Annotated in this window: 51 protein-coding genes, 1 pseudogene and 1 riboswitch (2 of these 53 only partly in view); of the genes and pseudogenes, 24 read left to right on the top strand and 28 right to left on the bottom strand. The window is 72.2% G+C overall.

Features of this window, described 5'->3' with window-relative positions:
* Positions 1-823, bottom strand: partial view of a sulfotransferase family protein gene (locus FRAEUI1C_RS15120; RefSeq protein WP_013424179.1) — the 5' portion only. It extends 332 nt beyond the left edge of the window; only the first 823 of its 1,155 coding nucleotides appear in the window; its start codon is at positions 821-823; its stop codon lies beyond the left edge, outside the window.
* A gap of 666 nt (positions 824-1,489) precedes the next feature.
* Between FRAEUI1C_RS15120 and FRAEUI1C_RS15125 the strand changes: the two genes are divergently transcribed.
* The 4 genes from FRAEUI1C_RS15125 to FRAEUI1C_RS39550 all read left to right on the top strand — a co-directional run bounded on the left by FRAEUI1C_RS15125 (position 1,490) and on the right by FRAEUI1C_RS39550 (position 6,193).
* On the top strand, positions 1,490-2,248 hold the full coding sequence (locus FRAEUI1C_RS15125; RefSeq protein WP_013424180.1) for a cysteine dioxygenase: 759 nt from the start codon (positions 1,490-1,492) through the stop codon (positions 2,246-2,248).
* Between the two features lie 80 nt (positions 2,249-2,328).
* Entirely contained in the window at positions 2,329-2,688 is a 360-nt protein-coding gene (locus FRAEUI1C_RS15130; RefSeq protein ID WP_041260851.1) for a rhodanese-like domain-containing protein, read from the top strand.
* 252 nt (positions 2,689-2,940) lie between these two features.
* Complete coding sequence (locus tag FRAEUI1C_RS15135) at positions 2,941-5,340, top strand: CaiB/BaiF CoA-transferase family protein (RefSeq protein WP_013424182.1); 2,400 nt, start codon at positions 2,941-2,943, stop codon at positions 5,338-5,340.
* A gap of 40 nt (positions 5,341-5,380) precedes the next feature.
* Complete coding sequence (locus FRAEUI1C_RS39550; protein ID WP_013424183.1) at positions 5,381-6,193, top strand: NUDIX hydrolase; 813 nt, start codon at positions 5,381-5,383, stop codon at positions 6,191-6,193.
* Here FRAEUI1C_RS39550 and FRAEUI1C_RS15145 read toward each other — a convergent pair.
* Together FRAEUI1C_RS15145 and FRAEUI1C_RS15150 are read right to left on the bottom strand one after the other, a co-directional pair.
* Entirely contained in the window at positions 6,190-6,717 is a 528-nt protein-coding gene (locus FRAEUI1C_RS15145) for an SRPBCC family protein (RefSeq protein WP_013424184.1), read from the bottom strand. The genes FRAEUI1C_RS39550 and FRAEUI1C_RS15145 overlap by 4 nt on opposite strands.
* Positions 6,707-7,021 carry an ArsR/SmtB family transcription factor gene (locus FRAEUI1C_RS15150; RefSeq protein ID WP_013424185.1) on the bottom strand — a complete coding sequence of 105 codons (315 nt, stop codon included), beginning with the start codon at positions 7,019-7,021 and terminating at the stop codon, positions 6,707-6,709. Before FRAEUI1C_RS15150 ends, FRAEUI1C_RS15145 begins: the two co-directional genes overlap by 11 nt.
* Positions 7,022-7,123: 102 nt before the next feature.
* On the opposite strand from FRAEUI1C_RS15150, the gene FRAEUI1C_RS15155 reads away from it, so the two are divergent.
* From FRAEUI1C_RS15155 to FRAEUI1C_RS15190, 7 genes are all read left to right on the top strand, one after another.
* Positions 7,124-7,777, top strand: coding sequence for a SigE family RNA polymerase sigma factor (locus FRAEUI1C_RS15155; protein ID WP_013424186.1), 654 nt, complete (start codon positions 7,124-7,126; stop codon positions 7,775-7,777).
* Positions 7,770-8,630: a hypothetical protein gene (locus FRAEUI1C_RS36335; RefSeq protein WP_013424187.1), complete on the top strand. Its 861-nt coding sequence runs from the start codon at positions 7,770-7,772 to the stop codon at positions 8,628-8,630. Before FRAEUI1C_RS15155 ends, FRAEUI1C_RS36335 begins: the two co-directional genes overlap by 8 nt.
* Positions 8,631-8,853: 223 nt before the next feature.
* Complete coding sequence (locus tag FRAEUI1C_RS15175; RefSeq protein WP_013424188.1) at positions 8,854-10,029, top strand: hypothetical protein; 1,176 nt, start codon at positions 8,854-8,856, stop codon at positions 10,027-10,029.
* 577 nt (positions 10,030-10,606) lie between these two features.
* Entirely contained in the window at positions 10,607-10,696 is a 90-nt protein-coding gene (gene kdpF, locus FRAEUI1C_RS39560) for a K(+)-transporting ATPase subunit F (RefSeq protein ID WP_063747987.1), read from the top strand.
* Complete coding sequence (kdpA, locus tag FRAEUI1C_RS15180; protein WP_013424189.1) at positions 10,697-12,358, top strand: potassium-transporting ATPase subunit KdpA; 1,662 nt, start codon at positions 10,697-10,699, stop codon at positions 12,356-12,358.
* A complete protein-coding gene (gene kdpB, locus FRAEUI1C_RS15185) occupies positions 12,359-14,500 on the top strand; it encodes a potassium-transporting ATPase subunit KdpB (RefSeq protein ID WP_013424190.1) in 2,142 nt (713 codons plus the stop codon). It begins immediately after the preceding gene.
* Between the two features lie 2 nt (positions 14,501-14,502).
* Positions 14,503-15,399 (top strand): potassium-transporting ATPase subunit C, encoded by an 897-nt coding sequence (locus FRAEUI1C_RS15190; RefSeq protein ID WP_013424191.1) that lies wholly within the window; start codon positions 14,503-14,505, stop codon positions 15,397-15,399.
* 101 nt (positions 15,400-15,500) lie between these two features.
* On the opposite strand, the gene FRAEUI1C_RS37575 is transcribed toward FRAEUI1C_RS15190, so the two are convergent.
* Both FRAEUI1C_RS37575 and FRAEUI1C_RS15195 read right to left on the bottom strand, forming a co-directional pair.
* Positions 15,501-15,698 carry a DUF397 domain-containing protein gene (locus tag FRAEUI1C_RS37575; protein WP_013424192.1) on the bottom strand — a complete coding sequence of 66 codons (198 nt, stop codon included), beginning with the start codon at positions 15,696-15,698 and terminating at the stop codon, positions 15,501-15,503.
* Positions 15,699-15,742: 44 nt separating this feature from the next.
* Positions 15,743-16,597 (bottom strand): helix-turn-helix domain-containing protein, encoded by an 855-nt coding sequence (locus FRAEUI1C_RS15195; protein WP_013424193.1) that lies wholly within the window; start codon positions 16,595-16,597, stop codon positions 15,743-15,745.
* A 168-nt stretch (positions 16,598-16,765) separates the two neighbouring features.
* Here FRAEUI1C_RS15195 and FRAEUI1C_RS15200 point away from each other — a divergent pair, with 168 nt between their 5' ends.
* Complete coding sequence (locus tag FRAEUI1C_RS15200) at positions 16,766-17,365, top strand: ATP-binding protein (RefSeq protein WP_013424194.1); 600 nt, start codon at positions 16,766-16,768, stop codon at positions 17,363-17,365.
* Between the two features lie 171 nt (positions 17,366-17,536).
* On the top strand, positions 17,537-18,496 hold the full coding sequence (sigJ, locus tag FRAEUI1C_RS15205; protein WP_013424195.1) for an RNA polymerase sigma factor SigJ: 960 nt from the start codon (positions 17,537-17,539) through the stop codon (positions 18,494-18,496).
* Positions 18,497-18,556: 60 nt separating this feature from the next.
* Here the strand turns inward: sigJ and FRAEUI1C_RS15210 are convergent, their stop codons facing one another.
* A complete protein-coding gene (locus FRAEUI1C_RS15210; protein WP_013424196.1) occupies positions 18,557-19,519 on the bottom strand; it encodes a TauD/TfdA dioxygenase family protein in 963 nt (320 codons plus the stop codon).
* Between the two features lie 489 nt (positions 19,520-20,008).
* On the opposite strand from FRAEUI1C_RS15210, the gene FRAEUI1C_RS15215 reads away from it, so the two are divergent.
* A complete protein-coding gene (locus FRAEUI1C_RS15215; RefSeq protein ID WP_013424197.1) occupies positions 20,009-20,497 on the top strand; it encodes a beta-class carbonic anhydrase in 489 nt (162 codons plus the stop codon).
* 318 nt (positions 20,498-20,815) lie between these two features.
* On the opposite strand, the pseudogene FRAEUI1C_RS15220 reads toward FRAEUI1C_RS15215, so the two are convergent.
* Positions 20,816-21,285, bottom strand: a pseudogene (locus FRAEUI1C_RS15220) (cupin domain-containing protein); the annotation flags it as partial.
* A gap of 288 nt (positions 21,286-21,573) precedes the next feature.
* Entirely contained in the window at positions 21,574-22,428 is an 855-nt protein-coding gene (locus FRAEUI1C_RS15225; RefSeq protein WP_013424198.1) for a helix-turn-helix domain-containing protein, read from the bottom strand.
* A gap of 131 nt (positions 22,429-22,559) precedes the next feature.
* Between FRAEUI1C_RS15225 and FRAEUI1C_RS15230 the strand changes: the two genes are divergently transcribed.
* Positions 22,560-23,678 (top strand): NAD(P)/FAD-dependent oxidoreductase, encoded by a 1,119-nt coding sequence (locus FRAEUI1C_RS15230; protein ID WP_232425437.1) that lies wholly within the window; start codon positions 22,560-22,562, stop codon positions 23,676-23,678.
* A 458-nt stretch (positions 23,679-24,136) separates the two neighbouring features.
* Positions 24,137-25,057 carry an LLM class flavin-dependent oxidoreductase gene (locus tag FRAEUI1C_RS15235; protein ID WP_497006522.1) on the top strand — a complete coding sequence of 307 codons (921 nt, stop codon included), beginning with the start codon at positions 24,137-24,139 and terminating at the stop codon, positions 25,055-25,057.
* Between the two features lie 9 nt (positions 25,058-25,066).
* On the opposite strand, the gene FRAEUI1C_RS15240 is transcribed toward FRAEUI1C_RS15235, so the two are convergent.
* Entirely contained in the window at positions 25,067-26,536 is a 1,470-nt protein-coding gene (locus tag FRAEUI1C_RS15240; RefSeq protein WP_232425438.1) for an HNH endonuclease signature motif containing protein, read from the bottom strand.
* 667 nt (positions 26,537-27,203) lie between these two features.
* Between FRAEUI1C_RS15240 and FRAEUI1C_RS15245 the strand changes: the two genes are divergently transcribed.
* From FRAEUI1C_RS15245 to FRAEUI1C_RS39565, 3 genes are all read left to right on the top strand, one after another.
* Entirely contained in the window at positions 27,204-27,422 is a 219-nt protein-coding gene (locus FRAEUI1C_RS15245; RefSeq protein ID WP_049806915.1) for a hypothetical protein, read from the top strand.
* A gap of 158 nt (positions 27,423-27,580) precedes the next feature.
* On the top strand, positions 27,581-28,519 hold the full coding sequence (locus tag FRAEUI1C_RS15250; protein ID WP_013424202.1) for a ribose-phosphate diphosphokinase: 939 nt from the start codon (positions 27,581-27,583) through the stop codon (positions 28,517-28,519).
* A 476-nt stretch (positions 28,520-28,995) separates the two neighbouring features.
* A complete protein-coding gene (locus FRAEUI1C_RS39565) occupies positions 28,996-29,391 on the top strand; it encodes a hypothetical protein (RefSeq protein ID WP_013424203.1) in 396 nt (131 codons plus the stop codon).
* A 39-nt stretch (positions 29,392-29,430) separates the two neighbouring features.
* Here the strand turns inward: FRAEUI1C_RS39565 and FRAEUI1C_RS15260 are convergent, their stop codons facing one another.
* Entirely contained in the window at positions 29,431-30,288 is an 858-nt protein-coding gene (locus FRAEUI1C_RS15260) for a helix-turn-helix transcriptional regulator (protein ID WP_013424204.1), read from the bottom strand.
* A 173-nt stretch (positions 30,289-30,461) separates the two neighbouring features.
* Here FRAEUI1C_RS15260 and FRAEUI1C_RS15265 point away from each other — a divergent pair, with 173 nt between their 5' ends.
* Positions 30,462-31,379 carry an NADP-dependent oxidoreductase gene (locus FRAEUI1C_RS15265; protein ID WP_013424205.1) on the top strand — a complete coding sequence of 306 codons (918 nt, stop codon included), beginning with the start codon at positions 30,462-30,464 and terminating at the stop codon, positions 31,377-31,379.
* A 328-nt stretch (positions 31,380-31,707) separates the two neighbouring features.
* Here the strand turns inward: FRAEUI1C_RS15265 and FRAEUI1C_RS15270 are convergent, their stop codons facing one another.
* Together FRAEUI1C_RS15270 and FRAEUI1C_RS15275 are read right to left on the bottom strand one after the other, a co-directional pair.
* The gene (locus FRAEUI1C_RS15270) at positions 31,708-33,228 is read right to left on the bottom strand and encodes a sulfatase family protein (RefSeq protein WP_013424206.1); all 1,521 of its coding nucleotides are present in this window, start codon (positions 33,226-33,228) and stop codon (positions 31,708-31,710) included.
* Position 33,229: 1 nt separating this feature from the next.
* Complete coding sequence (locus FRAEUI1C_RS15275; RefSeq protein WP_013424207.1) at positions 33,230-33,922, bottom strand: TetR/AcrR family transcriptional regulator; 693 nt, start codon at positions 33,920-33,922, stop codon at positions 33,230-33,232.
* A gap of 316 nt (positions 33,923-34,238) precedes the next feature.
* Positions 34,239-34,354: riboswitch (SAM riboswitch) on the top strand.
* Between the two features lie 27 nt (positions 34,355-34,381).
* Between FRAEUI1C_RS15275 and FRAEUI1C_RS15280 the strand changes: the two genes are divergently transcribed.
* Entirely contained in the window at positions 34,382-36,040 is a 1,659-nt protein-coding gene (locus FRAEUI1C_RS15280; protein ID WP_157734946.1) for an aminotransferase class V-fold PLP-dependent enzyme, read from the top strand.
* 79 nt (positions 36,041-36,119) lie between these two features.
* On the opposite strand, the gene FRAEUI1C_RS15285 is transcribed toward FRAEUI1C_RS15280, so the two are convergent.
* The 11 genes from FRAEUI1C_RS15285 to FRAEUI1C_RS15335 all read right to left on the bottom strand — a co-directional run bounded on the left by FRAEUI1C_RS15285 (position 36,120) and on the right by FRAEUI1C_RS15335 (position 46,632).
* Positions 36,120-36,689, bottom strand: coding sequence for a TetR/AcrR family transcriptional regulator (locus tag FRAEUI1C_RS15285; RefSeq protein ID WP_013424209.1), 570 nt, complete (start codon positions 36,687-36,689; stop codon positions 36,120-36,122).
* Positions 36,690-36,700: 11 nt separating this feature from the next.
* Positions 36,701-37,345, bottom strand: a complete 645-nt coding sequence (locus FRAEUI1C_RS15290) for a cysteine hydrolase family protein (RefSeq protein WP_198318756.1) — start codon at positions 37,343-37,345, stop codon at positions 36,701-36,703.
* Between the two features lie 123 nt (positions 37,346-37,468).
* Complete coding sequence (locus FRAEUI1C_RS15295; RefSeq protein WP_013424211.1) at positions 37,469-38,227, bottom strand: amino acid ABC transporter ATP-binding protein; 759 nt, start codon at positions 38,225-38,227, stop codon at positions 37,469-37,471.
* Positions 38,220-39,173 (bottom strand): amino acid ABC transporter permease, encoded by a 954-nt coding sequence (locus FRAEUI1C_RS15300; RefSeq protein ID WP_013424212.1) that lies wholly within the window; start codon positions 39,171-39,173, stop codon positions 38,220-38,222. Before FRAEUI1C_RS15300 ends, FRAEUI1C_RS15295 begins: the two co-directional genes overlap by 8 nt.
* Before the next feature lie 24 nt (positions 39,174-39,197).
* On the bottom strand, positions 39,198-40,076 hold the full coding sequence (locus tag FRAEUI1C_RS15305) for an ABC transporter substrate-binding protein (protein WP_013424213.1): 879 nt from the start codon (positions 40,074-40,076) through the stop codon (positions 39,198-39,200).
* 92 nt (positions 40,077-40,168) lie between these two features.
* Positions 40,169-41,077, bottom strand: coding sequence for a TauD/TfdA dioxygenase family protein (locus tag FRAEUI1C_RS15310; RefSeq protein ID WP_013424214.1), 909 nt, complete (start codon positions 41,075-41,077; stop codon positions 40,169-40,171).
* A 95-nt stretch (positions 41,078-41,172) separates the two neighbouring features.
* Positions 41,173-41,988 (bottom strand): ABC transporter ATP-binding protein, encoded by an 816-nt coding sequence (locus FRAEUI1C_RS15315; RefSeq protein ID WP_013424215.1) that lies wholly within the window; start codon positions 41,986-41,988, stop codon positions 41,173-41,175.
* Positions 41,970-42,899, bottom strand: a complete 930-nt coding sequence (locus FRAEUI1C_RS15320) for an ABC transporter permease (protein WP_013424216.1) — start codon at positions 42,897-42,899, stop codon at positions 41,970-41,972. The genes FRAEUI1C_RS15315 and FRAEUI1C_RS15320 overlap by 19 nt, the downstream gene beginning before the upstream one ends.
* A complete protein-coding gene (locus tag FRAEUI1C_RS15325) occupies positions 42,896-43,822 on the bottom strand; it encodes an ABC transporter substrate-binding protein (RefSeq protein ID WP_157734947.1) in 927 nt (308 codons plus the stop codon). The genes FRAEUI1C_RS15320 and FRAEUI1C_RS15325 overlap by 4 nt, the downstream gene beginning before the upstream one ends.
* A 542-nt stretch (positions 43,823-44,364) precedes the next feature.
* Positions 44,365-44,970, bottom strand: coding sequence for a TetR/AcrR family transcriptional regulator (locus FRAEUI1C_RS15330; protein ID WP_013424218.1), 606 nt, complete (start codon positions 44,968-44,970; stop codon positions 44,365-44,367).
* Positions 44,971-46,632 carry an MFS transporter gene (locus tag FRAEUI1C_RS15335; protein WP_013424219.1) on the bottom strand — a complete coding sequence of 554 codons (1,662 nt, stop codon included), beginning with the start codon at positions 46,630-46,632 and terminating at the stop codon, positions 44,971-44,973.
* Positions 46,633-47,375: 743 nt separating this feature from the next.
* Between FRAEUI1C_RS15335 and ccrA the strand changes: the two genes are divergently transcribed.
* Both ccrA and FRAEUI1C_RS15345 read left to right on the top strand, forming a co-directional pair.
* The gene (ccrA, locus tag FRAEUI1C_RS15340) at positions 47,376-48,725 is read left to right on the top strand and encodes a crotonyl-CoA carboxylase/reductase (protein ID WP_013424220.1); all 1,350 of its coding nucleotides are present in this window, start codon (positions 47,376-47,378) and stop codon (positions 48,723-48,725) included.
* A 33-nt stretch (positions 48,726-48,758) separates the two neighbouring features.
* Positions 48,759-50,228: an acyl-CoA carboxylase subunit beta gene (locus FRAEUI1C_RS15345; RefSeq protein WP_013424221.1), complete on the top strand. Its 1,470-nt coding sequence runs from the start codon at positions 48,759-48,761 to the stop codon at positions 50,226-50,228.
* Between the two features lie 134 nt (positions 50,229-50,362).
* Here the strand turns inward: FRAEUI1C_RS15345 and FRAEUI1C_RS15350 are convergent, their stop codons facing one another.
* Positions 50,363-51,856: an MFS transporter gene (locus tag FRAEUI1C_RS15350; RefSeq protein WP_013424222.1), complete on the bottom strand. Its 1,494-nt coding sequence runs from the start codon at positions 51,854-51,856 to the stop codon at positions 50,363-50,365.
* An 88-nt stretch (positions 51,857-51,944) separates the two neighbouring features.
* Between FRAEUI1C_RS15350 and FRAEUI1C_RS39570 the strand changes: the two genes are divergently transcribed.
* Complete coding sequence (locus tag FRAEUI1C_RS39570) at positions 51,945-52,907, top strand: TetR/AcrR family transcriptional regulator (protein WP_198318757.1); 963 nt, start codon at positions 51,945-51,947, stop codon at positions 52,905-52,907.
* Between the two features lie 60 nt (positions 52,908-52,967).
* Here FRAEUI1C_RS39570 and FRAEUI1C_RS15360 read toward each other — a convergent pair whose 3' ends face one another.
* From FRAEUI1C_RS15360 to FRAEUI1C_RS41640, 4 genes are all read right to left on the bottom strand, one after another.
* Positions 52,968-53,495, bottom strand: a complete 528-nt coding sequence (locus tag FRAEUI1C_RS15360; protein WP_013424224.1) for a YybH family protein — start codon at positions 53,493-53,495, stop codon at positions 52,968-52,970.
* Positions 53,492-54,004, bottom strand: a complete 513-nt coding sequence (locus FRAEUI1C_RS15365; RefSeq protein ID WP_013424225.1) for an ester cyclase — start codon at positions 54,002-54,004, stop codon at positions 53,492-53,494. The genes FRAEUI1C_RS15360 and FRAEUI1C_RS15365 overlap by 4 nt, the downstream gene beginning before the upstream one ends.
* 131 nt (positions 54,005-54,135) lie before the next feature.
* Positions 54,136-54,981 carry an SDR family NAD(P)-dependent oxidoreductase gene (locus FRAEUI1C_RS15370; RefSeq protein WP_013424226.1) on the bottom strand — a complete coding sequence of 282 codons (846 nt, stop codon included), beginning with the start codon at positions 54,979-54,981 and terminating at the stop codon, positions 54,136-54,138.
* Positions 54,978-56,779, bottom strand: the end of a protein-coding gene (locus FRAEUI1C_RS41640) for a type I polyketide synthase (RefSeq protein ID WP_013424227.1). It continues 3,034 nt past the right edge of the window; only the last 1,802 of its 4,836 coding nucleotides appear in the window; its start codon lies off the right edge, out of view — the gene reads right to left on this strand; it ends in the stop codon at positions 54,978-54,980. Before FRAEUI1C_RS41640 ends, FRAEUI1C_RS15370 begins: the two co-directional genes overlap by 4 nt.

Here is a 56,779-nt window from a genome sequence, read left to right on the forward strand (position 1 = left end):
CCGCGAGATAGCGCTGGTCGACCTCGTCGCTGAACATCACGGCGGCCGTGGCGTACACGTCGGCGACGGAGACGAGGACCTCGGTCGGGTCCCGGTGCGTCATCACGAAGCGCGCGTCAGGGAAGGCCGGGTCGAGGTAGCGCAGGTAGATCAGGTGGGTCGGGCACTTCAGCCGCCACGGCTGGCGTTCCTGGCCCCACTGCAGCAGCTTCAGGGCCCGTCGCTCGTAGCGGTAGGTCGAGGTCAGGTCGGCGTCGAGCAGCCACGCCGAGTACGTCGGGATCTGCGCGAACGCCTGGAAGATCTGCGAGGTGAACTCGAGGCCCATCAGGTCGTGGTCCTCGAAGGGCCCGGTCGGTGAGGACGGCTGCATCGCGGACAGCTTCGGCGAGAGCTCACGCGACTGCGCGGCCTTGGCCTCGGCGCGGGCGATCCGTGGATCCGGGGCGGGCACCGTCGACGGCGGCGGGCAGGGCTCCTCGGCCTGCCACGCGACGAGCGAACGCGCTCCCGGGTCCTCGCCGAGCAACGCGGCCAGCGCGGTGGAACCCGTGCGGGGGAGGCCGAGCCCGATCAGGGGGCGCTCGATCACCTCGTCGTCGATCTCGGGATGACGGCGGTACCAGTCCTCGATCTGGAGACGGTTGCGCAGCAGCCGGACGATCATGTCGCGCAGGACGAACTCCCCGACGGCGTTGAGCCTCGCCTCCTTGCGTAAGGAGTCCACCAGCAGGTCGAGGCCCTCGCGGAACGTGCGCTCCCCGAAGTCGGTCAGGCCGGTCTCGGCGCTCGCCGCGGCGAGCAGCCCGTCGACGTCTTCCATGTAGGTCTCCCGGGATGGCTGGATGTCCGGCCTGGCGCCGGGCCGGCGCCGCCGGAGGGCGTGGTGTGACGGACGCCGCCGCTGGGCGCGGTGGACACAGGAGCGGCGACGGCCGCGGCGGATGGTGGCGGACGCGCGGGCTGGCCTGGCCGGGAGCGTCAGAGCGCCGCTTCGCGGGAGCAGTTCCCACGAAAATTGGTGGCAGCAGACTCCCGCGAATATGGGAGCCGCGTCAAGCGCGCCTCCGGCGACCGGCGACACGCGACCGGACGGCCCGCGGGCGCGCTAGTATCGGGCCATGGCAGGTGCCCTCTTGCTGCTGCACAGTGACCGCGTGACGGACCACGGTCGACTGGCCAGCGGAGCCTGTTGCCGGTAACTGGCCGCTCCTCGCGGCCCCCGGCCGTTGTCGCGTCGGCCTCCCGCCCACCTCCGTGGGTAGGACCCCCGCCAGGCGCGTGAGCGCGGCCGCCTCGCAACTTTCTTGATCATCTTCGTTCTGGCCCGCGCGCGCCTCTTCTCGACTTTCCAGGTCGAGAAGGAGATGTTTTACCGCGGGGCCCACCCACCCCGATCGACCGCCGGCCCACCCGCTCCCACCCGGGCCCGGCGGAACCGCAAGCACCTGACCCGCGCCGCGCGCGCCCGTGCCACCTGGAGCCAGACGTGCCACTCGTCCACCCTGCGCTGCTGGGCCTGACCACGGCCCTTCCCGACGTCCCCGGCACGTCCGGGCTGGCTCTCCCGGCCTGCGCGCCGGGCGACGCGGCGGCGGCGTGCGGGAACGCGGTGACCGGGAACGCGGTGACCGGGGGCGCGGTGACCGAGGACTTCGGGAGCGGCCCTGTGGGCCTGGCCCAGCTGCTCGCGGGCGGGTCGCTCGCGGCCGACGTGCTGCGCGACGAGGGCGAGCCGCTCGACCTCGCGACCCTGACCGAGCTGGCGGGACGGCTCGCGGCGACCGAGCGGCTGTGGCGGCCGGTCGTGCGCCACCACGCCGACAAGCGGTGGTACACCCGGCTGCTGCTGACCGGGGTCGTCGAGGTGTGGCTGATCGGCTGGTCGCCCGGCCAGCACACCGCGGTGCACGACCACGGCGGCGCGCTCGGCGCCCTCGCGGTCGCCGACGGCGTCGTCGAGGAGGACGTGCACGCCCCGCATGGGGGATCCTGGGAGCCGCGCGCGACCCGGCGGCACGCCCGAGGCCGGGTCGTCGGGTTCGGCGCCGACCACGTCCACCGGGTCATCAACCGGACCGCGGTCGCGGCCACCACCGTGCACGCCTACTCCCCACCGGAGGTTCCGTTGCGTTACGCCAACGCGGACGGCTCGGTCGCCGTCCCGGCCGCCGCGGCCGCCCAGCTCACCACGGGGCTGCTCGCGCCCACCGCCCAGCGGCGGGTCGCGGCGACGGCCGCCCGATGAGCGCCCAGCGCGGCGTCGCGAACCCGGTGCACGGTCGGTCCGCCGGGCCGGGAGACGCGCCCGTCAGCAGGATCGACGGGATGCTGGCCAGGGCCCGCGCCCGGCTGCGCCGGGTCGGTCCCGTCGAGGCGGCGCAGGAGATCGCCGACGGCGCGCTGCTGGTCGACATCCGGCCGGCCGCGCAGCGGGCCGCGGAGGGCGAGATCCCCGACGCCCTCGTCATCGAGCGCAACGTGCTCGAATGGCGGCTCGACCCGACCAGTGACGCCCGGCTCCCCGTCGCGACCGGTGACGACCTGCGGGTGCTCGTCATCTGCTCCGAGGGCTACACCTCCAGCCTCGCGGCCGCCGCACTGCAGGAGCTGGGGCTGCACCGCGCCACCGACGTCGTCGGCGGCTACCACGCCTGGGCCGCCGCGGGCCTGCCGACGAGTTCCTGACCGGCGGGTGCGGCCGAGTTCCTGACCGGCGGGTGCGGCCGACATCCTGACCGGCGGGTGCGGCCGAGTTCCTGAACATCGGGTTCGGCCGGCTGCCGCCGGCGGGCCGCCCGGCCGGTGGCTCGTCGCGTTCGCCTGGCGCCGGGCCAAATGGCTGACGTATGAAGAGAGCGGAGCATCGCCACCTCATGGGCAACCGGGCGCCCGGGTAGCCGGCTGGCCGCTCCCGCGACCTGATGGCGGTGAGCTGACATGACTGCGCGGCCCGACGACACCGCTCCGTTAGCGCCGCCGGCCCTCCCGCTGGCCGGCCTCCGCGTGGCGGAATGGTCCCGTTCCCTGGCCGGCGGCTACGCGGGCCGGATGCTGTGCGACGCCGGTGCCCGGGTCGTCCGGGTCGGCGACCGGGCGTCGTCGCCGGCGCCGGGCTCCGCGCTGGCGGCCTACCTGCACGGCGGCAAGGTCGCCGAGCCCGGCGACCTGGCCGACGTCGCCGCGCTCGGCGCCGACATCGTGCTGCTCGAACTTCCGGACGCCCCCGACGAGGCCTTCCTCGCCGGGTTCGGTGCCGCGGCCGTCGTGGTCATCACCCCCTGGGGGCTGTCCGGGCCGTGGGCCGGCGCCGGCCGGCCGAGCAGCGAGCTGACGATCCAGGCCGAGTCGGGCTCGCTGTCGCTGCGCGGCCTGCCGAACCGGCCGCCGCTGATGACCGGCAGCTCGGAAGGACTCTGGGTCACCGGCGCGATGGCCGCGGCCGGGGCGGTCGCCGCCCTGCAGGGCGGCCGGGCACACCGGCTCGTCGACGCCCCGTTGCTCGACGTCACCGCCTACGCGACGAACCTGTTCCTCGACGTCGGTGCCTCCGTCACCGGCGAAGCCCCCGAGCCGCCGCGGGCCCGCAACCGGCTCAACCCGTCGGTCGAGCCGGCCGCCGACGGCTACGTCGGGTTCAACCTCGCCTCGGCCCAGAACCACGAGGACTTCCTCGTCCTCATCGAACGCCCCGACTGGCTCGCCGACCCGCAGATGACCTCCCACCAGGGCCGCTACGAGCGGTACGACGAGTTCACCGCCGCGGTCCGCGCCTGGACCCGGCGGCACACCGTCGCCGAGATCGTCGAGCGGGCGTCCGCGTTCCGCATCCCGTGCGCGCCGGTCCACGACGGCCGGACTGTCCTCGACGACCCGCACACGGTGGCTCGCGGCTTCTACCAGCCGAACCCGAGCCACCCGGGCTTCCTCGAACCAGCCCCCGCGTTCCTGTTCGACGGCTCCCGGCCCCGGCGCGGCGCCGAGCCGCCACCCGGCGCCGTGCCGCCATCCGACTCCGTGCCGCCGCCGGACTCTGTGCCGCCGCCGGACGTCGCGCCGTCGTCCGACGACGGACCGGCCCGGGCCGGCGGGCCCGAGCCGGCCGACGACACGCTGCCGTTCGCCGGCCTGCGGGTCCTCGACCTGGGCACCTGGTGGGTCGGCGGCTACGTCGGCACCGCGCTCGGCGCGCTCGGGGCCGACGTCGTCAAGGTCGAGAGCACCCGGCGCGTGGACGGCTCCCGTTTCCTCGGCGGCCTGCCCACCACGCACGACCACTGGTGGGAGTGCGGCGCCTTCTACCTGGGCGCCAACAGCGACAAGCGTTCCGTCACCCTCGACTTCTCGACCCCCGACGGCCGGGCCCTGCTGGAGCGGCTGATCGCCGGGGCCGACGTGCTCATCGAGAACTACGCGCCCCGGGTCCTGGAGTCGGCCGGGCTGGACTGGGACGCCGTCCACCGGATCAACCCGAGGCTTGTCCTGCACCGGATGCCGGCGTTCGGCCTGAGCGGGCCGCGCCGGGACATGGTCGGCTACGCGCAGACCGTCGAGCAGTTCTCCGGGCTGTGCTGGCGCACCGGCTATTCGGACGCCGACCCGCACAACCCCAGCGGCCCGGCCGACCCGATGGCCGCGGCGAACTCGCTGTTCGCGCTGGCCTCGGCGCTGCTGACGGCCCGGCGGACCGGCCGGGGAACGCTCGTCGAGTCGCCGCTGGCCGAGGCCGCCCTGGTCATGGCCGGTGAGCAGGTCATCACCTGGACCGCGACCGGCGTCCTGCTCGAACGGCGCGGCAACCGGGACCCCGTCGCCGCCCCGCAGGGCGTGTTCCCGACGGCCGAGCCCGAACGGTGGGTCGCGCTGACGGCCGCCGACGACGCGCAGTGGCGGGCGCTCGCGGAGCTGGTGGGGCGCGCCGACTGGGCCGGCGACGCGCGGCTGGCGACGGCCGCCGGCCGCCGCGACCGGGCCGACGAGCTGGAAGCCGGACTGGCCGCGTGGACGGCGGGGCAGGGCCGCGCCGCGCTCGTCGACCGGCTGCTCGCCGCGGGCATCCCGGCGGGCGAGGTCCGCGACGGCCGCTTCGTCCATGACCATCCGCACCTGGCGGCGCGTGGCCTCTACCGGCCGGTCGACCTGCCCTGGGCCGGGACGATCCCGCTGCCGAACCTCCCGGTCCGGGCGGTCTCCGGCGGCTGGGACCACCGTCGCCGCCCGCCGACCCTCGGCGAGCACAACACCGAGATCCTCGGCCAGGAGCTCGGCCTCGACGAGGACCGCCTCGCCGGGCTCACCAGGGCGGCGGTCATCGGTACCGTCCCCGTGGGCGTCGCGTGACCCGCGCCGCCCACCATCCGCGTCCGGAAGGCAACCTGTCGTGACCGAGCGTCCCGCGATCAGTCGAGTGAGCTCGCCCGCGACGGTCGTGCCCGCCGCCAGCGCGGCCCTGCTGCGTGACCGGCCGTCCGGGCTGGAGGTGCTGCTGCTGCGGCGCAGCGCCACGGCCTCGTTCGCGCCCGGTGCCTGGGTGTTCCCCGGCGGCCGGGTCGACCCTGCCGACCTGGGCGACCCTGCCGACCTGGGTGACCCTGCCGACCTGGGTGACCCTGACGACCTGGGCGACCCTGCCGACCTGGGTGACCCTGACGACTCCGGCCAGTCCGCCGATCCCGGTCTCGACACGTCGGTGGAGCTGGCCGCCGCCCGCCGCGCCGCCGTCCGGGAGACCGCGGAGGAGGCGGGCCTGACGATCGACGGCGCCGAGCTGACCCCGGTGGCGTGCTGGTGCCCGCCGGCCGCGGCGGCGCGCCGCTTCCTGACCTGGATCCTGCTCGGCCGGGCGCCCGACCAGGACGTCGTCGTGGACGGCGGCGAGATCACCGAGCACCGCTGGCTCCGCCCGGCCGACGCGCTGGCGGCCCGGGACCGGGGCGAGGTCGACCTGCTCCCGCCGACCTGGGTGACGTTGTGGACGCTCGCCGCGCGGTCCGGCGTCGCCGACGCCCTCGCCGCCGCGCGGGCCGCGCCACCCGAGCTGTTCGAGACCCAGATCGACCGGGCGCCGGGCGGCCTGGTCGCCATCTGGCACGGCGACGCGCAGTACGGCGACCCGGCGGCGGACGCCCGTGAGGACGCCCGCCACCGGCTCTGGATGCTGGACGACGGCTGGCGGTACGAGCGCTCCAGCTAGCCGCGGGACCCCTCGGGACTCGCCGCGCCGACCTCGGCGAAGCGCGACAGGCCGAGGGTCCAGCCGTTCGGGCCGCCCACCGCCGCGCGCATCGACTCCCAGCCCTCGCCGTGACGGTCGAGGTGGCGGTGTTCCAGGACGACCCGGGTGGTGGTCGGCGACGTCGGGGAGAAACGGACGTGGACCTCGCTGCAGCGGGCCGGGTCGGTCTCGATCTCCCAGCGCAGGCTGATGTCCCAGCTGAACGCGAAGAGACCCGCGCCCGACCCGGCCGGTGGCTCGAACGCGAGCACCCGGCCCCAGGAGCAGCGGGCCCCGTCGGCCGCCACGTCGGTGATCGTGCCGCCGACGAACGGCTCGACGACCATTTCGGTCGTATCGGCCAGCAGGTGGTGGGTCGGGTCCCACCAGCTGTTCATCCGCGTGGTGAACACGTCGAAGACGTGCTCCACCGGCGCGGCGACGTCGACGCTGTGGCTGACCGACGTGGCGGTGGCGTCGGCGGTCGGGATGTCAGTGGTCATGGAAGGACTCCTCGGCTACGGACTTGAACGTGTCGAGCGATCGACGCCAGAACCGGTCGAGGTAGTCCCGCAGCATCGCCACCCCGTCGGGGTTGGCGCGGTAGATGCGCCGGGTCCCGGCCGCCTGGTCGACGACCAGGCCGGCGTCCTTGAGCACCCTGAGGTGCTGGGAGACCGCGGGGCGGCTCACCGGCAGTTCCTGGGCCAGTTCCCCGACCGAGCTCGGGCGGTCCGCGAGCCGCTCGAACACCGCGCGCCGGGTCGGGTCCGCGAGCGCCGCGAACGCCGCTTGGTAAGTCGCCACGAACCGTAAGCTAGTACTTACCAAGTCTCGACGCAAGCAGGGGGACGGCGAGACGCCAGCGGACGGATGGAACCTTTGCCGGTCCGGTGGAGTGATAGCGGCGTGACTTCCCACAGATCTGGTGATCCGTTCGCCGCGCCCGAGGCCACGGCGCATCGGGTCCGCCGGTCAGGACCAGCGGGGCCGCCGCCACCGTCCGGTGTCGACGAGATCTCCACGGGCGCGCCGCCCGGCGGGGTGGGCGGCGACGGGGCTGACCCGTCCGTGCCCGCCTCGTTCGAGGCCTTCGTGCGGACGCGATCCGACGCGCTGTTCCGGACGGCCTTCGTGATGACCGGCCAACGGGCCGCCGCCGAGGACCTCGTGCAGGAGTCGCTGGCGCGGATGCTGCCGGTCTGGAAGCGGGTCAGCGAGCGTGGCTCGCCCGACGCCTACGTCTACCGGGTCATGACGAACCTGCACCGGTCGACGTGGCGGCGGGTCCTGCGGCGGGAGCGGCCCACTTTCCCACTGCCCGACGCACCCGGCCCGGACGGGATCGCCCGCTGGGAACGGCTCCATCAGCTTTCCCGCGCGTTAGCCGAACTGTCGCCGCGTCAGCGCTCCGCGGTCGTGCTGCGCCATTACCTGCAGCTTTCCGAGGCCGAGACCGCCGCGGTCCTGGGGTGCCGGGTCGGCACCGTGAAAAGCCTGACGTCCCGCGGCCTCGCCCAGCTGCGCTCCAGCTATCACGCCGAGGAGGGTCTCCATGGCTAGTCTCACCCCGCCGGGGTCCGACGAGACGACGATCCGCGCGGACCTGGCCGCGCTGGCCCAGCTGGCCGGCCCGGCGCCGGACGTGCTGTACCAGACGGCGCGACGAGCCATGGTCCGTCGACGGAGGCGCGTGGCCTCCGGAGTCGGCGCGGGCGTGCTGGCCGTGGCGGTCGTGGCCGCGGTCGTGGTCCCCGGCGCCTTCCAGGGATCACCTGACCATCCGGCCGTCGTGCCCGCCGCGCGGCCAAGCCCCCCGGCGCCGACCAGGGTGGAGACGGTTCCGCCCTTCTCCCGGCTGAATCCCTGGGTCTACACGCTGGAGAACTGGAAGCGAACCAGGTTCGCCAACCCCTGCATGAGCTCGATCCTGGTCGGCCTGGCGACGGGCTCTCCGCCGCCGACGCAACCCACAGAACCGCCACCGCCCGAGCCGGTTCTGCAGACCATCGCGGCGGCCGGCGGGGGCCGGGTGGAGGCTTCCACGAGCATTTCGGTCGCCTCCGACGTCGTGCTGACGGTGGACGGCCGCGCCGTGCGTCTCACCGTCCGCCAGCAGGCCGCGCCGGGCTGGCTGGCCTCGGGATCAGAGGCCTCCCCGCTGGCCGGCGGATCGGTTCTCGAGCTCAGCCGGTCCGGCCAGATGGCCCGTGTGTATCGGGTGGACGGCACGGTCTGGGACGTCGCCTACTTCGCGGTCCCGTTCGACAACCCACCCGAGGCTTTCGTCCAGGACACGTTGGGTCTCGTGCGCACCATCGACGCGGCGATTCCCGCCGTCGAGAAGCCGGTTCCAGGGGACATCGACGCCGCCGACCTGTGCCCCGTCCCGGCCGCGCCTCCCGGTCAGCATTGACCGGCCCGGCCGGCCGAGCGTCCCGGAAAACGCCGAAATACCACGGGTTCTGGGGTACTACGTCCCACTATTTCCGGACAAGGCTCATCGCCTTACGGGCGTTCTAGAGTGACCCCGAGCACAGGCGCCGCCCATCCGGCCGGAGCGTCGCCAGCCCCCGCGGCCACGCCGGCGGCCCCGCGCGGTGCCTTCATGTCGCGATCGACCATCGAGGAGACGCACCATGCGTGCCATGCGCCAGCGCCGACATTCCGGCCTCACCCTCACCATGGTCAGCACGTTCTTAGCGGTCATTCTGGCGTATACGGTCGGCACAGCCCTGTCGGCGTCGGCGGCCACCCGGACCGTCAATGACATCGGCCAGGTGGTGTCGTCGCTGGAGGTGAACAAGGGCTACCAGATCTCCCGGGACTGCGGGTTCACCGGTGTCCCGCAGGCGAACGCGATCGGCGTGCTGTGGCTGTTCTGCGACACCGCGGTCAGCCCGACCGGCCAGTACATCACCGGCACGACCGCGGGCACCGCGCAGGCGTTCACCGCGCCGAACCAGTCGGCGTTCGGCGACTTCACCGATGCCTCGGGCAACAACCTGGTGAAGTTCATCCCGAACCCGTCCGGGTTCTCCTGCGCCGGCGGCACCCTCGCCACCTGGGCCAGCGGGGTCGCGTCGGTCCCGACGTCGTCGCCGAACCCGATTCTCATCATTCCGTACGTGCTGGTCTGCCTGAACGCGAACGGTTCGACGCCGCTCGCCTTCCGGATCGTCGACTACGACTACACGACGAACACCTTCAGCAACGACAGCCCGGTCGGCGGCAGTGGCATCTTCACCGGCAGCCCGCTGGCGGGCAACCGCATCCTGGGCTCGCCGGTGGTCTACAACGGCTCTCTTTACCTCTACGCCGGCACCTGCACCAACGCCGTCTTCGGCGACTGTTCGGCCGGGACCGTCCAGGTCGCGAAGGTCACGCTGGGCAGCACCCCGCTGGCGGCGTACAACTCCGGCAACCAGACCGGCGGCCACCGCTGGCTGGACCCGCGTAACTACACGTTCAGCACACTGGCCGCCACGTCCGGCGGCTTCACGCCGATCACCCCGGCCAGCTTCGACGTCCACCGGTATCCGGCGTTCTCCGGATCACCGTTCGTCGTGATCGAGCAGGACGACATCGGCGGAAACATCACGGTGTTCTCCGCGAGTAGCCCGACCGGGCCGTTCACGCCGCAGTTCACCGCGGCCGTTCCGTGCACCAGCTCCACCGGCCCGGGAGGCCTGTGCCGGGCCTACATCGGCCATCCCGAGTCGAGTACGGCCACCAAGCTGATGCTGTCCTACTTCCAGCCGAGCGACAACAACGGCAACGGCCACGTGCGGACCGCCTGGATTCCCTGGTCCTGACCTGCTCCCACCGCCGTCAGGTAGGCCCGGTCGCCCTCGCGCGGCCGGGCCTACCTGTTGTGCGCCTCACCACCGGCGCGCCGCCCACCGGCGCGCCGCCAGCGGTCGCCGGGAGTGATCTCCCCGCTCCGCGGCACGCGACCGTGGGCCGCAGGCCGGCCGCGATCGTGGCTCGGCAGCGGCGCCCGACACGGCCGCCAGGTGTGTCCAAACCAACGCCCCGCCCTGCCCCGAAATGTGCTCACACGACCGTTCCGTACGCGGCGCGTGGACGTTTGCCGGCGCGGCGTCAATACGGCGTCAACGAGCCGGCCGATGCCGGACAACCGCGCCGATACTGACCGTTGCCGCGCGGGGGCCGGTGCGGTGGACGTAAGACGGAGGTGGCGCGTGATTCGAACGGAAGAAGCGCCGCCGGTGCCCAGCGCCCACCCGCCCGCGGCCTTGCGCGGATAAGTCGGTCGTGTCGAAAGATTGTGGAAAGGCAGGCGTTCGAGGTGCGAGACCTCGTTTTTGTGCTGCTCACCCTCGCGGTGTTCGCGGTGCTCGGGCTGGTCGTCAAGGCGGTCGAGAGGCTGTGAGCGCCGAGAACATCGTCGGCCTCGTCCTCGCGGTCGGCCTCACTCTCTTCCTCGTGGCCGCGATGCTGTTCCCGGAGCGATTCTAGATGGGCGCGAACGGTGCGGGCATCCTTTTCATCGCCATCCTGGTGGTGGCGCTCGTCCTGACCTATCGGCCCTTCGGCGACTACATGGCCAGGGTCTTCACCAGCGACAAGCACCTGCGGGTCGAGCGTGGCATCTACCGGCTGGTCGGTGTGGATCCCGACTCCGAGCAGCGGTGGCCGGTGTACGCCCGCAGTGTGCTGGCGTTCTCGGCCGTGTCGGTGCTGTTCCTGTACCTGTTCCAGCGGCTGCAGAACCACCTGTGGCTGGCACTGGGCTTCCCGGCGGTCAAGCCGGCGTTGGCGTGGAACACGTCGGTCAGTTTCGTGACGAACACGAACTGGCAGGCGTACTCCGGCGAGTCGACGATGGGTCACACGGTCCAGATGGCCGGCCTGGCGGTGCAGAACTTCGCGTCGGCGGCGGTTGGAATCGCGGTCGCGATCGCGCTGGTCCGTGGCCTGGCTCGTAAGAAGTCGGACACGTTGGGGAACTTCTGGGTCGACCTCGTCCGGACGGTCGTGCGGATTCTGCTGCCGATCAGCATCGTGGCGGCCGTCGTCCTGATCGCCGGCGGCGCGATCCAGAATCTTCATGGCACCCGGACCGTCGGGACACTCGCCGGTGGCCAGCAGTCCATCACCGGTGGCCCGGTGGCCAGCCAGGAGGTCATCAAGGAGCTGGGGACGAACGGTGGTGGGTTCTACAACGTCAACTCGGCGCATCCGTTCGAGAACCCGACGGCGTGGACGAACTGGTTCGAGATCTACCTGATTCTCATGATCGGAATCTCGCTGCCGCGGACCTTCGGCAAGCTGGTCGGCAGCACCCGGCAGGGCCTGGCCATCGTCGCGGTGATGGCGGTGCTGGCACTCGGCAGCGTCACGCTCAACCTGGCGTTTCAGGGGGTGCACCACGGCACCGTGCCGATGGCCGTCGGCGCGGCCTCGGAGGGTACGGAGACCCGGTTCGGCGTGCCCGATTCGGCGACCTTCGCCACCGCGACCACCTTGACGTCGACCGGCGCCGTCGACTCGTTCCACGACTCGTATACAAGCCTCGGCGGCGCGACCCTGCTGTTCAACATGATGCTCGGCGAGGTCGCGCCGGGCGGCACCGGATCCGGGCTCTACGGCATGTTGGTACTCGCCGTGATCACGGTCTTCGTCGCCGGGCTGATGATCGGGCGAACACCGGAGTATCTCGGCAAGAAGATAGGCAGCCGGGAGATCAAGCTCGCCTCGCTGTACATCCTCACGACCCCGCTCGTGGTGCTGACCGGGACCGCGGTGGCCATGGCCTTGCCCGGCGAACGCGCCGGGATGCTGAACACCGGGGCGCACGGCCTGTCCGAGGTGCTCTACGCGTTCACGTCCGCCGGCAACAACAACGGCTCGGCGTTCGCCGGTATCACGGTGAACACCGACTGGTACAACACGGCGCTCGGCCTCGCGATGGCGTTCGGCCGGTTCCTACCGATGATCTTCGTCCTCGCGCTGGCCGGGTCGTTCGCCGCACAGCAGCAGGTACCCGCGACCGCGGGCACGCTGCCGACGCATCGCCCGCAGTTCGTCGGGATGCTCGTCGCCGTCACCGTGATCGTCGTCGCTCTCACCTACTTCCCGGCGCTCGCGCTCGGGCCGCTCGCGGAGGGGCTGCACTAGATGTCCACCACCACGCTCGTGGAGACGCCGGCGCCGCCCACCGGCCCCCGGCGAATCCAGGGGGGCCTGCTCGACCCGGCGATGATGTGGCGCTCGCTGCCCGGGGCGCTGCGCAAGCTCGACCCGCGCACCCTGTGGCGTAACCCGGTCATGTTCATCGTCGAGGTCGGCGCCATCTACACGACCGTTCTCGCGGTGGCGCATCCCTCGGCGTTCAGCTGGCTGATCGTGGTCTGGCTGTGGCTGACGGTGCTGTTCGCGAACCTCGCGGAGGCCGTCGCGGAGGGCCGCGGCAAGGCGCAGGCGGATGCGCTGCGCCGCACGAAGACCGACACGATCGCCTACCGGCGCGGCCCCGGCGGCGGGATCGAGGAGGTGCCCGCGCCCCAGCTACGCCAGGGTGACGTCGTCGTGGTCGAGGCCGGCCAGTTCATCCCCGGCGACGGCGACGTCATCGAGGGCATCGCGTCCGTCGACGAGTCCGCGATCACCGGCGAGTCCGCGCCGGTGATCCGCGAGTCCGGCGGCGACCGTTCCGCGGTGACCGGGGGGACCCGGGTGCTGTCGGACCGGATCGTCGTGCGGATCACCCAGAAGCCCGGCGAGAGCTTCATCGACCGGATGATCGCCCTGGTCGAGGGGGCGAACCGGCAGAAGACCCCGAACGAGATCGCGCTGAACATCCTGCTCGCCGCGTTGACGGTGATCTTCCTGCTGGCCGTGGCGACGCTGCAGCCCCTGGCGATCTACTCCAAGGCGCAGCTGCCGGGCGTCCCGGACACGAGTGCGCTGAACGGCCACGGCGTGACCGGCATCGTGCTGGCCTCGCTGGTCGTCTGCCTGATCCCGACGACGATCGGCGCGCTGCTGTCCGCGATCGGCATCGCCGGCATGGACCGGCTGGTGCAGCGCAACGTGCTGGCCATGTCCGGGCGCGCGGTGGAGGCCGCGGGCGACGTGAACACGCTGCTGCTGGACAAGACCGGCACGATCACGATCGGCAACCGGGAGGCGCGGGAGTTCCTCCCGGTCGGCGACACCGGCGCGGACGACCTCGCCAGCGCCGCGCAGCTGTCCTCGTTGGCCGACGAGACGCCCGAGGGCCGCTCGATCGTCGTCCACGCGAAGACGGCCTATGGCCTGCGCGAACGCGGTCCCGGCGAGCTGCTGCACGCGACCTTCGTCCCGTTCACCGCGCAGACCCGCATGTCCGGCGTCGACCTCGACGCGGACACCACCGGCCCGGCCCGCCAGGTCCGCAAGGGCGCCGCCGCCGCGGTCATCACCTGGGTCCGCGAACAGCACGGCACCGTCCCCGCCGAGACCGGGGAGATCGTCGACGGCATCTCCGCCGCCGGCGGCACCCCCCTGCTCGTCGCCGAAGCCGTCGGCGGGACCGCCCGGGTTCTCGGGGTGGTGCAGCTCAAGGACGTCGTCAAGCAGGGCATGCGGGAGCGGTTCGACGAGATGCGCCGGATGGGCATCCGCACCGTCATGATCACCGGGGACAACCCGCTCACCGCGAAGGCCATCGCGGACGAGGCCGGTGTCGACGACTTCCTCGCCGAAGCCACGCCCGAGGACAAGATGGCGCTGATCAAGCGGGAGCAGGCCGGCGGGAAGCTCGTCGCGATGACCGGCGACGGCACCAACGACGCCCCCGCCCTCGCCCAGGCCGACGTCGGCGTCGCGATGAACACCGGCACCTCCGCCGCCAAGGAGGCCGGGAACATGGTCGACCTCGACTCGAACCCGACGAAGCTCATCGAGATCGTCGAAATCGGCAAACAGCTGCTCATCACCCGCGGGGCACTGACCACGTTCTCGATCGCCAACGACGTCGCGAAGTACTTCGCGATCATCCCCGCGATGTTCGCGGCCATCTACCCGGGCCTGGACAAGCTCAACATCATGCGGCTGCACAGCCCGCAGTCCGCGATCCTGTCCGCCGTCATCTTCAACGCACTGATCATCATCGCGCTCATCCCACTGGCCCTGCGCGGCGTGCGCTACACCCCCGGCGGCGCGTCGAAGATGCTCAGCCGCAACCTCTACGTCTACGGCCTCGGCGGGCTGGTCATCCCGTTCCTCGGGATCAAGCTCATCGACCTCGTCATCCAGTTCATCCCAGGAGCGCGGTAACCATGGCCGCCAGCCGACTACCCTCCTTCGTCCGCCAGCACCTCGCCGCCCTGCGCGTCCTGCTCGTGCTGACCGTCCTGACCGGCATCGCCTACCCGCTGGCCATCACCGGGATCGCCCAGCTCCCCGGCCTGCACGACAAGGCCAACGGCTCCCTCGTCACGAACGCCGCCGGCCAGGTCGTCGGCTCGGCCGAGCTCGGCCAGCTGTTCACCGACAAGGACGGCAACCCGATCCCGAAGTACTTCCAGCCCCGGCCCTCGGCGGCCGGCGCCGGCTACGACCCGACGTCGACGTCCGCGTCCAACCTCGGCCCGGAGAGCCTGGTCGACACCTTCGACGACCCGGCGACCACAGACGTCGACGAGTCCAAGCAGAGCCTGCTCACCCAGGTCTGCGCCCGCAGCAAGGCGGTCGGTGACCTCGACGGCGTCGACGGACGACGGCCGTACTGCACCGCGAACGGTGTGGGCGCGGTGCTGTCGGTGTTCCGGACCGCCGGCACGGCCGGGACCATCACCCGCGTCGTGAGCATCAACGAGGAATGCCCCGCGACCCCGTTCGTCGCGACCTATCAGGGCGTGAAGGTCGAGTGCGCCACACTCGGCGCGGACTACGCGGCCGGCATCCTCGTGCCGGTCAGGGGCCCGGGCAAGGGCACCGGCAACCCGGTCCCGCCGGACGCCGTCACCGCCTCAGGCAGTGGTCTCGACCCCGACATCTCACCCGCCTACGCCTACCTGCAGGTCAACAGGGTGGCCAAGGCCCGCGGCCTCGACCCGGCCGCGGTCCGGCGGCTGGTGGCGGAACACGTCGACGGCCGCGCGCTGGGATTCATGGGGGAGCCCACGGTCAACGTGCTCGACCTGAATCTCACGCTCGACAAGGCGGCCCGTTAGTGGCCGAGAGGTCAACATAGAGACCACTGCGAGTTGGACCACTACGAGAATGTTCGGCCGGGCGGCCCGACGAAGTCCGACGGGCGCCCGGCCGGAGACCACTATCTGTCGAACTCGCCGTCCCGGGCACCCGCCACAAACGCCGTCCACTCGGCCGGCGTGAATTGCAGGACCGGTCCGGCGGGATCCTTGGAATCGCGGACCGCGCGACCGCCGTCTGGGAGGGCGGCTACCTCGACACAGGCGCCATTACCGCTGCTGTGGCTGCTCTTGCGCCACACCAGATGCGGATGAGTCATTTCGTCCTTCCTTCCGGTGCCCCCCAACCTGTTCCGTCTACAGCCTATCGGCCCAGGTCAGTCAGCAGTTGTCGACTGTCGGCCGGGGCGAGAGCGATGGCGCGTAGACTGTCGAAGATTGCGCGATATCGACGGATCTCCGCGTCGGCCTCAAGGAACAGGTCGCCGGCCATCGAGTCGATGTAGACCACTGCGGGATCCGCCGGGTCGGGAAAGTCGAGCAGGATGAACGACCCGGGCATGCCGGGGTGCGCGCCCGCGGAGAACGCGATGACCTGGACCGTGATGTTCGGTTTCGCCGCCGCCTCGGCCAAGCGGGCCAGCTGGGCGCTCATCACCTTGGCGCCGCCGACGGCGCGGCGCAGCGCGGCCTCGTCGACGACCGCCCAGAAGCGTGGCGGGTCGGCGGTGTTCAGCAGCGCCTGGCGGTCGATCCTGGCCCGCACCCGCTGTTCGATCTCGTCCGCGCTCGCGGTGGGCAGGACCCCGGTCACGACCGCGCGAGCGTAGTCCTCGGTCTGCAGGAGGCCCGGGACGAACAGCGACTCGTAGGTCGCGATGGTCCGCGCCTCGCCCTCGAAGCCGATGTAGGTGGCGTACTCCTCGGGAAGCTCGTCGTGGTACGGCAGCAGCATGCCCTGGCGGTCGGCCTCGCGGGACAGGGCCAGCAGCTCCTCCTGGGCCTGCTCGTCGACCTGGTAGAACGCGAGGATCGCCAGGAGGGTGCGCTTCTGGGGCCGGCGCGCGCGGGCGGTCTCGATCCGGTAGAGCGTCGCCGGGTCGATGTTGGTGCGGGAGGAGACCTCCTCGCGGGTCAGGCCCGCGTCGGTGCGCAGGCGGCGCAGCTCGGCGGCCAGGCGGCGCAGGCGGACCGTGGGAGCAGGACGGCGCGGTGGCATCGTGTGGTCTCCTCCTGTGTGGCCGCCCGACATGAAGGTGCATAGCTTGCATCTTCCTGTCGGGCAGAAGGATGATGTGGCCTGCGCCACCCTGGCACAACATCAATGCTGCTGCGGTGTCGGGGTGTGCGCCGCAAGTCTCGCCAGATCAGGGGAGGGCGGTGCAGCGTGACCAGTGGCCAGACCGGCCCGCCGGCCGCGCCCCACGTCGCCGTCTTCCGCTTCCCCGCCGACCCGGCCGCGTGCCCGCTGGCCCGCCACTTCGTCCGTGGCGTCCTCGGGGAGTGGCGGTTGGCGCAGGCCGCGGACGTGGCCGAGCTGCTGACCTCGGAGCTGGTCGGCAACGCCATCGACGCCTGCGCGGGCGCCGAACGCTTTGACGGCGGGCTGGTCGGCTGCGTCGAGGTCGGCGTGACCGCCGACCGCGACCGGCTGCTCATCGAGGTGGCCGACGCCGACCCGCGCCCGCCGACGCCACGTGACCCGGGCCCCGACGACGAGAGCGGCCGTGGCCTGATGCTCGTCGAGGGCCTCGCCGAACGGTGGGGGCACCACCTGGCCACCGACGGCGGCCGGCCGCACGGCAAGGTCGTCTGGTTCGAGATCGCCCTCGCGTCCGCCGCGGCGCCGGTCGGCCTCCCAATCCGGCTGCCCACACCCCGGGTCGGGCCCGAGCAGGCCGAGTCGTCCCCGCACCCGCGATCCGGTCTCGCCCTGCCGGATCTCGCCCTGCTGGGCCGGGTCCGCCGTCGCCTGGACCTCGTCTGAGCCCGGACGTCTCCAGCCGTCCGGCCTGGGTGTCACATCTGGCCGGCCTGTCTCGTCCTCGTCAGCGGCACCGGTCTCGGGCGCAGGATGGTGGGCGATGAGGGTGGTACTCGGCAGACAGGGCGCGGCGACCGTCCAGCTGGCGAACGCGCGGACATCCGGGCCGGCCTCGTGAGCGCCGACGAGGAGGCGCTGGCCGTCGCCTTCCAGGCCGCGCGGCCGCGGCTGGTGCGCGTCGCCTACGCGATCCTCGGCTCCCGCGGTGACGCCGAGGACGTCGTCGCCGACTGCTGGCTGCGCCTGGTCGCGCACCATCGTGAGGAACCGATCCGCGACCCCGAGGCCTGGGCCGTCGTCACCGTGTCGCGGATGGCGGTCGACGTCCTGCGCTCGGCCCGGGTGCGCCGCGAGCGCTACGTCGGCCCGTGGCTGCCCGAGCCCGTCCTCACCACCGTGGCCCCTGACCAGGGCGACCCCGCGGACAGGGTCACCCTCGACGACGAGGTCAGCTACGCGCTGCTCGTCGTGCTGGAGACCCTGACACCCGCGGAGCGAACCGCGTTCGTGCTGCACGACCTGTTCGGCCTGCCGTTCCCCGAGGTCGCCGACATCGTCGGCCGTACCCCTGCCTCGGTGCGCCAGCTCGCCTCGCGGGCCCGTCGGCACGTACACGACCGGGCCGGGCGCCCGGTGGTCGATCCCGCCGAGCACCGCCGCGTCGTCGAGGCGTTCGCGGCGGCGGCCGGCTCGGGCGACCTCGGGACACTGATCGCCGTTCTGGACCCCGAGGTGGTGCTCGTCAGCGATGGTGGCGGATTCGTCACGGCGGCCCGCAGGCCGATCCACGGGGCCGACAAGGTCGCGCGCTTCGTCCTCGGCGTCCTCGCGAAGGGGCAGCTGGGCAGCGAGATCGAGCTGGTGCGGGTCAACGGGGCGCCCGGCTTCGCGGTGCACGAGGCGGGACGCCTCGTCGCCGTCGTCGCGTTGACCGTCGCCGGCGGCCGGGTCGCTCGCCTCGACCTCGTGGTAGCCCCGGACAAGCTGCCCCGCGAGCCCCATGAGCCTCATGAGCCCCATGAGCCTCATGAGTCCCGCGAGCCCCATGAGCCCCGCGATCCGCGCGACGTCTGACGCCGGCGAGGCGGGTCACGGCCTGGGTCCGCGGCCCGCCTCGCGATGGCGCTGCGCTGGTCAGCCGGCCGACGCGGGGACCGTGCCGATCGGGGAGTACTCGCTCGCGTCGCCGGCCCGGGAGACGCTCGGGCGTCCGTCCCTGCCGACCGGAATGGTGCCGGCGACGGTGACCCGGTGCACGATCCGCGGGCTGTCGGCGTAGTCGTTGATCGCGTAGTGCTGGGTGGCGCGGTTGTCCCAGATCGCGACGTCGCCGGTCCGCCAGTGCCAGCGGACGGTGTTCTCCGGCTTGGCGACCGCGTCGGCGAAGGTGCGCAGCAGGTCGAACGACTGCTCCTGGCTCACCCCGGTCAGCTGCTTGACGAACCCGCCGAGCAGCAGCGACGGCTCGCCCGTCTCGGGGTGGACCCGCACCACCGGGTGCTCGACCTCGAACTCCTTGGAGCGGAACTCGAAGAACCGCTCCTTGAACACCTCGGGCAGGCCGTCGAGGTCCTGAAGACGCAGACCGTAGTCGTGCTGGTTGGTGTGGTAGACCCGCAGCGCGTCCGCGACGTGCTGCAGCGGGGCCGGCAGGTCCCCGTAGGCCGCGACGGTGTTCGCCCAGATCGTGTCGCCGCCGACCGGCGGGATCTCGACGGCCCGCAGCACCGAGAACGCCGGCGGCCGGTCGGTGAAGCTGACGTCCGTGTGCCAGGCGCCGGCGCGGCCGCCCTTGGAGGCGTCGAGCTCGTGCACCAGCGGGTAGCCGTCGAGCGGGGCCTGCGACGGGTGGGCCTGGGTGAGCTCGCCGAGCAGCCGGGCGAACGCGATCTGGATCTCCGGGGTGAGGTGGTGCTGGTCGCGGAAGAACACGACCCGGTTCCGCAGGATCGCCGCCCGCAGCGCCGCGACGGTCGCGGCGTCCAGGTCACCGCCGATCCGGACGCCGCTGATCTCGGCGCCGATCCGGACGGTCAGCGGCCGGATGTCGAGCTCGACGGCGGGCGTCACGGGAGCCGGCGCGGTGTCGACGGTCATTGGTCACTCCTTCTCAGCGGGTCGATCAGGTGCGTGGACGGACGCCGGGAGCCTCCCCGGGGCAGTCGGCGGCGGCGGGGGAGCGGTCGGGCGACGGGCAGGCCGGCGCGCGGACAGGAAGCACGCGGGGTACGGAGGCACGCGGGGGTTCGGCGGCCCGCGGGGTCCGAGGCGCGATCCCGCCGCTGCGCGACAGTAGGCCCCGGATCAGCGAGATGTCCATTAATTCGATAGAGAAAGATGAGTGTTGCGCGAATGCGACTTCGGGGCCGAGCGGCTGGCTGCCGCCGGCGACGGCTGTGATCCTTCCGGCCGTCGCCGCGTCGGACGGTGTGGGCCCGCGAGGGCCGGTGACGTGCGGTTGGGCGGGCGCGGCGGGGTCTGGCTCGGGAGTGCCGGGTCGCCCGCAGCGGGTTGACATCGCGCGGAGGGATAACTTCACTTCATCGGTGTAAAAGATGGGAAAACGCGCTAGCCACTGGGGGAACCGTGTCCGTTACGGACGAGTACCTGGCCAACAACGCCGCCTACGCGCAGAGCTTCGTCGGGCCGCTTCCGTTGCCGCCCGCCCGCAACGTTGCCGTCGTCGCCTGCATGGACGCGCGGCTGAACGTCTACGGGATCCTCGGCCTCGCCGACGGGGAGGCGCACGTCATCCGCAACGCGGGCGGCGTGGTGACCGACGACGAGATCCGGTCGCTCGCGATCAGCCAGCGACTGCTCGGCACGACCGAGATCATCCTGATCCACCACACCGACTGCGGCATGCTGACCTTCACCGACGACGACTTCAAGCGCTCGATCCAGGACGAGACCGGGATCAAGCCGGAATGGGCCGCCGAGGCGTTCCCCGACCTGGACGAGGACGTCCGGCAGTCCATCGCGCGGATCAAGGCGAGCCCCTTCGTCCCGCACCGGGACGCGATCCGGGGGTTCGTCTTCGACGTCGCGACCGGCCTGCTCAAGGAGGTCTCCTGACCGACCCGCGACGACCGGCCGCGCCCGGTGCGGCCAGGGCCGGGCGCGGCTACGGATGGCCGTGGATGTGGGTGGCGACTCCGACGGTCCCTGACGTGGATCCTTCGCGCCCCGCCCACGTGGCCACGGCGAGGAAAGGCGCTCGTCGCCGCTTCGGCGGACCAGCTTGGCCGGGGTCCTCAGCCGGCGCTGTCCAGCCGGCTCTGTGCGGCCGGCCCTGTCCAGCCGGCCCTGTTCGGCCGGCTCTGTCCGGTCGGCTCTGCTCGGTCGGCTCTGTCAGCCAGCTCTGTCCAGTCGGCTCTGCTCAGTCGGCTCTGCTCAGTCGGTGTGCCAGGTGCGGCCGCCGTCCGCGGTCCTCGCCGGTCCGCGCCAGCGCAGGTCGGCGAGGTTGACGACGATCGCCTCCTGGGTGGTGCGGGCGATGACGACCACCGCCTCGGTGTCGGGGTCCGGGTTCTCCTCCCGGTGCGGGACCCACGGCGGCACGTAGATGTAGTCGCCGGGCGAGGTCTCCAGCCGGATCTCCTCGTCCTCCCGCAGGAAGACGAACGCGGGATGCCCGGAGACGACGTAGATCCCGGTCTCGGACACCCCGTGGTGATGGTTGGCCGACCGGGTCGCCGGCGCCACGTGGGTCTGGCCCATCCACAGCCGCTCGGTGCCGACGGTCGTGCCGGACAGTGCCTCGACCCGGCGCATCCCCTCGGTCTGCGCGGTGTGCGCCGACAGCCCGCGGCGCGGACCTGGTGGAGCCGGCGGTGGAAGGCGTCGAGCTCCGGCCGCGTCGGCTCGCCCTGCCCGGCCGCCGCCCCCTCGGAGCCGGTCGCCCCCTCGGCAGGGGGCGCCCCCTCGGCGGTGACCGTCGGGTCGGACGAGGCCGCTGCTTGATCAGGCACTATGGGCCTCCTCAGCGTGTTTCGGGGACCAGCCCCGCTCGGCGGCGACAGGACGGGCTGGCCGCACGTCCATTCCTACGCGGTGGTCGAAGAAACCGGGGATCCACGACTACCACGTAGGAACGACTGCGCCGCGAGGCGCCGCTCCCGTGTGGGGGACGCGAGAACGCCCGCGGTCGGTCACCGGCTGACGAGGCGTAGCGGCTGGGGTCGGTCGCGGTTGAGCTCGTCGAGCGCGGCGGCCGTCGCCGTGTCGGCGGGCAGGTAGACGACCAGGCGCTGGTCGTCGTCGACGGAGAGCTCAAGGGTCTCGTAGGCGAGCCGAAGCGCACCGGCGCCGGGATGGGCCAGCCGGAGGACGCCGCTGGCCTTCGGGAGGCCGGGAAGCGTGTCGACCCGGCGGGTGAAGGCCTCGCCGGTGGTGACCGTCAGCTCGTCCGCCAGCGCTGCCAGGTCCGGGCGAGCCCGGAACGGGCCCTGCTTGAGGGCCGCGACCTGTTCGTCGGCGACATGATCCCAGTCGGGGTACGCCGCGCGGGCTCTGACGTCGGTGAAAAGGAACCGGGCGAGGTTGGGCTGCGCCGCCTCCAACAGCCCCATCGGTCCGACGAGCCGCCGATAACCGGCCGTGTGCGCGAGGACGTCGCTGAGCAGGTTCAGCAGCACCGCGGCAGTTGGCTCAAGGCGGTCGAGCAGGGCCTGGACGGTCGGGCGGACGGTGCGGGCCGGGTCGCCAAAGCCCCGGCAGGTGAATCCCGGGTCGGCCGATTTCGTCAGCCGGTGCAGGTGCACGCGCTCCCGGGTGGTCAGCCGGAGCGCCTCGGCGAGGGCGGAGAGCACCTGCGGCGACGGCCGGCGGTCGCGTCCCTGCTCCAGCCTGATCACGTACTCGACGCTGACACCGGCGAGGGTCGCCACCTCGGAGCGGCGCAGCCCGGTGGCGCGGCGACGCGGACCCGCGGGCAGGCCGACCTCGGCCGGGCTGAGCGCCTCACGGTGCGTGCGCAGGAAAAGCCCGAGCTCGTTGTCGCTCACTGCCTGACCGTAACAACCTCCCGGGCTGTCGTGGTGTCCCTGTCACTACCACTCTCAGCGCGGCCTTCCTGGGTGGCCGGTCGTTGGACAGAGTCGCCGAAAGAGGCCCGACGGACGTCGGGACCGAATCTTTGGCGCAGGGGGCTGGGAATCATGAGCAGTACGGTTGTGGTCGTCGGTGGCGGCTATGGCGGCGCGGCGGTCGCCAAGGCGCTGGAACGCGGGCCGAGGTCGTCCTCATCGACCCGCGGGACTCCTTCGTCAACGCCGCCGGGTCGCTGCGGGCGCTGGCCCAGCCGACCTGGGCCGCCAACATCTTCTTTCCGTTCGCCACCCTGCTCACCGCGGGGACGGTGATTCGCGACCGGGCGATCTCGGTGGACGCCGTCGGGGTCACCCTGTCCTCGGGCCGGCGTGTGCACGCGGACTACCTGGTCCTCGCCACCGGCTCCAGCTACGCCTATCCGGCCAAGCCCCGGTCGGACGGCACCGAGGACGGCCTGGCGGACCTGCGCCGCACCCACAAGGAGCTGGCCGACGCCGATCGGGTGCTGATCGTCGGCGCGGGGCCGGTCGGCCTGGAGCTCGCCGGCGAGATCAAGGACGTCTGGCCGCGCAAGGCGGTGACCATCGTCGACCCCGCCGAGACGTTGTTGCCGACCTTCGAGCCGGGCCTGCGCGAGGACCTGCACCGCCAGCTCGATGACCTGGACCTTGACCTGCGCCTGGGAACCAGCCTGACGACCTTGCCCGCGACCGAGGCCGGCCGGGCCGAGCCGTTCGTCGTCACCACGACCGAAGGCGTCGAGATCGCCGCGGACATCTGGTTCCAGGCCTACGGCGCGCGTCCCAACAACGACTACCTGGGCGACGGCCGGCTCACCACGCTCAGCGCGCGGGGCCAGGTCGCGGTGACCGACACCCTGAATGTCGCCGGGCATGACCGCGTCTATGCGGTCGGCGACCTCACCGATATCGCCGAGGACAAGCTGGCCGCCTATGCCCTGCGCCACGCGGAGGTCGTCGTGGAGAACATCACCGCGCAACTGCGGGGCGAACCGCCCACGGCCACCTATCAGCCGTTGCCGCACCCCATCATTCTGCTGCCGCTCGGACCGCGCGGCGGCGTCGGTCAGATGCCCACGCCGGAGGGCCCGGCGGTCGTCCCGGCCGCCACGGTGGCCGACTACAAGGGCGTCGACCTGTTCACCGGCCGCTTCACCGCACAGTTCGGTCCCACCGCCGCCTGAACCGCGCCTTTCAGGGTTCGGCCCGCCGCACGGAAGGAAAGCCAGTAACTTCAGGCGACAAGGTGGCTTTAGGCGACCCTGTGGCTTTAGGTGACACGGTGGCTTCAGGCGAAACGGTGGCTTTAGGTGACGCAGTGGTTTTAGGCGGCAGGGTGGCTTTAGGTGAAGCAGTAGCTTTAGGCGACGCTGCGGCTTCAGGCGACGCTGCGGCTTTAGGCGACACTGTGGCTTTAGGTGACAGGGTGGCTTTAGGTGAAGCAGTAGCTTTAGGCGACGCTGCGGCTTTAGGCGACGCTGCGGCTTTAGGCGACACTGTGGCTTTAGGTGACAGGGTGGCTTTAGGTGAAGCAGTAGCTTTAGGCGACACGGTGGCTTTAGTCGACACAGTAGATTTAGGCGGCGCAGTGGTTTCAGAAGACGCAGTGGTTTCGGACGGCGCAGTGGTTTCGGACGGCGCAGTGGTTTCGGACGACACAGTGGCTTTAGGCGACGTCGTCTTCGGCTTCGGGGCGCACAGCGGTTTCGACACCGGGCCCGAGTTGCTGACGCTGGCACGACAGGCCGATCGCGACGGTCTCGATCTCTTCTCGCTCTCGGATCATCCCTACCTCGGCGAGCGTCTGGACGCCTACGCCTCCATCGGTTTCATCCTGGGGCGTACCCACCGTCTCGCGGGCTTCGCCAACGTCACCAACCTGCCGACGCGGCCCGCCGCCCTGCTGGCCCGGACCGTGACCGCGTTGTCCGCGCTCTCCGACGGCCGCCTGGTCCTCGGCGTCGGAGCCGGCGGCCGGTGGGACCGGATCGCCGACCTGGGGGTTCCCAGGCTCTCACCGGCCGACGCCGTCGTGGCGTTCGAGGAGGCGATCGTGCTGGTGAGACTGCTGTCGGGTGGCGGCCCGCCGGTGACCTACCACGGCCGCCACTACCGGGTCGATCAGATCACGCCGGCGCCCGTCCCCCCGCCCCCCGTGTGGACGGGCTCCGTCGGCCCGAGATCCCTCGCCGTGACGGGGCGGGTCGCCGACGGCTGGATCCCCGGCCACGCGGCGGACTGGCTCAGCGACCGGTACCGGACCTCGCGCCCGGTCATAGACGAGGCGGCGGCGGCCGTGGGCCGTGACCCAGGTCAGATCCGGACCGTCTTCAACCTGCCCGGCCGGATAACGGACCGCCCACTGCCCAGTACCCGTGACCGCGACGGTCGCTGGATAGGCGGCTCGGTCGGCCAATGGGCCGACGAACTGACCGTCGCCGTGCGCGAACATGATGCCGCGGGCTTTCTGCTCTTCTCGCCGGGCGGCGGGACGCCGGACCCCACATCCCTGAAAAATTGGGCCACGGAGATCGTCCCGAGAGTCCGCGCCGCGATCGCCTAGTACGAGCTATCAGCCGAAGGCGGAATTCGATGTGGGCCTACTGTGCGTGTTGTCGGCAGGACGGCCGCCTTCCTCGTCGCTGGTGCTGTCGACCCGGTAGGTGCGACCGGTCGGGCTCGTCCAGGTGAAGACGCCAGGCTGGAGCTGGTCGAGGCGCCAGCCGTCTCGGCGATGCTTCGCGCGGTGGTGTCGTCTACAAAGGAGGCCAAGATTGTCCAGGGCGGTGCGGCCGCCATGCGTGTGAGCGACGGTGTGATCGAGGTCGGCGTGGGTTGCGGGCATACCGCAGCCGGGGAACACGCACCGAGTCTGTTGGTGACGCACGAGGCGAGCCAGTGCGGGGGTGGGCACTCGTCGGTGGCCGAGGTCTAGGACGGTTCCGGTTTCGGGATCGGTCAGGACGCGACGCCAGTGGGCATCGGCGGCCAGCGCGCGACCGACGCTCGCGGGAATGGGGCCGTATCCGACGAGCTCTGCGGGATTCTCGTCCAAACTGGCGAGGGTGCCGACGCAGGCGATGACCTGGAGTTCGACGGTGACATGTTCGCGCCGGTTACCCAGGAGCAGCGCGGCGAGAACGTCTGCGCGGCGCGCGTCGATCGAGCGGCTATCGCCGTCGGTACGGGCGTCGGTACGGGCGATCTGATTGATTCGATCGTAGATCGCTTGGGAGTCTTCGGCGCTGAGGACCGCTGTCAGACAGGCCATGCCGTCGTCGAGCGCATCGATGGCGACGCGGCGTTCGGTGTGGGCGCGGCGGCGGCGTTTGGCGGCGGCATCCGGGTCGAGCCGGGCGACAAGGCGGTGAATCTTGCGGCGCCACTGGGGTGGGGAGGCAAGCCTGCTGCCGGCGAGCATCGTCGCCTCGACGAAGGCGCGTTGCCGGGCCGTGAGGCAGACGGTGAGCCCGTGCAGCGCCGCGAGCCGGGTGTGGTCGAGCAGGCCCGCGGCCAGGTCGGCCAGCGCGACCGGAAGATCATGAGCGATGTCCCAGGCGGTCGCCAGCCGGCTGGACATCGTGCGAGGTGACTGCCCGAGCTCCGCGGCCAGCTCGTCGGCGGCGACGGACGAGTACGGCTCGCCTGCCTCCCCTGCGGCGGGGTTCGGCGGGCGTTGGCGGGCGAGGTGGACGTGGGTGTGGACCGTCAGGCCTTCCAGCCTGGCGGTCAGCCGGGCAAGCCTGGCCGCGAGCGCCAACGTCTCCGACGCGTCACACCCCGCCAGCCCAGCCAGCACCTCGTCGAACACACCGTCCACCGACCCCAGCCTCCCGAGAAGGTTCTCGGTGGGCGGGCGATCCGACGAAAGGACGGCAGTGGCGAATGAAGAACCGGCAACGTCGCCGGCGGCGGGCCCGCGGCCAGCGGCGGGTCGGTTCTGCGTTGCCTGTGGCGACAGGCCAAAGAACGGCCGATCGAGGAGCTGGCAAACTGATTCCCCATGGGACGGCGGGTCGCGGCCGTCCGGCGTATCGAACATGCGTCAATGGTAGCTCGATATCGGGAAAGCGCAAGCGCCGGAAATTTCACTCCCTGATCATTGACGGAAATGCCGCGCATTCTCGTGGGCTGCTCATTTGACGGGTTTGGTTGCGGGTTCACGGGTCGCGGCGGTGTTCAGCAGATTGTGTTTTGAAAATCGACGTCGGGCCAGATCGCTGGGATGAGTGTGCTAACCGGCCGGTGCCAGCCTCTGGGTCGCAGCAAGGTTGCTGAGGGCGCCGGGGCTGATGTACAGCCCGGGTTTCGTGGGTGCGGAGGTGACACCTGGAGGCCAGGGAGGTTCCCGCGCCATCGTGATCGGCCAGCGGGGTCATGGCCCCGGGGAAGGATCCGGTTATCGATCAGCTGGCGACGGCGGCCGTCACCTGCCGCCGTCGGCGTCGGGCCACGGCCGCCTCGAAAGGCGTACCGCCAAGCCCCGTGCCGGGCTGTATCCCTGTGTGGAGGTGGTGTAGGTCAACCGCCGCGAAGGATCGTGCCGGGCTGCCTCGCCTGCGTGGGGGTGGTGCGGGTCGCCGCCCGCCGGCGGCGGGCCCGCTGACCGCCGCTCGCTCGCCCGCCGGGCGAGGTCGGGGCTGCCTCCCTGGTCACCCGTCTGCCACACGTCTGACCAGCCATGTCCGCCACGGTCGCCCGAGCGCCGGTTGGCGGCGAACTGGCTGCGCCCGATCCACGACGTCACCTTCGGCGAGGACCTCGGCCAGGTTCCACCCGGCAGCGCACCCGCGGCCACGGCCAGGCTGCGTGGCCCGGCGGTCGCGGTCCTACGCCTGACCGGCATCACGAACACGGCCGCGGGGATCCACCAGCACGTCCGCCGCCCCGAACGCCGACCAGAAGTGATCATGAACCTCGCTTGCTAACTGACAACGTGACTGGGCCCCTGTCCACGACCGCCGGCGTCACGCTGGCAGCGTGTGGCCAACCCGCATCCTGATCGAGGCACGGCTTTGTCCTGCGACAAGACTTCGCCTGTAGGATGGGGACGTCCGTTTCATCCGCACTAACGTCGGGTCGGTTTGTGCGAGAGATTGTCGTCTTCAGTGGAAGCGCCCATCGGCGACTAGCCGAGGAGGTGTGCCAGCACCTCGAGACGCCATTGTCGCCGGTTCGCATCGAGCGCTTCGCGAACGACTGCCTGGAAGTGCAGCTGCAGGCGAACTGCCGCGAACGGGACATCTTCATCATCCAGCCGCTCGTGAGGCCGGTCCAGGAGAACCTCGTCGAACTGCTGCTCATGCTGGACGCGGCCAAGGGCGCATCGGCGTTGCGGACCACGGTCGTCATGCCGCATTATTCGTACGCGCGGTCGGACAAGAAAGACGCACCACGGATCTCTATCGGAGGACGGCTGGTCGCCGACCTGATGGCCACCGCCGGGGCCAACCGGATCCTCGCCATGACCCTGCACGCACCGCAGGTACACGGCTTCTTCAGCGTCCCGGTCGACCACCTGCACGCGCTACGCGAACTGGCCCAGCACTTTCGTCAGTACGACCTGTCGAACACCACGGTGGTCTCGCCCGACCTCGGCAACGCCAAGGAGGCCGCGCATTTCGCCCGCCGACTGGGTGTTCAGGTCGCGGCCGGTGCCAAGCAGCGGTTCGCCGACGACCGGGTCGCCATCAGCGCGGTCATCGGTGACGTCGCCGACCGCGACATCATCATTCTCGACGACGAGATCGCCAAGGGCAGTACGGTTCTCGAGCTCCTGAACAGGCTCCGTGACATCGGCGTCCGGTCGATCCGCGTTGCCTGCACCCATGGGCTGTTCGCGAGCGGCGCCCTCAAACGCATCGGCGACCAGCCCGACGTCCTCGAGATCGTCTGCACCAACACCGTTCCCATCCCGGCCGAGGAACACATCCCCAAACTGAAGGTCCTGTCCGTCGCGCCCGCGCTGGCCGAGGCCATGCGCCGCATCCACAACGGCGAATCGGTCAGCGCCCTGTTCGACTGAGCGGCGATGACCGGGTCGCCCGCCCGCTCTCGGCCTGGCGCTGTCCACGGGCCCGGGGCCTTCGATTCGACGCGTGCGGACACTGGCCGACGTTCCATTGATGGCTGGCCAGGGTGGCCAGGGCTCGAGGGAGAGCCCTTGGCGTGTCTTCGACCGATTCCAAGTCCGGGTCCGGCCTGATGCCCAGGTCACCGCGACGTACGGAGTCCCTGCGACCGCGCGCCGAAGTCTCCGACGATCGCGTGACTTGGCCTGTCCTCGGGGAGCAGCCCGAGAGCCCGTTGGAGATCATCAGCTCGGAGCGCTGGACACCTCGCCAATGCGGAACCACCGGCCGCCGCGACAAGCCGGGCCGAGGTCCCGCTCGCGGCGGAGGAGAGGATGCTCCTGCCCGAGGCTCGTCGCACGGGTTAGTGCCTGCGCCCGGCGGATACCGGCTATTCTCCATGGGTACAATCGCGAGACAGGGGCGCGGCATGCTCGGCGCAATCGCTTTGGTGGTCTCGATACTCTCGGCGTTGACGGCCTATAGTATTGGTCGCCGCTCCGTGGATCGGACCGCCCATCAGACCTTATCTGAACTGGCGCTACGGCTGAGCGAGGCGTTCCTCGAATACCCTGAACTGCGCCCTTACTTTTATGACCGAAAAGAGTTGTCTTCTGATGATGCCAGCGCGAATCGTGTGCTCGCCATGGCGGAGATGATGCTGGACGCCTGCGAGTGGGTTTTGCAGGGACGTTATAAGTTGAGTAAATATGATCGCGCGGGCTGGGAAAGCTATGCAAGGCACATGCTCGAAAACAGTCCCGTCATGCGCGCCAACCTGGCGGAGCATTCCGACTGGCACCCATTGGTCTCCGGGCTCCTGTGAGAGAACATCGCGGCCGGTCGGGGCCCACCAGCGCAGGGCCTACTCGTCCGCGGCGAACTGTTCGGAGCCGATGACCCGGAGGAGCTCCAGGTGGTCGAGGTCGGCGGCGCCGGGCGGGGCGGTGTAGATGAGAAGGCGCTGGTCCTCGCTCGGGGTCAGCAGGATCTCGCGGTCGAGCACGATCGGCCCGATGGTCGGGTGGAGCACCCGCATCCGGCTGTGCCGGGGGACGGCCACCTCGTGCAGCTGCCAGAGCGCGACGAACTCCGCGCTCGTCGCGCTGAGCCTGGCGACCAGCGCGGTGGAATCGGCGTCGTACCGGCGGCGCGCGACCGCCGCGCGCAGGTCCGCGACCAGGCGGTGGCCCTGGTCGTCCTGCTCGTCGGCCGGGTAGGCGTGCCGCACCGCGGGGTCGTTGAACCACTGCCACACGATGTTGTGGTCCTGCGTGCAGTCGTGCCGGCGCAGCGAGCAGGGCCCGCCGAACAGGGCGAAGGCCATGGCGTTCTGCGCGAGGATGTCGCCGAGGTCTGTGAGGATCTGGGCCGGCGTCGCGGTCAGCTGGTCGAGCAGGTGCAGCAGGCCGGGGCGGACGTGGTTGCCGGCCAGACGCCCGGCCGGTGGCCGGTGGCCAGCCAGGACGTACAGATGGGCCCGTTCGTCCTCGGTCAGCCGCAGCGCCCGGGCCAGCGCGGTGAGCACCTGCGTCGACGGCTGGGGGCTGCGCCGCTGCTCCAGGCGCATCAGGTAGTCGGCGGAGATGCCGGCGAGCTGGGAGACCTCCTCGCGGCGAAGCCCCGGGGTGCGCCGGCGCGGTCCCCCCGGCAGCCCGACCTCGTGCGGGCGCAGCCGCTCGCGCGATCGGCGCAGGAAGTCGGCCAGCTCGGGACGGTCCATGACACCAAGGATCGCGCCGCCGGCGGTGGCCAGCCAAGGATCGCCGATCCTAGGGAAAGCCGTCCGCTGCCCGCCTCCGCCGCGCGATGCCAGCGTGGGCCGTGCCCAGCAACGACAGGTTCGGAAACGGCACAGTCGTTCGGAAACGGCAGAGTCGGAAGAGGTGCGGTGCCATGCAGGCGGTGCGGTTCAACGAGTACGGCGACGTCGAGGTGCTCGAGGTCGTCGAGGTGCCCCGGCCGATCCCCGGGGCCGGCCAGGTCCTGGTCGAGGTGAAGGCGGCGGGCATCAACCCGGGCGAGGCGGCGATTCGGACGGGCGCCTTCGCGCAGCGCTGGCCCGCGACGTTCCCCTCGGGTCAGGGCAGCGACCTCGCCGGCATCGTGACGGAGGTCGGCCCGGGGGTCACGCAGGTTGTGCCCGGCGACGAGGTGATCGGGTTCACCGACCACCGGGCCAGCCAGGCCCAGTTCGTCCTCGTCGAGGAAGGCAACCTCACCCGCCGCCCGTCGGGTGTTTCCTGGGAGGTGGCCGGTTCGCTCTTCGTGGCCGGCACGACGGCGTACGCGGCCGTTCGCGCCGTTTCGTTGGTGCCCGGCGACACCGTCGTGGTGTCGGGCGCGGCGGGCGGGGTCGGCTCCATCGCCGTGCAGCTCGCCACCGCCGCGGGTGCGCGGGTCATCGGCCTGGCCAGTCCGGCGAACCACGGTTGGCTCGCCGACCATGGCGTGATCCCCGTCGTGTACGGCGACGGGGTCGCCGACCGGATCCGGGACGCCTCGGGCGGACGGGTCGACGCCTTCATCGACACCTTCGGCGGTGGCTACGTCGAGCTCGCGGTCGACCTCGGGATTCGCCCGGACCGGATCGACACGGTCATCGACCCCGTGGCTGCGGAGAAGTACGGCGCCAGGACCGACGGCAACGCCGTCGCCGCGACCGCCGAGGTGGTCGCGGAGCTGGCCGCGCTGGTCGACAAGGGCGCGCTTGAGGTCCCGATCGCGAAGACCTACCCCCTGGCCGAGGTACGCGACGCCTACCGCGAGCTGGCCCACCGCCACACCCGCGGCAAGATCGTGCTGATCCCCTGACCGGGCACCGGGCCCGCGACAGGTCCCGTGGCCTCGCGGGCGGAGCGCGTCAGACGGCGGACGGCGGCGCGACGGCGGCAGCCGCGCCAGTCCGGCAGAGTCCCATGATCGCCGTTTCGGCCCTCCCGTGGTCGTTCCCGGCGCCATTTGGCGACCACCAGAGGGCCGAAACAACGATCATGGACGCACTGGAACTGCCAGGGCCGCGGTCGGGACGTACTGGAACTGCCAGGGCCGTGATCATGGACGCGCTGGGACTGCCGGAGCCGCGGTCCGGGGTGCCCTGGAGTGGCACCCGGACCGGCGGCGCGGCTGTGGGAAGAACTGGTCAGACGGGGGCCTCGACGGTGAGCTTCGGGTCGTGGGCCGGTGGGAGGTTGTCGCGCAGGTCGGTGACGAGGTCGTCGCGCAGCGACCGGGTGGCGGGGTCGTCCCAACGGTTGTGCCACTGCAGCGGGTCCTCGGCCAGGTTGTACAGCTCGCCCTCGGTCCCGTCATAGCCGCCGCCGGGCTCGTACGCGGTGACGAGCCAGCCGTCCCGGAACATCGAGCGCAGATGCAGATCCTCGGTGGGGAACTGGCTGTCCCACTCGGTGATGACGCGTTCCCGGCCGGTCCCGTCGGTCTTCGGCAGCGCCCTGCCCTGCACCCACTCGGGGACCGGGAGCCCCGCGATCTCGCAGAACGTCGGGGCGAGGTCGAGCTGGCCGACCGGGTCCTCGACGACGGTCGGGGTGACCCCGGCCGACGGCGCCGGCCGCCACACCAGGGGCAGCCGCATCAGCGCGTCGCAGTGGTACGGGCCCTTGAACAGCAGGCCGAAGTCGCCCTGCAGCTCGCCGTGGTCGGTGGTGAACAGGACGTCGGTGTCGTTCGTCCAGCCGCGCTCGTCGATCCGGCGCAGCACCCGGCCGACGGCCTCGTCGATGAGCTCGTTCTCGACGTGGGTGAAGGCGTTGACCTCGCGGACCTGGTCGTGGGTCATCAGGGCCGGGACGAACTCGGTGGGACCACCCTCCAGGTTCGGGTGCGAGCCGTCGTAGAAGGCCAGCCAGTGCGCGGGCTTGCCTTCGAGGATCTTCCGGGTGGCCTCGGGGGAGCCCGGATGCCCGGCGGGCAGGTCGAGGTCGCGCCAGTTGACCCGGCCCAGCTCCGAGGCGGGCGGGTCCCAGGGGTGGTGCGGGTCGGGGAAGCTGATCCAGCAGAACCAGTCCTCGTCGGCGTCGAGGCTGTCGAGCCAGGCGATCGCGCGCTCGGCCACCCAGTCGGTGTGGTACAGCTCGCGCGGCACCGGATTGACCTTCACCTGGGGCGCTCCGGTGTCACCGCCGCCGGCCGCGTTGAGGCCGCCGTTGGCGAAGAGCTGGTAGAAGTCCTGGGCGTGGTTGCCGGGATGCTCGTGGATCATCTTCCCGTAGTGCCACAGGGGGAGAGGCCCATGCATCGCGAGCTCCAGGTGCTCGAAGCCGCGGTGCGGGCCGGTCGAGCCGTCCCGGGCCAGCCGGTTCTCCGGCCAGCGGCCCTCCAGGTCGAAGCCGGGCTCGAAGTGCGCCTTGCCCAGCAGGGCCGTGCGGTACCCGTTCGCGTTCAGGTACGCCGCGATGCTGGGCGCGTCGGCCGGTAGCGGGACACCGTTGGCGTAGACGCCGTGGGTGCGCACGTACTGGCCGGTGATCATCGTGCTGCGGGCCGGCATGCAGACGACGTTCTGGTTCATCGCGCGGCGGTAGTTGAGTCCGGCGGCGGCCAGCCCGTCGACGACGGGCGTGCGGGCGACGGTGCCGCCGTTGCAGCCCAGCGCGTCGTAGCGCTGCTGGTCGGTGGTTATGAAGAGGATCTTGCGTCCCATGTCAGTGTTCCTTCGACGCTGGTGCCCGGCTCACGCGTGACCCGGACGGCAGGGTGCTGGACTGCTCGGTACTGGACGGCGGGGCGCCGGGCGGCAGGGTGCTGGACGGCGGGGCGTTGGACGGCGCGGTGCCGGATGCCCGGGTCAGGAGTGGCTCGATCAGGGCCGTCAGGGCGGCGCGGGCCGCGTCGACCGGCAGGTCGCGGCGCAGCAGGTCCCACATCTCCCAGCTGGCGGCGGTCTCGATGCCCGCGGCGCCAGGCTGGCCGACGGCGGAGAGCTCAGGGTTCAGCGCGCGGCGTAGGTGCCGGCGCAGCACCCCCCGGCTGTCGTCGAGAAGCTCGGCGAGTAACGGCGAGCTCGACTCGAGGCGCACCGCGACCCGGCGGACAGCGCTGATCTGTTCGAAGAGCTCGGCGCGCTGCCCGAGGGCGGCGGCGAGCCGCTCGGCGAGCGAGCGGCCCGGTTCCGGCGGCGTCAGCAGCGACCGCCACAGGTCGGCCCGCGACCGCGCCGCCTCGGCCAGCAGGGCCTCCAGGCTGGGGAAGTGGTGGAACACCGAGCGGGGCGCGAGCCCGGCCCGCTGCGCGATCTCGTGGGCGGTCGGAAGCGCTCCCCGCTCCGCGACCAGCGTGAGCGTCGCGTCCACGATCGCCTTCCGGTTGCGCGCCCCCCGCGCGTTGCGACCGTCCATGTCGGCCATCCTGAACCTAGTTGCACTCGAAGTGCAACTAGAGGCGCGGGGGGCGGTCCACCGGTCGCGCCGGCGCCGAGTCGGCACTCCCGTCGGTCATGATCGCCGTTTTGGCCCTGGGGTGGTTGTGGAAACGCCCAGGTCACGACCATGCGAGGGCTGAAACGGCGATCAAGACCAGCCGGATCGGCGCTAATTCCCACTAAGTGGGTGGGAAATCTGCTAGCGTCGTTGACACCGCCCGCGGCGACGTACGCGCGCCAGGTCGGGCCGTCGTACGGCGGCAGGTGAGACAGATCAGTTAACGTTCGAACCAGGTCAAGAGCGCCAGCGCAAGCCCGAGCTCGCTGGCCGGCAACCCTCCTCCGCGGTGGGGTGCCCCTCGGGTAGAGACCAGGCCGCGCCGGGATGTCCGGCCGGCAAGCGCGGACCCTTCCAGGGTCCCGGGACCCAAGGAGTATGGCTGTGGCGCGCCCTCAGTCCGTTCTCGATCGATCCTTCACTCCAGCCGCCACGGCTGGCACGGGTGGCACAGCCGTCGGCGGGGGCGACGCGGCCGGCCGCGCGGGCGACCCGGCCGCGGGCACGGGCGCTCCCGCGGGCACGGGCGCTCCCGCCGGCACGGCCGACCTCGCCGCCGGCGCGGGAGCCGTGCCGCTGCTGCCGGTCGTCGGCGGTGACCTTGACATCCCGCTGGTCGGCGGGGGCCGGACCCGGCACGTGAACCTCGACTACGCGGCGAGCGCGCCGAGCCTCACCAGCGCCGCCGACGAGGTGGCCAGGCTGCTGCCGTACTCGGCGAGTGTCCACCGGGGCGCCGGCTTCGCCTCCCAGGTCTGCACCGCCGTCTACGAGGACGCCCGCGCGGAGGTGGCGCGGTTCCTCGGCGCCCGCCCGGACGACACGGTGATCTTCACGCGCAACACCACCGACGCGGTGAACCTGCTGGCCCGCGCCGTCGCGCACCTGCCTGAGGGGCCTGGGCGGGTGGTCGTGCTCGACCTGGAGCACCACGCGAACCTGCTGCCCTGGTCGGCGCAGCACCGGGTCGTCGTGCCGGTCCGCTCGACCCTGGCGGGGACGCTCGACGCGCTCGCCGAGGCGCTGCGCGCCGAGCCGACGGCGCTCGTCGCCGTGACCGGCGCCTCCAACGTCACCGGAGAGCGGCTGCCGCTCGCCGACGTCGTCCGGCTCGCCCAGGCCCACGGCGCGCGGGTGTTCGTCGACGCCGCCCAACTCGCCCCGCACCGCCGGATCGACCTGGCCGTGCTCGGTGTCGACTACCTGGCGCTGTCCGGGCACAAGCTCTACGCGCCGTTCGGGGCCGGCGCGCTCGTCGGGCGGGCCGACTGGCTGCGGCTCGCGCCGCCGTACCTGGCCGGCGGCGGCGCCGTCCGCGACGTCAGCCTGCGCCCGCCGACCGCCGTGCCGTCGCCAGACGAGAACGGGCCGTCGCCAGCCGAGAACGGGCCGCCGTCGCCGGAGGTGACCTGGGCGGACGTTCCCGCGCGGCACGAGGCCGGGACTCCGAACCTTCCCGGCGCGGCGGCACTGGCCGCCGCCTGCCGGGCGCTCGCCGCGCTGCCCGCCGGGGCGCTCGCCGCCCACGACGACGCGCTGCGGGCCCGCCTCGAAGGTGGCCTCGCCGGCCTGCCCGGAGTCCGGGTCCTGCGGCTCTGGACCGACGCCGACCGCGACGACACCGGGAACGCCGACACCATGGACAGCGATACCCGAGACGGCCACACCGGGGACACGGCCCCGGTGGGGGTGGTCGCGTTCACCGTCGAGGGCCGCGACCCGGACGCGCTCGCCGCGTACCTGTCGGCGGAGCACGGGATCAGCCTGCGCGCCGGCCGGTTCTGCGCGCACCCGCTGCTGGGCCGACTCGGCGCGTCCGGCGGGGCGCTGCGGGCCAGCGTCGGCGTCGGCACCACGGCCGCCGACGTCGACCGGCTGCTCACCGCGGTGCGCGAGTACCTGACGACCGGCCCGAGCTGGCGCTACTCCCGTGGGCCGGGCGGATGGGCACCGGACGGCGACGACCGGCTGCTGCCCGGCTGGGCCAGCGGGGCGCCGGCCGCGCCCACGCCGGCCGCGTCGCCCTGCGACACCTGACAGAAAAGGCCCGCGTCCGAGTCCAGGCCTTCCTACGGCGTAGCGTCGTGTGCCTTCTCCTGAGGGCCTGACGGTGACGTCAGGACGGCGATGGGCCGAGGAGCTGGTCCTTGACCGAGTTGAGCAGCTCTCGCGACAGCTCGTCGTCATTGACCGCTCGGGCCAGCAGCATCGCGCCGACCAGTGCGCTGAGGGTCGCCTGGGCGCGGCGCCTGGCGGCTGCCGGGTCGCTGTCCGCGTCGAGCGGCGTCGTGAGCAACGTGACGTAGGACCGGACCTGCTCGGTGTAGGCCGAGCGGGCCCGGTCGGTGCTGCGGGCGATGTCGCCGCCGAGCGCGGCGACCGCGCACCCGGTCGCCGGCGCGTCACGGTGTCGCTCGGTCAGGTAGTCCGCGACGAGGCGGGCGACGCCGCGTTCGGCCACCGCGTCGAGGCCCAGCTCGAACTGCGCTCTCAGGTGTTCGACGGCCTCGGCGACGAGATCGTCGCGTGAGGCGAAGTGGCGGTAGAAGCCGCCGTGGGTCAGCCCGGCCTCCTGCATCAGCTCGGCGACGCCGGGTCCGTCCAGCCCGGCCTCGCGGAACCGGGCGGCGGCGATGGTGACCACGCGCCGGTGGTTGTCGTCCTTGACCTGCCGCGAATGCCCCATCCGTGGCGCCGCTAACCGGTCGGCAGGGCGGCGAGCAGCTCGCCGGTCGTGACGATCGAGTGGGCGTACGTCGGCCCGGTGATCTCGTGGGCGGCGTGCATCGCCTCCTGGCTGGCAGCGGCGGTCGCGTCCTTCACCAACGTCACGTGATAACCCAGCTCGGCACCAAACCTGCCAGTCGACTCGACGCAGGTGTGAGCGACGAGCCCGACCAGGATGATCTTCTCGATGCCGTGCTGCTTGAGCTGGAAGTCCAGGTCGGTGTTGGCGAACCCGCCGGACACCCAGTGCTCGTGTGTTATGACGTCGCCCGGCTGGGGTCCGAACTCGGCGTGCCACTGCGCACCCCAGCTGCCGTACTGCAGCAGGCCGCCGCTCTGGATCGCCCGCTGGCCACCGGTCAGATGCTTCCAGTTGTCGAAGTCACCAGGGCGCCGCCGGCGGTGTGGCGCGACGAAGACCTGGATTCCCGCGGCGCGGACGGCCTCGAGCACCTCGCGCAGATGTTGCCGCAGGTCGACCGACTCGGCGACCTGCTGGACCATCTGCCAGACCCTGCCCGCCTCGCCGAGGAACTCGTTGTACGGGTCGATCAGGATCAGCCCGGTCCGTTCCCGCTCGTACTCGGTGCGTGCCACCCCACGTCCCTTCGCCACCCTCTGGATGATCCCTGTCATCCAGAACGATGATGGGCATCATCCAGACTGTCAACCTGGGCGGCCAGACCCCGCAATCGCCCGAGCGCCCGCGGCTGCCAGGGCTCAAGGTCAGAGTCCGGGTCAGTGGGCGGTGAGGCGGGCGAGGAACTGCTGGGTGCGGGCCTCGCGGGGGTTGTCGAGCACCTGGCTCGGCGTGCCTCGCTCGACGATGCTGCCCGCGTCGAGGAAGAGGACCTCGTCGGCGATCTCGTGCGCGAAGGCCATCTCGTGGGTGGCGACGACCATGGGGAGGCCTTCGCGCTTGAGCGTGCCGACCAGGGTGAGCACCTCGCCGACGAGCTCCGGGTCGAGCGCCGAGGTGATCTCGTCGAGGAGCAGCAGCGCCGGGCCGGCGGCGAGGGCGCGCACGATGGCGAGGCGCTGCTGCTGGCCGCCCGAGAGCCGGTCCGGGTAGACGTCGAGCTTGTCGGCGAGGCCGATCCGGGTGAGCAGCTCGCGGGCCCGGTCGCGTGCCTCGGCCCGCGGCCGGCGGTGCACCCGGATCGGGGCGAGGGTGACGTTCCGCAGCACGGTCATGTGCGGGAACAGGTTGTAGGCCTGGAAGACCACGCCGATCCGGCGGCGCACCTCGTCGGCGTGGACCCGCGGGTCGGTGATCTCCCGGCCGTCCAGGTGGATGTCGCCGTCGTCGACGGTCTCCAGCAGGTTGAGGCAACGCAGCAGCGTCGACTTCCCGGAGCCGCTGCCGCCGATGAGCACGACCGCCTGGCCGGGGAGCACGTCGAAGTCGATGTCGCGCAGCACGACCGTGTCGCCGAACATCTTGCGCAGCCCGCGCACGGACAGCACCGGGGTGGGCGTTCCGGCGAGGTCAGCCACGGTGGTCGGCCCCCCGGCGGCGGGCGGTGCGGGCCCCCAGGTAGTCGGTGATCCGGGTCAGCGGAATCGTGATCGCCAGGAACAGCAGGCCGGCGAGCACGTACGGCGAGTAGTTGAAGTGCGCGGACGTGGCGATCTGCGCCGAGCGAACCGCGTCGACCACACCCAGCACGGACACGAGACCCGAGTCCTTCTGCAGGCTGATCGCGTCGTTCAGCAGCGGCGGCACGACCCGGCGCAGGGCCTGCGGCAGCACGACGAACCGCATCGTCTTGGCGTAGGAAAGGCCGAGCGAACGGGCCGCGGCCACCTGGCTGGGATGCACCGACTCGATGCCTGCGCGGATCACCTCGGCGACATAGGCCGTGTACGTCAGGGTCAGCGCGATGCCGCCGAGGACCACGGGGTCGCGCGGCGTGCCCTGCAGCCGCAGCGCGGGCAGCCCGAAACCGACCAGGTAGAGCCCGAGGATGACCGGCAGCCCACGGAACAGGTCGGTGTAGGCCGCCGCGAGCACCCGCAGCGGGAACAGCACCGGCCCGGGAACCGTGCGCAGCAGGGCCAACAAAAGGCCACACACTCCCGCGGCGACGGAGCAGACCACGAAGAGCCGAAGGTTGACGAGCAGCCCGTGCGAGACGGCGGGCCAGGCGTCGGCCATCTCGCTGCCGGAGAAGAACCGGGCCCGGACCAGCGGCCACCCCGAGCTGGTCCCGACCCCGATCACGAGCACCGCCGCGAGGACCAGCGTGCTGGCGGCCGCGATCACCACCGAGCGCCGACGGGCCCGCAGTCGATAGCGGTCCCGCTCCTGCTGGCGCTCACTCGCGACCCAGGCCACCCCCCTTGCCGTGTCGGCCCCGACGGCTGCCGTCCCGCCCGGCCGCGTCCCGGCCCCCCGCTTCGGGGGTTCCTGGGCCGCGGCCGGGCTCGCTCCCGCGCTCACCCGACGATGTCTACTAGATGCCGGCTACTGGAGCACCGGCGCTCCGGCGCTGGCCAGGTAGCGGTTCTGCAGGGTGCCCAGGTCGCCGCTCGCCGTAAGTTTGGCGAGGGCCGTGTCGACGTTCTTGACCAGCGGGTTTCCCTTCTCGAACAGCAGGCCGAACTGCTCCGGCGTTCCGGTCGACGGGAACTGGCCGACGATCACCGAGTTGTCGATCTCCGCGGCGGTCAGGTAGAAGCCGGTCGGCAGGTCCACGACGATGCCGTCGATCTGGCCGTTCTCCAGCGCGCTCTTGGCGTCGTTGACGTCGTTGAACACGGCGGCCGGCGTCGTCGGCCTCACCTTCTCGGTGATGGCGTCGAGGCTGGTCGTGCCGACCGGGGCGCCGAGCTTCGCGTCCTTGAGGTCGGCGAGCGACTTCGCCCCGGCGATCTTGCTGGACTTCAGCGCGACGATCGCCTGGGCGACGTCGTAGTAGCCGGTGCTGAAGTCGACGGCCTGCTTGCGGTCGGCGGTGATGGAGATCTGGTTGACGTCGAAGTCGAAGTTCTTGGCGCCGGGCGCGAACGACTTGTCGAACGGCTCGCTCACCCACTTCACCTGGTCCTTGGTGAAACCGAGCTGGCCCGCGACCGCGTAGGCGACCGCGCTTTCGTAGCCCAGCCCGTTGGTCGGGTCATTGTTGGAGAACCACGGGTCATAGGCCGGCGAGTCCGTCGCGACGGTCAGCTGCCCCGGGTGGACCAGGTGCAGCGCGGCGATCCCGGTCGCGCCGGGCGACGGTGCCGCGGCCGTCGGCGAGTCGTCGGAGGCGCACGCGGCGAGCGCGAGAACCGCCACCGCGGTGGTGGCGGCGACGACGACGGCGAACGACCGCGATCGGCGCGGACGAGGGCGAAGCATGAGAACCCTTTCAGGGAACGAGACGAAGGAGACGCGTGCGCGCCGGAGAACAGCCCGGCGACTCCGCCCGGGAATGGCCGCGTGTTCGAGCGCTAGCGGGGTTCGTCGCCGCGCAGGGTGACGCGCTGGATCACGCGGCGGTGGTCACCATAGTCGCCGACGACGGCGTGCTGGGTGGCCCGGTTGTCCCAGAAGGCGATGGTCCCCGGCTGCCAGTGGTAGCGCACCGTGAACTCCGGGCGCACGGAATGCTGGAAGAGGTAGGCGAGCAGCGCGTCGCTCTCGGTGCGCTTCAGCTCCTTGATGCGCGAGGTGAAGCCCGGGTTCACGAAAAGCGACCGCTTTCCGGTCTCCGGGTGGGTACGCACGACCGGGTGCTCGACCGGCTCCAGCTTCGTGAAGGTCTTGCCCTCCCAGGTGCCCTCGCCGATCAGGTCGAGGATGACCTTGAACTGGTCCTGGCCGTCGTGCACGGCGGTCAGCGTGCTCAGGAACTCCTGGAGCGCCGGGCTGAGGTCGTCGAAGGCCGCCTCCTGGTTGGAGAACAGCGTGTCGCCCCCGGCCCGGGGAACCTCGACGGCCCGCAGGATCGAGCCGAGCGGTGGGCGCCGCACGAAGGTCACGTCGGTGTGCCAGTGCAGTCCGCGCGAGACGTCGCTGACGTCGCCGTAGGCCGCCGCCAGCTCCCTGGCCTGGGTGTAGTCGATCTGGAACACCTCGGGCTGGTCGGGCAGGCCCGGGATCACCGGGTGGCCCTCCGTCGGCTCGCCGAAGCGGCGGGCGAAGGCGAGATGGTCCTGCGGGGTCAGGTCCTGGCCCGGGAAGAAGACCACCTTGTAGTGCAGCCAGGTGGCGCGGACCGCCGCGATCGTGTCGTCGTCGAGGGTCCGCAGGTCGAGGCCGGGGATCTCGGCCCCGAGGTTGCCGGAGAGCGGGATGACCTCGAAGGGGACGTCGGGTGCCGTGGCGGCGGCTGGGGCTTCTGGCGCGGTGATGGTCATGGCAGGTCTCCTTGCGAGGTGGGTCGAGGGTGGGCGCCGCTCGTGGGTGGGCGCCGCTCGGTCAAGGCGAAGCCCGGCTCAGCGCGGAGTGCGGTTCAGCGCGCGGGCGGTGGTTGCCCCGACGGCGCGTGGGCGCCGGCGGCGCTCTCGTCGATGCCGAGCTCGCGCAGCAGGCGTGAGCGCAGCGCGGTGAAGGCCCCGTCGCCGCGCAGCCGTGGGCTGGGCAGCTCGACCGGGACGTCGAGCGAGATGTGCCCGTCGGTGAGGACCAGCACCCGGTCGGCGAGCAGGACCGCCTCGTCGACGTCGTGCGTCACGAGCAGGACGGCCGGCCGGTGCCGGCTGCACAGCTCCTGGACCAGCGCGTGCATCCGGATCCGGGTGAGGGCGTCGAGCGCGCCGAACGGCTCGTCGAGCAGGAGCAGCGCTGGCTCGCGGACGAGGGCCCGGGCGAGCGCCGCCCGCTGCGCCTCGCCGCCGGACAGCGTCTTCGGCCAGTCCCGCTCGTGGCCGGTGAGGCCGACCTCGGCCAGCGCCGCGCGACCGCGTTCGGCCGCCGCCGCGCCATGCTGACCGAGGGTGACGTTGTCCAGCACGCTCTTCCACGGCAGCAGCCGCGGGTCCTGGAAGACGACGGCCCGGCGCTCGGGGACGAGGATCTCGCCACCGGCTTCGGCGTCGAGACCGGCCAGGGCGCGCAGCAACGTGCTCTTGCCGGAGCCGCTGCGGCCGAGCAACGCCACGAACTCACCGGGCGCGGCCTCCAGGTCGATGCCGCGCAGCACCTGGCGCGGCCCGAACGACCGGGTGAGGTTCCGGGTGACGAAACCGGCGTCGGCGGCTGGCGGCGTCGTGCGCGCCGAGTCCCGGGCGGCTCCCGTGGTGGTTGTCGTCAGCGTCCCGGTTGCCACCGCAGGACCCTCCTGTCGAGAAGTCGGATGAGCCCGTCCGTGACCAGGCCGAGCAGGGCGTAGATGACGAGGCAGAGCACGATCACGTCCGACTGGAAGAACGTCTGCGCGCGGATCATGAGGTAGCCGATCCCGCTGTGGGCGTTCAGCTGCTCGGCGAACACCAGCAGCAGCCAGGCCACGGCCGCCGCGAGCCGAAGGCCGACGAGGAAGCTGGGCAGCGCGCCCGGGATGACGACGTGCCGGATCAGCCCGGCGCGGCTGAGCCCGGCGACGTCGGCGAGCTCCCGGTAGCCCGGGTGCAGCGACTTGATGGCGACCGACGTGTTCACGTAGATCGGGAACGCCACACCCATCACGATCAGGCTGATCTTCGCGGTCTCGCCGAGACCGAGCCACAGGATGAGCAGCGGCTGGATGCCGATGATCGGCACGAAGCGCAGCATCTGGATGTTCGCGTCGACGAGGTCGTCGCCGACCCGGGTCAGCCCGGACGCGAGCGCGAGGACGACCCCGATCGGAACACCCAGTCCGAGACCCCAGAGCACCCGCCACAGCGACGCCTGCAGCGCCGCCCACAGCGTGCCGTCCCTGGCGAGGTCCCAGCCCACGGTGACCACCGCGGACGGGCCGGCGAGCACCCGCGGGCTCAGCCACCCGGCGCTCGACGCCAGCTGCCAGCCCGCGAACAGCAGCACCACCCCCGCCAGCCGCTCGACGCCGCGGGGAACCCGCCAGCGTGAACCGGCCGCCTCGCCGGGCCGGCGCGTCGGCAGCCGGACCAGGCCGCGCGCCGGTGCGGCGACCGCGAGGATCGGCTCGGCGCTCACGGGCTTGGCGCTCACGGGCTTGGCGGCCACGGGCTTGGCGCTCGGTGCCCGGCCGGCCTCGGTGATCTCGGAGAGGGTCACTGGCCCTGGGCCTTCGCGACGACCTGGTTGAACCGGGAGTCGAACTCCTCCGAGACGTCGATCTTCGCCGGGATCTCGCCCGCGCTCTGGAAGAGGTCGGCCAGCCGCTGCTGCGGGGCGACGATCCCACCGGGGAGCTGGAAGAACGTCGGCGTGCCGGTGGCGGCGACGATCTCGTTCGCGCGCTCAGGCGTGAGGCCGTAGAGCTTCACGTAGATGGCGTTCGTGTAGACGCCCGGGTGGTCGCCCAGGTAGGCCCACGCCTTCACCAGCCGGGTGAGGTAGTCGGCCTCGGCCGCGGTCTTCGCCGGGCTCGCGAGCGTGGCGTCACTGGCGATGACGAAGTTCGACCGGTCGGGCAGCGCGGTCGTCGTCGCCACGTTCTTCGCGGTGGGGTTCTTGGCGAGGAAGGCGCTGGTCAGCGGCTCGATGGACAGACCCGCGTCGACGGAGCCGCTCTGCAGCGCCGCGGCGACCTGCGTCTGCGGGATGTCGACCGAGTCGACGTCGGACAGCTTCAGCCCTGCGGCGTCGAGGGCCTGGAGCAGCACGGCCTCGCCGGCGGTGCCCTTCTGGTAGGCGACCTTCTTGCCCTTCAGGGACGCCCAGCCGGTGATGTCGCTGTGGCCGGGCGCGCTGACGAGCTGGTAGCTGCCCGTCCTGTACTGGAAGCCGGCCACCGCGTGCAGGCCCTGCTTCCCGGCCTGCGCGAAGATCAGCGGAGTGCTGCCGACGAAGCCGGTGTCGAGCGCCCCGGCCTCGAAGGCCTGCAGCATCGGCGGGCCGCCGATGAAGGTCGAGTACTCGACCTTGTAGGGGACGTTGGTGTCCTGGCCGGACAGCCGCAGCAGGTTCTTCAGGAAGTCCAGCTGGTCACCCACCCGCAGGGTCGTACCGGCGGGGATGGTCGTGCTGAGGCTCACGGGGGTGGCCGTGGCGGCGGCGGTCGCGCCGTCATCGGCCCGGGTCGACGCACCGCTCTTGCAGGCCGCGGCGGACACGGAGAGTGAAGCGGCAACGACGAGGGCGCACATGGTGCGACGAACGAGGGGTGAACGCACGGGAATCCATTTCCAGGCAGCATGGCGGTCGCCGACCACGGCGGGTCCGGGCGTGGGCGTACGGCAGGTGGGCACACGGCAGGGTGGGCGGACGGCAGGGTGGCCAGATGGCAGGGTGGCCAGGGAAAAAGGGGCACGCGGCGCGGCGGCGCGCGGCCGGTTGGCCCAGGGGTCTGTAGCCCGGAGGCCTCTGCCCCGGAGGTCCCTGCCCCGAGGTCAAAGCCCCGAGGTCAGAGTGTCGAGACGAGTCCGGTCGTCAGTGCGAACAGAGGGCGCTGCTGACGCGCTCGAAGTCGACGCAACGGCGCGTGGTCAGCTCTCCGCTGCGGCCCATCGTCGACACGCTGCCGATAGTCGACCAACTCGGTTGGGTTTGTCAACAAACAGTTCTGTGCGCGTCCTGGTCAGAGGGCGCCGAATCCCTGTTGGAGCCGGGCCAGGGCATCGTCGAGCACCGTCACCTGGTCCGGCTCCGGCTCCGGCGAGGACCGCTCGGCCGCGGGGAGCTGGCTGATCATCAGGATGCCGATGATGGCGCCGCTCACGGCTACGACGTCGCCGTCGTCCGGTGTCCGTCCGGCCCGTTCCGCCACGGCAAGGGTGAACTCGCGCAGGGCGGAGGTGAGGTGGTCCAGATGGGCCGCGCGGACCTCGGGTATCGCGGCGATGAGCTTGGCGCGGTGCTGCTCCAGGTCACGCTGCTCGGAGGTCAGGGTGGCGTAGCCGGCCCGCAGGGCCGCGCGGAACGCCGTGAGGACGCCCTCGTCGGCGGGTCGGGCGCGGAAGTGCGCCAGCAGGTCGTAGTCGGCCGCGTCCCACAGGACGAGGTCGGGCTTGGTCGGGAAGTGCCGGAAGCAGGTCCGCGACGCGATCCCGACCTCGTCCGCGATCATGCCGACCGTGGTCTCGGCGTAGCCGCGTTCGGCGAACAGGCGCAGCGCGGCCGCCTGGATCGCCTGCTTGAGCGCGATCGTCTGCGTCTGGCGCCACGACGGCCGATCCTGCGACAACTACGCGCTCCCATCGCCCAGGGCTGGCTCGATCATTGTCGCGGCACCCGGCTGGGGCACACCCGACTGCCGCGCGACCAGCGACACCGGTGGTGTCTCGACGTCGGCCTGGCTCCCGGCGGCAGCGGCGGCCGACGAGCCGATGGTCGCCCGGCGTGGGAACACCAGCAGCGCGAGCAGCGCCCCGGCGAACGCTATCCCACCGCAGAGCAGCAGAGCGGTGTCGACGCCGTACACGAACGCCGAACGGACACCGGCCAGCAGGGCGGGGGAGTGGACCTGGTCGGCCAGCGCCGCGCCGTCGAAGACCCCGCCACGCGCCACCCCGGCCTGAGCCGCGGTCAGCCCGGTGGTGTCGAGGTGCCCGCGGTAGCCGGCCAGCGCCGCGGTGCCGAGCACGGCGGCGCCGAACGGGCTGCCGGCGTCCTGCAACGCCTGGATGAGGGCTGACGCGGTACCGGCCCGGGCGACAGGGATGCGCCCGAGAGCCGCGGCGGTCGCCGTGGCGATCACCGTCCCGATCCCGACGCCGGTGATCGGGGTCCAGACGGACAGGAACCCGAGGCCGCTCGACAGGTCCGTGGCCGCCCCGACCATCAGGCCCGAGCCCATCACGGCGAAGCCGCCGGCGAGCACCGCCTTCGCGCCGATCGCCTTCGCGAGTGGTTCGGCGCCGGCCGCGCCGACGGCGAGCCCGCCGAGCAGCGGGAGCAGGCGCAGGCCCGAGCCGATCGAGTCGACCCCGAGCACGGCCTGGAAGTACTGCGGCAGCGTGAACAGCAGCCCGATCATCGCCAGCGAGCACAGGAAGGCCAGGACCGTGCCCCAGACGTACTCGGGAATGCGGAACAGGCTGACGTCGACCAGCGGTTCCCGCACCCGGACCGCGGCCGGCATCGCGGCCGGTGTCGTGGCCGGGCCCGGGGTCGACGGGCGCTGCCAGACCGCGAAGGCCGTCAGCAGGACCGTGCCGGCGGCGAGCGCGGCGATCACGACCGCCGAGGCCCAGCCACGGGTGCCGGCCTCGGCGAACCCGTAGACCAGCCCGGCCAGCCCAGCGCCGAACAGCACCATGCCGACGAGGTCGAGCCGGCCCTGCCGCGGGGCGCGGGACTCCGGCACCAGCGTGACCACGGCCACCAGAGCGATCACGACGACCGGCACGTTGATGAGGAAGACCCAGCCCCACCAGAACCGGTCGAGCAGCCAGCCCCCGAGGATCGGCCCGGTCGGCAGCGCCAGGAAGTTCACCCCGGCCCACACCCCGACCGCCCGGGGTCGCTCCTCCTCGGTGAACATGACCGTGACCGCCGACATCGCCATCACCACGATGCCGGCCCCGGCGACTCCGCCCACGGCGCGAGCGGCGATGAACATCCCAGCCGATCCCGACCAGGCCGCCCAGGCCGAGGTCGCCCCGAAGGCGGCGAGCGACCCGATCATCACCCGGCGCCGCCCGTACCGGTCGCCGAGCGAGCCCAGCGGCAGCATCGCGGCGGCCCAGGTCAGCAGGTAGGCCGAGGAGAACCACACCAGATCGGTGGCCGAGCCGTGCAGCCTCGGCGCGAGCACCGGCAGTGCCACCGACAGCACCGTCCCGTCCAGGCCGACCACGAACACCGCCACCGCGACCCCGCCGAGCGCCCACCACTTCCGACCCATCGCGACCACCCATGTCACTCGACGTCTATCTGTCAGTGAGTGACTCTAATGCAGTCGATGACGAACGTCGAGACCGGCTGTCGCGGGGTCTCTGGCGGCTCTGACCGGACGACGGCTGGCCCTCACCCGTCGACGGCGTAGGCCCGGATCTCGGGGCGCGGCGTCCGCGAGGCTCGGGGAGCCGACGCCGGCCCGGTCCGCGTGATCGCCGTTTGGACCCTCGAGTGGTCGTAGTCCGGGCTCGATCGCGACCACCGGAGGGCCGAAACGGCGATCATGCGCGAGTACGGCGCGTTCCTCGACGTCCGGGATCTCGCGACCGCCGCCGAGCGCGCGCTGCTGGGCTGGACACCGCGTTTCCGGTGGCGCGGGGCGACGGGCGGCTGACGCGTCCCCGTTGTTCGCCATCATTCCGGCGGCGAGTGAGGAGGGCGGCTTCGGCGCGAGACCAGGCGATCCAGGATTCGATCAGCGGGTTTTCCTGGGATGCGGCGACTCGTGGTCGTGTCATTCTGCTCTCGCTGGTCACTCTCGAGAAACATTTCCGCAGCAGCTGGGCAATGAATTACCCGTCCGGTTGACCCGCCAACCTGGGGATCCGCTGCCCACGTGGCCCCAGAGGATCACGCCGGTGACTTAGGGGTCGGTAGGGGTAGGGCATTCATCCTACGCCGGCTAGCGTCCATTCTCGACCATCGGCGAACCGATTTCCCGCGTGCGCGGAATGGGAGGGTGGATAGGCCATGGACCCGCTTTCTGAGGCGTTGGCGTCCGGTCTGGACGGGGCCGAGCTCGCGCGCTTCGCCCCGCCGAGCGAGTACCTCGCGGCACACCTGCGTGCCGAGGACACCGAGATGTTCACGGACGTGTTCGACAAGGATGTCCGCAAGTCGCTGCGGGTCGGCCGGGTGCCGATGCCGGAGCTCGCGCCGGACGAGGTGCTGATCGGGGTGATGGCCAGCTCGATCAACTACAACACGGTCTGGTCAGCCATGTTCGAGCCGATCCCGACGTTCCGGTTCCTGCGCCAGCTCGGCGCCAAGGGAGGCTGGGAGGCCCGGCACGACCTGCCGTACCACGTCGTCGGCTCGGACGCGGCGGGCGTGATCGTCGGGGTCGGGGCCGGGGTGCGCCGCTGGCGGGTCGGCGACCACGTGGTCACCAGCCCGATGCACGTCGACAGCGAGGAGCCGGCGACCCAGGCCGACGGGCTGCTCGGGGACGAGCAGCGGGCCTGGGGATTCGAGACCAACTTCGGCGGCCTGGCCCACTACGCGGTCGTGCGGGCCACCCAGCTCCTCCCGAAGCCGGGCCACCTGACCTGGGAGGAGGCGGCCAGCAGCCCGCTGTGCGCCGGCACGGCCTACCGGATGCTGATCAGCGAGCGCGGTGCGCGGATGAAGCAGGGCGACGTGGTGCTGATCTGGGGCGCGGCCGGCGGACTGGGCGCCTACGCGGTCCAGCTCGTGAAGGCCGGCGGCGGCATCGCCGTCGGTGTCGTCGGCTCGGACGGCAAGGCGGACCTCGTCCGCGCGCTGGGCGCGGAGGTCGTCATCGACCGCCGTGAGCTGGGCATGCCCGAGGGCGCGCCCACGCCGGCCGACACCCTGGCGGTCGGGCGCCGGCTCGGCGGCATCATCCGCCGCGAGGTGGGGGAGGACCCGCACATCGCCTTCGACTACGTCGGCCAGGCCACCTTCGGCACGTCCGTGTTCGTCGTCCGCAAGGGCGGCACGGTGGTGACCTGCGGCTCCAGCACCGGGTACCAGCACACCTTCGACAACCGCTACCTGTGGATGCGCCTGAAGCGGATCATCGGCAGCCACGCCGCGAACCTCCAGGAGCTGGCCGAGTGCAACCGGCTGCTGTCGCTGGGCCGGCTGCAGCCCGCGCTCAGCGCGACCTACCCGCTGGCCGAGGTCGGTGAGGCCGCGCGCCTCGTCCAGAACAACGGCCACATCGGCAAGGTCGGCGTGCTCTGCCTGGCCCCGCGGGAGGGCCTCGGCGTCACCGACCCGGCCCGCCGGGCCCGGATCGGTACCGACCGCATCACCCCGCTGCGGCACAACGGCCTGGCCAGAGCCGCGGCCTAGCCGCGATTTAGAGCGTGAGAAGACGGTGCTTCGATGCCCCCTACCCATCTGCCGGAACAGCGGGCCCGGACCGAGGACCAGCGCGACGCGCGGGCCCGGCTCGGCCACGTTCTCGACCCGGGGTCGCTGACCCCGCTCGGCCCGTGGGACGACAGCGGCGTCCTGGCCGCCCGTGGCCGGATCCACGGCGTGGCGGTGACGGCCTACTGCACCGACGCGACCCGCATGGGCGGGGCGCTGGGCGCCGCCGGGGCGGACCGGATCGTCGAGGCGATCGACACCGCGTGCGCCGAGGGCTGCCCGGTCGTCGGCCTGTGGCATTCCGGCGGCGCCCGGCTCGCCGACGGCGTGGCCTCGCTGGACGGCGCCGGCCGGATGTTCGCCGCGATGACCAGGGCGTCCGGGGTCGTCCCCCAGTTCTCGGTCATCCTCGGCCCGGCGGCGGGAGCGGCCGCCTACGGGCCGGCCCTCACCGACCTTGTGATCATGGCCGACGAGGGCCGCCTGTTCGTGACCGGTCCCGACATCGTGCGCCGGGTCACCGGCGAGGACGTCGACATGCTCCAGCTCGGCGGCCCGGACACGCACAGCCGCGGATCGGGGGTCGCGCACCTGACGGCCTCGTCCGAGCGCGACGCGTTGAGCCGGGCCCGGCGGCTGGTGGACCTGCTGGGCCGGCCCGGCGTCTTCGGCCCGGCCGCCGGTACCGGCTCGGCCGCCGAGCCCGTCCGGGATCCGTCGGCCCGGCTGCCGGACAATCGCCGCCGGGCCTATGACGTGCGCCCGGTCGTCCGTGACCTGCTCGACCCGCCGGACAACCCGCCGCCGCCCGGCGGCACCGCCGACGGCGAGCTGGTCGAGCTGCAGCCGCGCTGGGCGGCCAACGTCGTGATCGGGCTGGGCCGGCTGCGCGGCCGGACCGTGGGTGTCATCGCGAACAACCCGCTGCGCCGCGGCGGCTGCCTCGACTCGGCCAGCGCCGAGAAGGCGGCCAGGTTCGTGCGCCTGTGCGACGCGTTCGGAGTTCCGCTGGTGGTGCTGGTCGACGTCCCCGGCTATCTGCCCGGCGCCCGGCAGGAGTGGGACGGCGTGCTGCGCCGCGGCGCGAAACTGCTGCACGCGTTCGCCGGCGCCGTCGTGCCCCGGGCGACGATCATCCTGCGCAAGTCCTACGGCGGCGCCTACATCGCGATGAACTCGCGGTCCCTGGGCGCGGACGCCGTCTTCGCCTGGCCGGACGCCGAGGTCGCGGTCATGAGCGCGTCGGCCGCCGTGGAGGTCATCCGTCGGCGCGAGCTGGCGGCGGTCGGCGCCGAGGAACGGCCGGCCCTGCTCGCCCGGCTGGCCGTCGAGCACGAACGCGAGGCGGGCGGGCTGGACCGGGCGGTCACGGCCGGGTTCGTCGACGAGGTGATCGAGCCGGTCCGCAGCCGGGACAAGCTGGTCGCCGCCCTGGCCGCGGCGCCCGCCCGCCGAGGGCGCCAGCCGAACATCCCGCTGTGACGAGCTGACGCCTCCTCAGCCGGAAGCCGCGGCCACCGGACCGGGTACCGGCAGAAAGAAGGAGGCCGTCCGCCACCGCGGCGAGTCCCGGGACCCGGCGGCCGCGGACGGCCTCCTGAACCGCCCGGGGTCAGTCAGGCGGTCGCCTTGACGGCCTCGCCGGCCGTGTCGTCCACTGGGACGGCCGGCGGGGACGGGTCGCGGATCGCGAGCGCGGCGATCAGCGCCCCGACCACCAGCAGCGCCGCGATCAGCCCGAATCCCCAGGCCCAGGCGCTCGTCTGGGCGGACAGCAGCCCCGCCCGGCTCGTGGTGGGCGAGGTGAGGGCGTCGAAGCGGGCGTTGGCCACGGCGGTCAGCGCCGCGATGCCGAGCGAGGCGCCGATCGGCTGGACCGCGTTGACCAGGCCGGAGGCGATGCCGGCGTCCTCCGGGGCCGCGCCGGCCACGCCGGCCGACATCACGCTGACGAAGGCGATCCCGGTGCCGACCCCGGAGATGAGGAACGCCGGCAGGACCACCCCGAGGTAGCCGCTGTCCGGAGTGATCCGGGCGAACAGCGCGATGCCCACCGCGGTCAGCAGCAGGCCGAGCACGGTCAGGGTCCTGGCGCCGACCCGCCCGAGCAGGCCGGAGGCGATCTGCGCCGAGAAGGCGATGGCGAACGACAGCGGCAGGAACGCGAAGCCGGTCCGCAGCGGCGAGTACCCGTGGATGGTCTGCAGGACGAGGCTGATGACGAACACGGTGCCCACGGAGGCGGCCGAGACGAACAGCATCGACAGGTCCGCCCCGGCGACGCTGCCCCGCCGGATCACCGAGAGCGGCACGAGCGGGTTGCGAGCCTGGGCCTGCCGGACCCAGAACGCGACGAGCAGCACGACCGCGCCGACCAGCAGGCCGATGGTCTGGACGCTGGTCCACCCGGCCTCGTTCGCCCGCACCAGGGCGAAGACCAGCGCGCCCAGGCCCGCCGTGACCGTCACCGCCCCCAACGCGTCGAAGCCGCCGGCGGCCTCGTCGCGGCTCTCCTGGAGCACTCGGGGGGTGAGGGCCAGCACGAACACCGCGATCGGGGCGTTGATGAACAGCACCCACCGCCAGGACGCCTCGTCCGTGAGCACGCCGCCGAGCACCAGCCCGAACGCTCCGCCGGTGCCGGAGACGGCGGCGAAGATTCCCAGGGCCTTGTTGCGGGCCTCGCCCTCGGCGAAGGCCAGCGCGAGCAGGCTGAGCGCGGCCGGGGCCATGAGCGCTCCGCCCACGCCCTGGACGGCCCGGGCGCCGATCAGCAGGCCGGGCGTGCCGGCGAAGCCGCCGACCAGGCTGGCCAGGCCGAACAGCCCGACGCCGATCGAGAACAGCCGCCGGCGGCCGAACCGGTCGGCCACCTTGCCGCCCAGCAGCAGGAACCCGCCGAACGTCAGCGCGTAGCCGTTGACGACCCACTGCAGGTCGGACTGGTTGGCGAAGCCCAGGCTGGACCCGATGTCCGGCAGCGCCACGTTGACGATGGTCACGTCCAGGACGACCATGGCCTGGCTGGCGGCGATGACGGCGAGGACGAGCCAGCCGGGCGGTGCCGTGCGGCCGCGGGGCTCGGGCGCGTTCGGCGTCGCGTGGGTCATGAGCGCTCCCAGATTTCACTCAACATGTGGTAAGCAGATGTCCGGGCGACCGTACGGCCCGCCGGGCACCTTGGTCAACGAACGTAGAGTGAGCAAAACTGTGACGCCGAACACACTTGTGGCCGAAGCCGAGAACGCCGGGAGCCGGGCCGACCGGCGGCTCAGGAGCCGGGCCGCCATCCTCGCCGCGGCCAGGTCGCTGTTCGGGGAGCGCGGCTTCGAGCGCACGACGATCCGGGCGGTGGCGGCCAGGGCGGAGGTCGACCCGGCGCTGGTCATGCAGCACTTCGGCTCGAAGGCGGCGCTGTTCGACGCCGCCTCCGACATCGGCCTCGGCCTGGCCGACGTGGTCGACGGCCCGATCGAGGAGCTCGGCGACCGAGCGGTCCGGCACGTGTTCGGCCAGGTCGAGGCGGCACCCGAGGCGACGCTGTCCATGCTGCGCTCGATGCTCACCCACACCCGGGCCGCCGAGGCTGTGCGCTGCGCGTTCACCCCGGAGGACGCGCCGCCGCCGCTGGCCCAGGCCCTGACCGGGAACGAGACCGAGCTGCGGGCGGGCCTGGTCGGCAGCGTGCTCATCGGCCTGCTCGTCGGCCGTTTCCTGCTGCGCTTCCCACCGGTCGACACCGCGTCGGTGGACCGGGTCGTCGCCCTGCTCAACCCCGCCCTGGCCGCGCTGATCGTCGAATCGCCGGAGGGCCGCCCTGGCCGCCAGGCCGGTCGGCCGGTCGTCGAGGCGTCGGGCCCGGCTGACGTGGTCGGCCAGGCTGACGTGGCCGGCCCGGCCGACGTGACCGGCCGGGCTCGCGTGGGCGCTGTGGTCGGCGGCGCCGGAGCGGCCGGACGCGAGGCTGGCGACCCGCTGGACGCGCTCGCCCGGGCCGAGGCCGAGCGCCGCCGCGCCGACGCGGCGCTCGACGACGCGGCCCGGGCGGCGCTGGCACGGGGCGCCACCTACGGGGAGGTGGGGCGGGTGCTCGGGATGAGCCGGCAGGCGGCCCGGCAGCGCTGGGGCCGGGCGGCCGTCGACCGGGCGGACGACAACTGAGATTGTCAATACCTCCGTCGCTTGACAATCTCAGTTGTCACCGTTGGGCGTTGGTGCTGGTCAGCCCACGATCCGGGGCTGGTTGGCCGGCGTCGGCTGATACAGCTCGGCCACCCCCGGCGGCAGCGGAACCGGGTCCTCCGGCCGGGGGAAGCGCACCAGGATTCGGCGGTAGGCGATCCGCCAGCCGTGGCCGTCCTCGGCCCGCTCCAGGACGTCGAGATAGTCGCCGTTGTGGACCTCGCCCGTGTCGGTCACCGCCAGGAACCGGCTGCGGGCCCGGACGATCCCGTCCGGGCCGACCAGGACGATCGTGTTCACGGTCTGGTGGTCCGGGGTCGTGCTCGGCCGCCGGCTCAGGTACTCGCGCCCGGCGTCCAGGCCGGTGACCACGGTGCCCGAGCTGTGGTGGGCCGAGGTGAAGCCCGGCGTGAAGACCAGCGGCAGGGCGTCCAGGTCGTCGTTGTCGAAGACGTGCGCGAACAGCGCGATCGCCTGATGGATCCCGGCGATGTCCGCCGCGGTCAGGGTGACCGGCGCGACGGCCGCCACGCCGCCGGCGGGGGAGTGGTCGACGCCGGCCGTCACCGCGCGACCTGGCCCGTCGCGACCCGCTCCTCGTCGGCCTCGTCGCCGTTGGCCCCGGGCGCCGGGTCGTCCGCCGCCGTGAGCTGGGCGATCACGCCGAGGCGGTCGGGCAGCACGCTGTACCGGGTGACCAGGCCGTCGCGGATGGTGAACGAGCTGATGCTGATGCCCTCGAAGTAGCGGCCGTTGCCCGGAACTCCGAAGACGAGGCCCTTCGCGTAGCCCGAGATCGTCCAGAAGGCCACCACGCGGTCGCCTTCCGCGACCAGCTCGGTGATCGTCGTGCGGACGTTGTCGGCGGTGGCGGCCAACCAGGCGGCGTGCTGCCGGAACCCCTCGCGGCCGAGCGTCGCCGCGTCCGGGCCCCGGGTCTCGTCGACGGCGTCCAGCGCGATGATCTCGTCGATCACCGTCGGGCTGGCCTGGTTCACACCCTCCTCGAAGTAGCGACGCACGACGGCCTTGTTGGCCTCCAGCGTCTCGCTGTCGACGACGGCTCTGATGCTCATGGGGTTTCTCCGTAACGGGCTGCGCCGCGCGGGCGGGTGGAACGGGCCGACGGGTGCCGGCCCGTTGTCGGAGGTCAGACCATCGGAGGTCAGACCATCGGAGGTCAGACCAGGGGTCGGGGTGTGCTGGGTCAGCGCGCCGAGGCGGCGTCGGGGTCGTCCGCGTCCGCCTCGCGGAACACCCGGCCGGTGAAGATCTCCAACGGGTCCTGGCCGGGGTAGGTCGGGGTCGGCAGCAGCCGCGTCGCCGCCGACAGCCCGCCGTCGACCGGGATCGTGACCCCGGTGACGAACGAGGCCGCCGACGACGTCAGGAAGTAGATGACCTCGGCCTGCTCCCGGGCCGAGGAGAAGCGCTGCAGCGGCACCTCGCGGTTGAACGCGGCCGCGAGCACCGGGTCGGCCAGCAGCGGTGCCGTCATCGCCGTGATGGCCGAGCCGGGGGCGATGCTGTTGATCCGGATGTTCTCGGCCGCGTAGTCGAGCGCCAGGGACCGGACGAGGTTGATCACCGCGGCCTTCGCCGCGTTGTAGCCCCAGATCCCGCCGGAGTCGCCGCGCAGGCCCGAGATGGACGACGTCGCGACGATCGAGCCGCCGCCGACCGCCCGCAGGGCCGGGACGACGGCCCGGACCCCGAGCGCCACCCCGCGCACGTTCACCGCCAGGACACGGTCCAGCCGCTCGATGGAGCCGTCGGACTCCAGCGGGCCGGTCCCGCCGCCGCCCGCGTTGAGCACGGCCGCGTCCAGCCGGCCGAACCGGCTGATCGCCAGCTCGACGGCGGCCAGGTTCGTCTTCTCCTCGGCCACGTCGCCCACGAGGGTGGCGATCTCGCCCGGCCGCTCCAGGCTCTCCAGCCCGGCCTCGTACCGGTCCACGCCGACGACGCCGTAGCCGCGTTCGGCGTAGAGCTCGGCGGCGGCGCGGCCGATGCCGGACGCCGCGCCGGTCACGATTACCACGGATCTCGTCACTGCTGGTTCTCCCTGTCGGTGTTCTGGCCAGACCAGTCCAGGCCCTCGATCCAGGTTTCGATCGCGGCCACGGTCGTCGCGCAGTGGTCTTCGAGGATGGTGAAGTGATCTCCGGGAACGTCCACGACGTCGGAGGCGCCGGGCCAGAACGCGCGCCAGTCCCGGGCTCCGGTGGGGTCGATGATCGTGCCCGGGATGGGTTCGGTGGCCCGCAGCAGCAGCACGGGGCTGCGCAGCGGCGGCGGGCGCCACCCGTCGAACAGGCGGATGTAGCCGCCCATCGTGGTGAGGCTGGAGTCGCTCCAGACCAGCTGGTACTGCTCGATCCGATCGAGCATCCCGCGCAGCATGGCGGCCAGCCACCATTCGCGCAGTCCTTCGAGTGTCGCGGCCTCCAGGGGATAGGAGTCGACCAGCGCGAGCCCCGCCGGCCGGAGCCCGAGCTGCTCCAGGCGGTGGGCGACGGCGTACGCGATCGTGCCGCCCATCGACCGGCCCACCAGCACGAACGGGTCCGAGCCCACCCACGGCACGACCGTCTCGGTGAGCAGGTGCACGTAGGTCTCGGCGCTGTCGGGCAGCAGGTCGTCCTCGGCGTAGCCGGGGCTGCGCGGCACCAGCACGTCCCGCCCGCCGCGCAGGAGGTTGCCGAAACGGGCGTACTCGTGCGGCCCGGAGATCGCGCTCAGCGCCGGGAAGCAGACGATCCGGGGCAGCTTCGGGCCGCCGCCGAGCTGGGCCGGCCGCGGGGTGTTCTCGGCCACCGCGGCCGCGTCGAACCTCTCCCGCAGCACCGAGGCCAGGCCGATCACGGCGCCGGCCTCGTCGTACCGGTCGGCCGCGCCGAGCGCGCGGAACAGGGCCGTGAGCGGCCCCTGCCGGGATCCGCCGGCCGCGGTGTCCGGCTGCCGGGAGCGGGCGTCGGCCGCGCGCAGGAGCTCCTCACCCACGAACGCGGCCAGCGCGGCCGGGGTCGGATGGTCGAAGGTGACGGTCGGCGCCAGCTCGAGGCCGGTGGCCGCGCCCAGCCGGTTGCGTAGCTGCACGGCGGCCAGCGAGTCGACGCCGAGGTCGGCGAACTCGGCGTCGTCGTCGATCGCCTCGGCGTCGTCGTGGCCGAGCACGGCGGCGGTGTCGGTCACCACCAGCACGCGCAGCAGCTTCGCTCGCTCGTCCTCGGCTGCCTCGGCCAGCCGGCGCGTCCAGGTGCCCTCGCCGGCCGGGCCCAGCCCGTCCGGGCCGGCCGGCCCGAGGCGCGTCGGCCCGTCGGGCCTGGGCCGCGCGAGGCGGGGCAGCAGGACGATCGAGTCCCGGACGGCGAGCTGGATCTCGCCGTCGTCCCTGGCGAGCGCCAACGCGGTCGGCAGCGCCTGGAAGGCCGCCTCGGAGCCGTCCACGTCGACGAGCACCAGCCGCTTGGGCTCGTCGAGCAGCGCGGCGCGCAGGTGCTCCCAGGCCTGGGTGGCGGCGAGGTCGAGATCGAGGTCGGGGTCGGCGGCGACGGCTCGCTGGGTGACCGCTACTACGGTCGCGCCAGCCAGCGTCTCCTCGGCCAGCAACGTGGCGATGTCTGCCGGCGAGGAGCGGCCGCCCGGCCGGACGGCCGCGGGGCCGCCGCCGTCGAGTGTCTCGCCCGGGGGTGCGCCGGCCACCGGCACCAGCAGGTAGTCGGGTGGCTGCTCGCCGGCCGCGAGCGCGGCCCGCGTCGCGGCCAGGTCGGCGAACTCGACCACGTCGACGCCGACGATCCGCAGCGCCAGCCCGGCGGCGTCCGGGTCGGCGCCCACGACGGCCCACC

The sequence above is a fragment of the Pseudofrankia inefficax genome, from assembly GCF_000166135.1.
GTDB classification, from domain to species: Bacteria; Actinomycetota; Actinomycetes; order Frankiales; family Frankiaceae; genus Pseudofrankia; species Pseudofrankia inefficax.

What these genes read in the sequence shown, in the direction of transcription:
- FRAEUI1C_RS15130 (WP_041260851.1), top strand. Translation starts at nt 2,329, where the DNA reads ATGCTGGCCAGGGCCCGCGCCCGGCTGCGCCGGGTCGGTCCCGTCGAG.
- FRAEUI1C_RS15135 (WP_013424182.1), top strand. Translation starts at nt 2,941, where the DNA reads ATGACTGCGCGGCCCGACGACACCGCTCCGTTAGCGCCGCCGGCCCTC.
- FRAEUI1C_RS15145 (WP_013424184.1), bottom strand. Translation starts at nt 6,717, where the DNA reads ATGACCACTGACATCCCGACCGCCGACGCCACCGCCACGTCGGTCAGC.
- FRAEUI1C_RS36335 (WP_013424187.1), top strand. Translation starts at nt 7,770, where the DNA reads ATGGCTAGTCTCACCCCGCCGGGGTCCGACGAGACGACGATCCGCGCG.
- FRAEUI1C_RS15175 (WP_013424188.1), top strand. Translation starts at nt 8,854, where the DNA reads ATGCGTGCCATGCGCCAGCGCCGACATTCCGGCCTCACCCTCACCATG.
- kdpA (WP_013424189.1), top strand. Translation starts at nt 10,697, where the DNA reads ATGGGCGCGAACGGTGCGGGCATCCTTTTCATCGCCATCCTGGTGGTG.
- kdpB (WP_013424190.1), top strand. Translation starts at nt 12,359, where the DNA reads ATGTCCACCACCACGCTCGTGGAGACGCCGGCGCCGCCCACCGGCCCC.
- FRAEUI1C_RS15190 (WP_013424191.1), top strand. Translation starts at nt 14,503, where the DNA reads ATGGCCGCCAGCCGACTACCCTCCTTCGTCCGCCAGCACCTCGCCGCC.
- FRAEUI1C_RS37575 (WP_013424192.1), bottom strand. Translation starts at nt 15,698, where the DNA reads ATGACTCATCCGCATCTGGTGTGGCGCAAGAGCAGCCACAGCAGCGGT.
- FRAEUI1C_RS15195 (WP_013424193.1), bottom strand. Translation starts at nt 16,597, where the DNA reads ATGCCACCGCGCCGTCCTGCTCCCACGGTCCGCCTGCGCCGCCTGGCC.
- FRAEUI1C_RS15210 (WP_013424196.1), bottom strand. Translation starts at nt 19,519, where the DNA reads ATGACCGTCGACACCGCGCCGGCTCCCGTGACGCCCGCCGTCGAGCTC.
- FRAEUI1C_RS15240 (WP_232425438.1), bottom strand. Translation starts at nt 26,536, where the DNA reads ATGTTCGATACGCCGGACGGCCGCGACCCGCCGTCCCATGGGGAATCA.
- FRAEUI1C_RS39565 (WP_013424203.1), top strand. Translation starts at nt 28,996, where the DNA reads ATGCTCGGCGCAATCGCTTTGGTGGTCTCGATACTCTCGGCGTTGACG.
- FRAEUI1C_RS15260 (WP_013424204.1), bottom strand. Translation starts at nt 30,288, where the DNA reads ATGGACCGTCCCGAGCTGGCCGACTTCCTGCGCCGATCGCGCGAGCGG.
- FRAEUI1C_RS15265 (WP_013424205.1), top strand. Translation starts at nt 30,462, where the DNA reads ATGCAGGCGGTGCGGTTCAACGAGTACGGCGACGTCGAGGTGCTCGAG.
- FRAEUI1C_RS15270 (WP_013424206.1), bottom strand. Translation starts at nt 33,228, where the DNA reads ATGGGACGCAAGATCCTCTTCATAACCACCGACCAGCAGCGCTACGAC.
- FRAEUI1C_RS15275 (WP_013424207.1), bottom strand. Translation starts at nt 33,922, where the DNA reads ATGGACGGTCGCAACGCGCGGGGGGCGCGCAACCGGAAGGCGATCGTG.
- FRAEUI1C_RS15280 (WP_157734946.1), top strand. Translation starts at nt 34,382, where the DNA reads ATGGCTGTGGCGCGCCCTCAGTCCGTTCTCGATCGATCCTTCACTCCA.
- FRAEUI1C_RS15285 (WP_013424209.1), bottom strand. Translation starts at nt 36,689, where the DNA reads ATGGGGCATTCGCGGCAGGTCAAGGACGACAACCACCGGCGCGTGGTC.
- FRAEUI1C_RS15305 (WP_013424213.1), bottom strand. Translation starts at nt 40,076, where the DNA reads ATGCTTCGCCCTCGTCCGCGCCGATCGCGGTCGTTCGCCGTCGTCGTC.
- FRAEUI1C_RS15310 (WP_013424214.1), bottom strand. Translation starts at nt 41,077, where the DNA reads ATGACCATCACCGCGCCAGAAGCCCCAGCCGCCGCCACGGCACCCGAC.
- FRAEUI1C_RS15335 (WP_013424219.1), bottom strand. Translation starts at nt 46,632, where the DNA reads ATGGGTCGGAAGTGGTGGGCGCTCGGCGGGGTCGCGGTGGCGGTGTTC.
- ccrA (WP_013424220.1), top strand. Translation starts at nt 47,376, where the DNA reads ATGGACCCGCTTTCTGAGGCGTTGGCGTCCGGTCTGGACGGGGCCGAG.
- FRAEUI1C_RS15345 (WP_013424221.1), top strand. Translation starts at nt 48,759, where the DNA reads ATGCCCCCTACCCATCTGCCGGAACAGCGGGCCCGGACCGAGGACCAG.
- FRAEUI1C_RS15350 (WP_013424222.1), bottom strand. Translation starts at nt 51,856, where the DNA reads ATGACCCACGCGACGCCGAACGCGCCCGAGCCCCGCGGCCGCACGGCA.
- FRAEUI1C_RS15365 (WP_013424225.1), bottom strand. Translation starts at nt 54,004, where the DNA reads ATGAGCATCAGAGCCGTCGTCGACAGCGAGACGCTGGAGGCCAACAAG.